The sequence below is a fragment of the Aquimarina macrocephali JAMB N27 genome, from assembly GCF_000520995.1.
In the GTDB taxonomy this organism is placed as follows: Bacteria; Bacteroidota; Bacteroidia; order Flavobacteriales; family Flavobacteriaceae; genus Aquimarina; species Aquimarina macrocephali.
Genome location: NZ_JACA01000036.1, coordinates 57,672 through 115,342 on the forward strand (window position 1 = coordinate 57,672; position 57,671 = coordinate 115,342).

At 33.4% G+C, this 57,671-nt stretch carries 52 protein-coding genes and 1 tRNA gene (2 of these 53 cut by a window edge); 36 read left to right on the forward strand and 17 right to left on the reverse strand.

The window, feature by feature from the left end:
* The 8 genes from Z054_RS0119485 to Z054_RS0119520 all read left to right on the forward strand — a co-directional run.
* Positions 1 to 87 carry the final stretch of a hypothetical protein gene (locus Z054_RS0119485; RefSeq protein WP_024771718.1) on the forward strand. Its footprint begins 702 nt before the window's first position, so the window shows 87 of its 789 coding nt (coding positions 703–789); its start codon lies beyond the left edge, outside the window; its stop codon occupies positions 85 to 87.
* 108 nt (positions 88 to 195) lie between these two features.
* Positions 196 to 2,697 (forward strand): type I DNA topoisomerase, encoded by a 2,502-nt coding sequence (topA, locus tag Z054_RS0119490; RefSeq protein ID WP_024771719.1) that lies wholly within the window; start codon positions 196 to 198, stop codon positions 2,695 to 2,697.
* An 8-nt stretch (positions 2,698 to 2,705) separates the two neighbouring features.
* The gene (locus Z054_RS0119495) at positions 2,706 to 3,869 is read left to right on the forward strand and encodes a formimidoylglutamase (RefSeq protein WP_024771720.1); all 1,164 of its coding nucleotides are present in this window, start codon (positions 2,706 to 2,708) and stop codon (positions 3,867 to 3,869) included.
* A 110-nt stretch (positions 3,870 to 3,979) separates the two neighbouring features.
* Positions 3,980 to 5,353 carry a T9SS ring complex lipoprotein PorK/GldK gene (gene porK / locus Z054_RS0119500; protein ID WP_024771721.1) on the forward strand — a complete coding sequence of 458 codons (1,374 nt, stop codon included), beginning with the start codon at positions 3,980 to 3,982 and terminating at the stop codon, positions 5,351 to 5,353.
* Between the two features lie 80 nt (positions 5,354 to 5,433).
* Positions 5,434 to 6,060, forward strand: coding sequence for a type IX secretion system motor protein PorL/GldL (gene porL / locus Z054_RS0119505; protein WP_024771722.1), 627 nt, complete (start codon positions 5,434 to 5,436; stop codon positions 6,058 to 6,060).
* Between the two features lie 52 nt (positions 6,061 to 6,112).
* Positions 6,113 to 7,660 carry a type IX secretion system motor protein PorM/GldM gene (gene porM / locus Z054_RS0119510; protein ID WP_024771723.1) on the forward strand — a complete coding sequence of 516 codons (1,548 nt, stop codon included), beginning with the start codon at positions 6,113 to 6,115 and terminating at the stop codon, positions 7,658 to 7,660.
* A 19-nt stretch (positions 7,661 to 7,679) separates the two neighbouring features.
* Positions 7,680 to 8,570 carry a type IX secretion system ring subunit PorN/GldN gene (porN, locus tag Z054_RS0119515; RefSeq protein ID WP_024771724.1) on the forward strand — a complete coding sequence of 297 codons (891 nt, stop codon included), beginning with the start codon at positions 7,680 to 7,682 and terminating at the stop codon, positions 8,568 to 8,570.
* Between the two features lie 208 nt (positions 8,571 to 8,778).
* Entirely contained in the window at positions 8,779 to 9,825 is a 1,047-nt protein-coding gene (locus tag Z054_RS0119520) for an NAD(P)/FAD-dependent oxidoreductase (RefSeq protein ID WP_024771725.1), read from the forward strand.
* Here Z054_RS0119520 and Z054_RS0119525 read toward each other — a convergent pair.
* On the reverse strand, positions 9,820 to 10,206 hold the full coding sequence (locus Z054_RS0119525; protein WP_024771726.1) for a DUF983 domain-containing protein: 387 nt from the start codon (positions 10,204 to 10,206) through the stop codon (positions 9,820 to 9,822). The genes Z054_RS0119520 and Z054_RS0119525 overlap by 6 nt on opposite strands.
* A 57-nt stretch (positions 10,207 to 10,263) precedes the next feature.
* Here Z054_RS0119525 and Z054_RS0119530 point away from each other — a divergent pair, with 57 nt between their 5' ends.
* From Z054_RS0119530 to Z054_RS0119555, 6 genes are all read left to right on the forward strand, one after another.
* The gene (locus Z054_RS0119530; RefSeq protein ID WP_024771727.1) at positions 10,264 to 12,186 is read left to right on the forward strand and encodes an ABC-F family ATP-binding cassette domain-containing protein; all 1,923 of its coding nucleotides are present in this window, start codon (positions 10,264 to 10,266) and stop codon (positions 12,184 to 12,186) included.
* A gap of 176 nt (positions 12,187 to 12,362) precedes the next feature.
* On the forward strand, positions 12,363 to 13,529 hold the full coding sequence (locus tag Z054_RS0119535) for an efflux RND transporter periplasmic adaptor subunit (RefSeq protein ID WP_024771728.1): 1,167 nt from the start codon (positions 12,363 to 12,365) through the stop codon (positions 13,527 to 13,529).
* 2 nt (positions 13,530 to 13,531) lie between these two features.
* Complete coding sequence (locus Z054_RS0119540) at positions 13,532 to 16,759, forward strand: efflux RND transporter permease subunit (protein WP_024771729.1); 3,228 nt, start codon at positions 13,532 to 13,534, stop codon at positions 16,757 to 16,759.
* Entirely contained in the window at positions 16,731 to 18,101 is a 1,371-nt protein-coding gene (locus Z054_RS0119545) for a TolC family protein (protein WP_241461431.1), read from the forward strand. The genes Z054_RS0119540 and Z054_RS0119545 overlap by 29 nt, the downstream gene beginning before the upstream one ends.
* A 127-nt stretch (positions 18,102 to 18,228) precedes the next feature.
* The gene (locus Z054_RS0119550; RefSeq protein WP_024771731.1) at positions 18,229 to 18,411 is read left to right on the forward strand and encodes a CPXCG motif-containing cysteine-rich protein; all 183 of its coding nucleotides are present in this window, start codon (positions 18,229 to 18,231) and stop codon (positions 18,409 to 18,411) included.
* 186 nt (positions 18,412 to 18,597) lie between these two features.
* Positions 18,598 to 18,670 (forward strand) — tRNA-Met (locus Z054_RS0119555).
* Positions 18,671 to 18,881: 211 nt separating this feature from the next.
* Here the strand turns inward: Z054_RS0119555 and Z054_RS0119560 are convergent.
* On the reverse strand, positions 18,882 to 19,955 hold the full coding sequence (locus Z054_RS0119560; protein WP_024771732.1) for a hypothetical protein: 1,074 nt from the start codon (positions 19,953 to 19,955) through the stop codon (positions 18,882 to 18,884).
* 333 nt (positions 19,956 to 20,288) lie between these two features.
* Here Z054_RS0119560 and Z054_RS0119565 point away from each other — a divergent pair, with 333 nt between their 5' ends.
* The 3 genes from Z054_RS0119565 (at position 20,289) to Z054_RS0119575 (ending at position 22,157) form a co-directional block, all read left to right on the forward strand.
* On the forward strand, positions 20,289 to 20,576 hold the full coding sequence (locus tag Z054_RS0119565) for a hypothetical protein (protein ID WP_024771733.1): 288 nt from the start codon (positions 20,289 to 20,291) through the stop codon (positions 20,574 to 20,576).
* Between the two features lie 251 nt (positions 20,577 to 20,827).
* The gene (locus Z054_RS0119570) at positions 20,828 to 21,313 is read left to right on the forward strand and encodes a J domain-containing protein (protein ID WP_024771734.1); all 486 of its coding nucleotides are present in this window, start codon (positions 20,828 to 20,830) and stop codon (positions 21,311 to 21,313) included.
* A gap of 445 nt (positions 21,314 to 21,758) precedes the next feature.
* The gene (locus tag Z054_RS0119575) at positions 21,759 to 22,157 is read left to right on the forward strand and encodes a hypothetical protein (RefSeq protein ID WP_024771735.1); all 399 of its coding nucleotides are present in this window, start codon (positions 21,759 to 21,761) and stop codon (positions 22,155 to 22,157) included.
* Positions 22,158 to 22,449: 292 nt separating this feature from the next.
* Here Z054_RS0119575 and Z054_RS0119580 read toward each other — a convergent pair whose 3' ends face one another.
* Entirely contained in the window at positions 22,450 to 22,716 is a 267-nt protein-coding gene (locus tag Z054_RS0119580) for a helix-turn-helix domain-containing protein (protein WP_024771736.1), read from the reverse strand.
* 351 nt (positions 22,717 to 23,067) lie between these two features.
* Between Z054_RS0119580 and Z054_RS0119585 the strand changes: the two genes are divergently transcribed.
* From Z054_RS0119585 to Z054_RS0119600, 4 genes are all read left to right on the forward strand, one after another.
* Entirely contained in the window at positions 23,068 to 23,745 is a 678-nt protein-coding gene (locus Z054_RS0119585; protein WP_206538805.1) for a J domain-containing protein, read from the forward strand.
* A complete protein-coding gene (locus Z054_RS0119590) occupies positions 23,745 to 24,509 on the forward strand; it encodes an N-6 DNA methylase (RefSeq protein WP_024771738.1) in 765 nt (254 codons plus the stop codon). Before Z054_RS0119585 ends, Z054_RS0119590 begins: the two co-directional genes overlap by 1 nt.
* Positions 24,510 to 24,600: 91 nt before the next feature.
* Positions 24,601 to 26,301 (forward strand): ParB/RepB/Spo0J family partition protein, encoded by a 1,701-nt coding sequence (locus Z054_RS0119595; RefSeq protein ID WP_161635314.1) that lies wholly within the window; start codon positions 24,601 to 24,603, stop codon positions 26,299 to 26,301.
* Between the two features lie 68 nt (positions 26,302 to 26,369).
* Positions 26,370 to 26,996: a hypothetical protein gene (locus Z054_RS0119600; RefSeq protein WP_024771740.1), complete on the forward strand. Its 627-nt coding sequence runs from the start codon at positions 26,370 to 26,372 to the stop codon at positions 26,994 to 26,996.
* A 312-nt stretch (positions 26,997 to 27,308) separates the two neighbouring features.
* On the opposite strand, the gene Z054_RS0119605 is transcribed toward Z054_RS0119600, so the two are convergent.
* Entirely contained in the window at positions 27,309 to 27,782 is a 474-nt protein-coding gene (locus Z054_RS0119605) for a hypothetical protein (RefSeq protein ID WP_152538616.1), read from the reverse strand.
* Positions 27,706 to 30,636: a MobF family relaxase gene (gene mobF, locus Z054_RS0119610; protein WP_024771742.1), complete on the reverse strand. Its 2,931-nt coding sequence runs from the start codon at positions 30,634 to 30,636 to the stop codon at positions 27,706 to 27,708. Before mobF ends, Z054_RS0119605 begins: the two co-directional genes overlap by 77 nt.
* 245 nt (positions 30,637 to 30,881) lie before the next feature.
* On the opposite strand from mobF, the gene Z054_RS0119615 reads away from it, so the two are divergent.
* Entirely contained in the window at positions 30,882 to 32,402 is a 1,521-nt protein-coding gene (locus Z054_RS0119615) for a type IV secretory system conjugative DNA transfer family protein (RefSeq protein WP_024771743.1), read from the forward strand.
* A 2-nt stretch (positions 32,403 to 32,404) separates the two neighbouring features.
* Here the strand turns inward: Z054_RS0119615 and Z054_RS0119620 are convergent, their stop codons facing one another.
* Positions 32,405 to 32,836, reverse strand: a complete 432-nt coding sequence (locus tag Z054_RS0119620; protein WP_024771744.1) for a hypothetical protein — start codon at positions 32,834 to 32,836, stop codon at positions 32,405 to 32,407.
* Positions 32,837 to 32,872: 36 nt separating this feature from the next.
* Positions 32,873 to 34,201 (reverse strand): hypothetical protein, encoded by a 1,329-nt coding sequence (locus Z054_RS0119625; protein ID WP_024771745.1) that lies wholly within the window; start codon positions 34,199 to 34,201, stop codon positions 32,873 to 32,875.
* Between the two features lie 220 nt (positions 34,202 to 34,421).
* Between Z054_RS0119625 and Z054_RS0119635 the strand changes: the two genes are divergently transcribed.
* The 11 genes from Z054_RS0119635 to Z054_RS0119680 all read left to right on the forward strand — a co-directional run bounded on the left by Z054_RS0119635 (position 34,422) and on the right by Z054_RS0119680 (position 44,053).
* Complete coding sequence (locus Z054_RS0119635; protein WP_024771746.1) at positions 34,422 to 36,377, forward strand: hypothetical protein; 1,956 nt, start codon at positions 34,422 to 34,424, stop codon at positions 36,375 to 36,377.
* An 11-nt stretch (positions 36,378 to 36,388) separates the two neighbouring features.
* On the forward strand, positions 36,389 to 37,126 hold the full coding sequence (locus Z054_RS0119640; protein WP_024771747.1) for a hypothetical protein: 738 nt from the start codon (positions 36,389 to 36,391) through the stop codon (positions 37,124 to 37,126).
* Positions 37,127 to 37,132: 6 nt separating this feature from the next.
* On the forward strand, positions 37,133 to 37,561 hold the full coding sequence (locus Z054_RS0119645; RefSeq protein WP_024771748.1) for a hypothetical protein: 429 nt from the start codon (positions 37,133 to 37,135) through the stop codon (positions 37,559 to 37,561).
* 11 nt (positions 37,562 to 37,572) lie between these two features.
* On the forward strand, positions 37,573 to 38,124 hold the full coding sequence (locus tag Z054_RS0119650) for a hypothetical protein (RefSeq protein WP_024771749.1): 552 nt from the start codon (positions 37,573 to 37,575) through the stop codon (positions 38,122 to 38,124).
* 22 nt (positions 38,125 to 38,146) lie between these two features.
* Complete coding sequence (locus Z054_RS0119655) at positions 38,147 to 38,731, forward strand: hypothetical protein (protein WP_024771750.1); 585 nt, start codon at positions 38,147 to 38,149, stop codon at positions 38,729 to 38,731.
* 30 nt (positions 38,732 to 38,761) lie between these two features.
* Positions 38,762 to 39,049: a hypothetical protein gene (locus Z054_RS0119660; protein WP_024771751.1), complete on the forward strand. Its 288-nt coding sequence runs from the start codon at positions 38,762 to 38,764 to the stop codon at positions 39,047 to 39,049.
* A gap of 168 nt (positions 39,050 to 39,217) precedes the next feature.
* A complete protein-coding gene (locus Z054_RS32750) occupies positions 39,218 to 39,469 on the forward strand; it encodes a thermonuclease family protein (RefSeq protein WP_394331065.1) in 252 nt (83 codons plus the stop codon).
* 95 nt (positions 39,470 to 39,564) lie between these two features.
* A complete protein-coding gene (locus tag Z054_RS0119665) occupies positions 39,565 to 39,957 on the forward strand; it encodes a type II toxin-antitoxin system PemK/MazF family toxin (protein WP_035092761.1) in 393 nt (130 codons plus the stop codon).
* A gap of 311 nt (positions 39,958 to 40,268) precedes the next feature.
* Entirely contained in the window at positions 40,269 to 42,722 is a 2,454-nt protein-coding gene (locus tag Z054_RS30440; protein ID WP_024771753.1) for a tetratricopeptide repeat protein, read from the forward strand.
* A 233-nt stretch (positions 42,723 to 42,955) separates the two neighbouring features.
* Positions 42,956 to 43,708: a hypothetical protein gene (locus Z054_RS0119675; RefSeq protein WP_024771754.1), complete on the forward strand. Its 753-nt coding sequence runs from the start codon at positions 42,956 to 42,958 to the stop codon at positions 43,706 to 43,708.
* 87 nt (positions 43,709 to 43,795) lie between these two features.
* On the forward strand, positions 43,796 to 44,053 hold the full coding sequence (locus Z054_RS0119680) for a hypothetical protein (RefSeq protein ID WP_024771755.1): 258 nt from the start codon (positions 43,796 to 43,798) through the stop codon (positions 44,051 to 44,053).
* A gap of 110 nt (positions 44,054 to 44,163) precedes the next feature.
* Here the strand turns inward: Z054_RS0119680 and Z054_RS0119685 are convergent, their stop codons facing one another.
* The 6 genes from Z054_RS0119685 to Z054_RS0119710 all read right to left on the reverse strand — a co-directional run bounded on the left by Z054_RS0119685 (position 44,164) and on the right by Z054_RS0119710 (position 50,533).
* The gene (locus tag Z054_RS0119685; RefSeq protein ID WP_024771756.1) at positions 44,164 to 44,913 is read right to left on the reverse strand and encodes a hypothetical protein; all 750 of its coding nucleotides are present in this window, start codon (positions 44,911 to 44,913) and stop codon (positions 44,164 to 44,166) included.
* An 87-nt stretch (positions 44,914 to 45,000) separates the two neighbouring features.
* Positions 45,001 to 46,077, reverse strand: coding sequence for an AlbA family DNA-binding domain-containing protein (locus Z054_RS0119690; protein WP_024771757.1), 1,077 nt, complete (start codon positions 46,075 to 46,077; stop codon positions 45,001 to 45,003).
* Positions 46,067 to 48,649 (reverse strand): sacsin N-terminal ATP-binding-like domain-containing protein, encoded by a 2,583-nt coding sequence (locus tag Z054_RS0119695; protein ID WP_024771758.1) that lies wholly within the window; start codon positions 48,647 to 48,649, stop codon positions 46,067 to 46,069. The genes Z054_RS0119690 and Z054_RS0119695 overlap by 11 nt, the downstream gene beginning before the upstream one ends.
* Before the next feature lie 72 nt (positions 48,650 to 48,721).
* A complete protein-coding gene (locus Z054_RS0119700; RefSeq protein ID WP_024771759.1) occupies positions 48,722 to 49,327 on the reverse strand; it encodes a hypothetical protein in 606 nt (201 codons plus the stop codon).
* Positions 49,328 to 49,405: 78 nt separating this feature from the next.
* Positions 49,406 to 49,642, reverse strand: coding sequence for a hypothetical protein (locus tag Z054_RS0119705; protein WP_024771760.1), 237 nt, complete (start codon positions 49,640 to 49,642; stop codon positions 49,406 to 49,408).
* A 30-nt stretch (positions 49,643 to 49,672) separates the two neighbouring features.
* Positions 49,673 to 50,533, reverse strand: a complete 861-nt coding sequence (locus tag Z054_RS0119710; RefSeq protein ID WP_024771761.1) for a hypothetical protein — start codon at positions 50,531 to 50,533, stop codon at positions 49,673 to 49,675.
* A 384-nt stretch (positions 50,534 to 50,917) separates the two neighbouring features.
* Between Z054_RS0119710 and Z054_RS0119715 the strand changes: the two genes are divergently transcribed.
* From Z054_RS0119715 to Z054_RS0119725, 3 genes are all read left to right on the forward strand, one after another.
* On the forward strand, positions 50,918 to 52,570 hold the full coding sequence (locus Z054_RS0119715) for an ATP-dependent nuclease (RefSeq protein ID WP_024771762.1): 1,653 nt from the start codon (positions 50,918 to 50,920) through the stop codon (positions 52,568 to 52,570).
* Positions 52,560 to 53,705: a UvrD-helicase domain-containing protein gene (locus Z054_RS0119720; RefSeq protein WP_024771763.1), complete on the forward strand. Its 1,146-nt coding sequence runs from the start codon at positions 52,560 to 52,562 to the stop codon at positions 53,703 to 53,705. The genes Z054_RS0119715 and Z054_RS0119720 overlap by 11 nt, the downstream gene beginning before the upstream one ends.
* Before the next feature lie 106 nt (positions 53,706 to 53,811).
* The gene (locus Z054_RS0119725) at positions 53,812 to 54,894 is read left to right on the forward strand and encodes a hypothetical protein (RefSeq protein ID WP_024771764.1); all 1,083 of its coding nucleotides are present in this window, start codon (positions 53,812 to 53,814) and stop codon (positions 54,892 to 54,894) included.
* Positions 54,895 to 55,116: 222 nt separating this feature from the next.
* On the opposite strand, the gene Z054_RS0119730 is transcribed toward Z054_RS0119725, so the two are convergent.
* The 4 genes in view from Z054_RS0119730 to Z054_RS0119745 are tightly spaced (at most 42 nt apart) and all read right to left on the reverse strand, a layout consistent with a single transcriptional unit that may run on beyond the window.
* Positions 55,117 to 55,836: a hypothetical protein gene (locus tag Z054_RS0119730; protein WP_024771765.1), complete on the reverse strand. Its 720-nt coding sequence runs from the start codon at positions 55,834 to 55,836 to the stop codon at positions 55,117 to 55,119.
* A gap of 42 nt (positions 55,837 to 55,878) precedes the next feature.
* The gene (locus tag Z054_RS0119735; RefSeq protein ID WP_152538617.1) at positions 55,879 to 56,484 is read right to left on the reverse strand and encodes a hypothetical protein; all 606 of its coding nucleotides are present in this window, start codon (positions 56,482 to 56,484) and stop codon (positions 55,879 to 55,881) included.
* 5 nt (positions 56,485 to 56,489) lie between these two features.
* Positions 56,490 to 57,344, reverse strand: coding sequence for a hypothetical protein (locus Z054_RS0119740; RefSeq protein ID WP_024771767.1), 855 nt, complete (start codon positions 57,342 to 57,344; stop codon positions 56,490 to 56,492).
* Positions 57,341 to 57,671, reverse strand: partial view of a hypothetical protein gene (locus Z054_RS0119745; protein ID WP_152538618.1) — the 3' end only. Its footprint extends 2,174 nt past the window's final position; 331 of the gene's 2,505 nt are visible here — the last part of the coding sequence; the start codon falls outside the window, past its right edge; its stop codon occupies positions 57,341 to 57,343. Before Z054_RS0119745 ends, Z054_RS0119740 begins: the two co-directional genes overlap by 4 nt.

Here is a 57,671-nt window from a genome sequence, read left to right on the forward strand (position 1 = left end):
TTTATGCCAATCTACTTTATATATAAGGATGCATTAGGTTTTGAAGATGACGAATTTGAAAACAAAGAAACATTATTTGTAAAATAAAAAATAAGAAACCTGCTGATTGGCAGGTTTTTTTTAAACTAATTTTTTTGATAAAGAATCTTGATATCAAAAAATTGATATACTTTTGTCGTCAGAAATTAAAGGACTATGGCTAAGAATTTAGTGATTGTGGAGTCGCCTGCTAAGGCCAAAACAATAGAGAAGTTTCTTGGAAAAGATTATACAGTTGCATCCAGTTTTGGACATATTGCAGATTTACCTTCCAAAGAATTAGGGGTTGATGTTGAAGGGGATTTTAAACCCAAATATATCGTCTCCAAAGATAAGAAGGATGTCGTAAAAAAGCTGAAAGATCTTTCTAAGAATGCTGATATGGTATGGCTAGCAAGTGATGAGGACCGAGAGGGAGAGGCTATTGCGTGGCACCTTGCAGAGACTCTTAAATTAGATAAAGATAGAACGCGTCGTATCGTTTTTCATGAGATTACTAAAAATGCTATTCTTAAAGCGATAGAGAATCCTCGTTCTATAGATTATAACCTTGTAAATGCACAACAGGCCAGACGTGTTTTGGACCGTTTGGTTGGATATGAGTTGTCTCCCGTATTATGGAGAAAAGTAAAAGGAGGGCTATCTGCAGGAAGAGTACAATCAGTTTCAGTACGATTGATAGTAGAACGAGAGCGTGATATTTTAGGTTTTAAACCAGAAGCTTCATATAGGATTGATGCAGAGTTTTCTAATCAAGCAGGTAAATCTTTTAAAGCTAAGCTTCCTAAAAATTTTAAAACAAAAGAAGAGGCAGAGACATTTTTGAAGAAGAACCTTGGAGCATCGTTTAAGGTTGCAGATCTTTCTACAAAACCAGCAAAAAAATCACCAGCTCCGCCATTTACAACATCAACTTTGCAACAGGAAGCCTCGAGAAAATTGTACTTCTCTGTGAGTAAAACGATGACGATGGCTCAACGATTGTATGAAGCAGGTTTGATTACATATATGAGAACAGATAGTGTTAACCTATCTACAGAAGCTCAAAATGGTGCAAAGGCAGAAATTGATTCGGCCTACGGTAATGAGTATAGTAATCCAAGGCAATATAAAGGAAAATCTAAAGGAGCACAAGAGGCTCACGAAGCGATACGCCCTACAGACTTTTCAAGGCATAGTGTAAATGTTGATTATGATCAACAGCGTTTATATGAATTGATTTGGAAACGAGCTATTGCTTCGCAAATGAGTGATGCCAGATTAGAAAGAACTAATGTAAGGATTGATGCTAATACACATAAAGAGCAATTTACAGCCAATGGTGAGGTTATAAAGTTTGAAGGCTTTCTGAAAGTATATTTAGAAGGTAATGATGACGAGGATGAAGAGCAAGAAGGAATCCTTCCCGCAATGAAAGTACAAGAAAGCTTGTTTAATAATTATATTTCTGCAACAGAAAGATTTACAAGAGCACCAGGACGATATACAGAAGCCTCATTGGTTAAAAAGCTAGAAGAACTAGGAATAGGAAGACCATCAACATATGCTCCTACGATTTCTACAATTCAAAATAGGAATTATGTAGAAAAAGGATCTAAAGAAGGAGAGGTTCGTAATTATATTCAGATGATTCTTTCGGGAGATTCTGTCAATGAGAAAAAACTATCTGAGAAAGTTGGTAGTGATAAAGGAAAATTAATTCCAACCGATGTAGGAATGGTAGTAAATGATTTTCTGGTAAATCATTTTGCTTCAATTCTTGATTATAATTTTACAGCAAAAGTAGAGCAGGATTTTGATGAAATAGCAGAAGGGCAGGAAGATTGGACCCATGTGATGAGAGAGTTTTATCAAGAGTTTCACCCAAGAGTAGAAGATGTGTCACAGAATGCAGAACGAGAAGTGGGAGAGCGTATTCTGGGAGAAGATCCAACTACTGGTAAAGTGGTTAGTGTGCGATTAGGTAAATTTGGACCAATGGTTCAGATTGGTACTGTTGATGATGAGGATAAGCCAAAATTTGCTAGTTTGCTTCCTGGTCAGACATTAGGTGGTGTTACTTTTGAAGAAGCAATGGATTTGTTTCAGTTGCCAAAAGAACTTGGTGAATATAAAGGAGAAACTATTGTAGTTAATAATGGTCGTTTTGGACCTTATGTGCGTTTTGGAGAAAAATTTGTTTCCTTAGAAAAAGGAGAAGATCCATTAAATACTTCTTTGGATAGAGCTATCGAGTTGATCGATGCTAAAGAAAAAGCAGATGCTCCAATATATGTATATGAAGACCTTCCTGTTCAAAAAGGTAAAGGCCGATTCGGTCCCTTTATTAAGTGGAACGGAATGTTTATCAATGTAAATAAGAAGTATGATTTTGATAATCTATCTGATGATGATGTTGTGTCACTTATAGAGGAAAAGAAACAAAAAGAAATTGATAAGGTTATTCATAATTGGGAAGAAGAAGGAATTCGGGTTGAAAAAGCCAGATGGGGTCGCAGTAATATTATAAAAGGCAAAGTTAAAATTGAACTACCTAAGACTGTTGATGCTTCAAAATTAACGCTGGATAAAGTAAAAGATCTTATAGAGAAAAATGCTCCCAAGAAAAAAACTGCAGCAAAAAAGAAAACTACAAAAAAGACCACTAAAAAGAAATAAACCAATATATGTCTTTCGAATTTCTTGTACCGGTTAGTGATTTAGTTGCCGCGCATACTAAGTTGCTTTCTGAACATGCATTAGGAAATCAAATTAAAATTCATACAACAGCTGATGGAGTACCGGATCTGGAAAAAATAGATGTCGCTATTCTCGGTATTCGAGAAAATAGGAATGACATTAATTTTTTAGGTGAAAGCCTAAGTTTTGATACTATTCGTAAATCATTATACGAGCTTTATCCCGGAAACTGGGGCACTAACATGGTAGATCTTGGAGATATTGCTCCAGGTAACGAAGTTAGTGATACTTACTATTTAGTGCAAGAGGTATTATCTGCATTACTTGTAAAAAATATTATCCCCATCATTATAGGAGGTAGTCAAGATCTGGTCTATGCACAATATAGATCCTTCGATATTTTAGAGCGAATGGTAAATTTGGTTAATGTGGATAGTAAATTTGATTTAGGAAATTCTTCTAAACCTATTGCTAATACTTCGTTTGTAGGTAAGATTATTGTAGAACAACCGTATAATTTATTTAACTATAGTAATATAGGCTATCAAACGTATTTTAATACTCAAGAAGAAATAGATCTGATCGAAAAATTATATTTTGATGCTTATCGTTTGGGAGAAGTTATTTCAGATGTAACTATTGTGGAGCCCATTATGCGAGATGCAGATATTGTTTCTGTAGATTTAGGAGTTGTGAATTCTACAAGTTTAAGCGGTCATACTGCTTCTCCTAATGGTTTTGATGGCCGCGAAATTTGTGCGATTTCGAGATATGCAGGGATTAGTGATAAGGTAAAAAGTTTTGGGATTTATGAATTTAAAAATTTCAAAAACGAAGAAACGGCCTCTTTATTGATCGCTCAGATGATCTGGTATTTTGTAGAAGGGATCAATTACAGATCTAACGAAGTTAATATTAAAAATTTAAAAACTACACTACATTATAATGTGCCAATAGAAGACGAAATTTTGTCTTTTTATAAGAGTATTATGACCGGAAGATGGTGGATAGAAATACCATTTATTTCGTCTGGTAATAATAAATTGAAAAGACATACGTTATTACCTTGCACGTACAACGATTATGAGCGAGCTTGTAATCAAGAAATACCTGAAAGATGGTATAAGGCAAAACAAAAAAACGAAGTTTAACATTTTTATTAGGTCGATTTAAGGTTTTTTTTAGAAAAAAATTGTTTTTCTGGAAATAAATAAATAGGTTTACGTCCTTAAATCTAGAAGATCTTAACCTAAAACACGTTATGAAGAAATTTGTATCACTCTTTGCTATTTTAGCAATGCTCTACAGTTGTGGTGGTGGAAACCGAGGAGAACTGGTAGGAGCACAAGGAAAAAAATGGCACCCGCAGAAACCATATGGCATGGCCCTCATCCCCGGAGGTTCGTTCATTATGGGTAAGTCGGACGATGATAAAGCAGCACTTGCAAACGCCCCTACAAGAATGGTTACGGTTCGTTCTTTCTACATGGATGAAACCGAAATCACCAATAGCGAGTATAGACAATTTGTAACTTGGGTTCGCGATTCTGTTATTAGAATGAGACTTGCGATAATGGCCGATGAATTAGGCAAAACCCCAGGAGATGATGGTATTGGCGAATTTGCATTCCTAGATGCTGATACCGAGAACATGTCTGTCTATGAAAAATATATGTACGATAACTATAGTGGTACAGGAGAAACTGGCTACGAAGGTAGAAGACTTAATAAAGATATGGATATCGAATGGGATGTAGATGATTATCTCGATGAGTTTTATGCCGAAGTTATGGATACTATGTATATTCCTCTTGAAGAATCTTATAATGGTAGACGTACTTTAGATGTAAGTAAATTCGAATTCAGATTTACATGGATGGATATCCAAGCTGCAGCACGTGCTAGAAAAGGTGGAAGAAAAGATTTTGTAAAAGAAGAAGTTATAAAAGTATATCCTGATACTACAGTTTGGATCAAGGATTTTAATTATTCATATAATGAGCCTATGCACAATGATTATTTTTGGCATAGTGCATACGATGACTACCCGGTGGTTGGTGTTTCTTGGGAACAAGCTAGAGCCTTCTGTCGTTGGAGAACTATTGAGAAAAATACCTTTCAAAAGAAAAAAGGTAAAGAATTCGTGAATTACTTCAGACTGCCTACAGAAGCAGAATGGGAGTATGCCGCTAGAGGAGGCCTTGAGTCAGCTACGTATCCATGGGGAGGCCCATATGCGTTAAATGATAGAGGTTGCTTCTTAGCAAACTTTAAGCCTCTTAGAGGAAATTACGCAGCAGATAACTTTTTATATACTGTAGAAGCCAAAACATTCGACCCTAATGATTATAACCTATATAACATGGCCGGTAATGTTTCTGAGTGGGTACAGTCGTCCTATGATCCCGCAGCTTACGAATATGTATCATCAATGAACCCAAATGTCAATGATGATGAAAATAAACGTAAAGTTGTTCGTGGAGGATCCTGGAAAGATGTTGCTTACTTCCTACAGGTAAGTACCAGAGATTACGAATACGCAGATTCTGCGAGGAGTTTTATCGGATTTAGAACAGTTCAGGACTACATGGGTACTGAATCGACTGGAGAAGCTAATACTCAAAATCAAAACTAAGTCCCAAAATTTTCTATCAACTTAATTACTAACCCTTTTTTAAAACTTTAAGATTTAAAAAAAAACAAAACAAATTTATTATGGCAAATTCAAAAGCAAGCAAGAAATTAATGAACATGGTCTACGGTCTGGGAGCAGCCGTTGTAATATTAGGTGCACTTTTTAAAATTATGCACTGGACATTTGGTAACGAAATGCTTATCATTGGTTTGATTACTGAAGCATTAGTATTTACTGTTTCTGCATTCGAACCTGTAGATAGTGATCTAGATTGGTCTCTAGTATATCCTGAATTAGCAGGAGGGAACAAAAAAGATAAAAAAGAGAAAGAAACTCCAGAAGGATTATTATCTCAAAAATTAGATGATATGCTTAAGGAAGCTAGACTTGATACTGGCCTTATGAGTAGTCTTGGTGAAAGTATCCGTAATTTCGAAGGAGCAGCAAGAAACCTTGGTCCTACAACAGATGCTATTGCTGGAACTAAAAAATATAGTGAAGAGATGGCAAGTGCAGCGTCGCATCTTGAGTCTTTAAATAGCTTATATAAAGTTCAGTTAGAATCTTCTTCACGTCAGGCTGAAGCTAATCAAGCTATAGCTGATAATGCATCTAGACTTAAAGATCAGATGGAGAGCCTTACTAGTAACCTTTCTTCTCTTAATGGAGTATATGGTGGTATGTTAACTGCAATGAACAGAAGTTAACATTTTTATTAATCAAAATATAGTATAATAACTACCAAAATCTAAGAAGAATATGGCAGGAGGAAAATTATCCCCAAGGCAGAAGATGATTAACCTGATGTACTTGGTTTTCATCGCGATGATGGCATTAAATATGTCAAAAGAAGTATTAACTGCATTTGGTTTGATGTCAGAAAAATTGACAGAATCAAATGAGTTAGCTACTCAACGAAATACTGGATTTATGGCAGGTCTGGCCGAAAAGGTTTCAGAACAGCCAGAAAAATATACCCCATTAAAAGAAAAAGCAGATCAGATTAGTGTTTTATCTAATGAATTTAATGCATATCTAGATCAACTTAAAGCCGAATTGGTTGACGACCGAGATGATCCTACTGATTATGAAACTATGGATAGACCAGATAGGTTAGATCAAAAGTTTTTTGAAGGTGGTAAAGTTACTGCCGGAGCTCAGGAGTTTTTAGATAAAATTGCAAAGTATAGAGATGGTGTGTCTGCTGCAATCAAAGAAGTAAAAGAAGTTGATGCTTCTGTTGCTGATGATGTGGTTAAAACCTTTTCTACTAGTGATGTAAAAGACAGATCTGGAGTAAATAAAAAATGGTTAAATTATAGTTTTGAAGGATTTCCTTTAGTTGCTTCTTTAACCAAGCTTACTCAAATGCAAGCTGATGTTAAAACAACAGAAAGTAAAGTGCTTTCAGCTTTATTAGCTGGACAGCAAGCTTCTGAACTTTCTTTTAGTAACTATGAAGCAATCGTAGTTGCAGATAAAACTGCATTCTTTAGTGGAGAGAGTTTTAAAGGAAGAATCGTTCTAGGACGTTTTGATGCTACACTTAAACCAACCAAAGTAATGGTTAATGGTAAAGAGCAAACAGAAGTTACAAACGGACAAATCATGTTAGATTTCCCAGCAGGAAATGTTGGAGAAAGAGATGTGGCTGGAGAACTTCAATTTAAAGAAGGAGATTCTACTGTAACAATACCTATTAAGAGTTCATATACTGTTATCCCTAGACCAAATTCTGCTGTAATTTCTGCAGATAAAATGAATGTGGTATATCGTGGAGTTAATAACCCAATGACAATTTCTATTCCTGGTGTACCAGCTGTAAATGCTTCTGCCCCTGGACTAAGAAAAACTGGAGGAGCAGGAAAATATATGATGAATGTTACTGCTGTAAAAGCTCGTGAAGTTAATATCAAAGTTAGTGGTAAACTAGCAAATGGTACTACAGTAAGTGATAGTAAGAAATTTAGAATTAAAGGTATACCAAGACCTGTAGGAACAGTACGTGGTGAAGATGGAGCAATCAAAATGGCAAGAAATGCCTTAGAAATTTCATCTGTAGGTGCGATTCTGCCTGATTTTGACTTTGATATTAAATTAAAAGTTACTGGATTTAAATTTAAAGTAGAAGGACAACCTACAGTAAGTGTTCCTGGAGGTAGGCTTAACGCTAAAGCAAAATCAGCTTTGCGTAAAGCAAAAAGAGGTTCTTCTGTTCAGATTATTGATATAAAAGCGCGGTTGGCTAATAGCTCTGGATATAAGTTGAAAAAAATATCTCCGGTTATTATTGAGTTAACGAATTAAAAAATAAACTTACGTAGTTATGAATTTGAGAAATTTTGTATTAACCGTTTTTGGTCTATTGATTTCTTCTCTTTCTTTCGGACAGGCAAATGTTTTAAATGCCAATAACCCTGATGAGATAGGAAAGAAAACTCAAGAACAGATTTTATATGACAATGATCGTCCTTTAGAGTACGGATATGTAGATAAACGTGACGTATTGTGGGCAAAAACAACTTGGGAAACTATTGACCTTGATGAACGAATAAATTTCCCATTGTACTATCCTATTGATACGTTTAATATTGGTGCTAATCGTCGTTCTTTATATGATGTATTGGTAACAAATATTAAAAACGGAAAAATCAAAAATATTTATTCAGATTCATATTTTACTGAGACACGTACTTTTGAAGATCTTCAATCTACAATGTCTAAAATAGACACTACCGATTTAGGATTTGAGCAATATAATGCAGGAGAACAAGTAGATCCTCAATACATTAATAGAAGAGATATTACTTCTGCAGATATTTCAGAATACAAAATAAGAGGATATTGGTATTTTGATAAAAGACTAGGAGAATTAAGATACAGATTGCTTGGATTAGCACCTGTGGCTCCCGATGTTAACTTTATCGATGATGATGAGCCAGATATGGTTGCATTATTCTGGATATGGTATCCTGATGCTAGAGAAATATTTCATAATGCAATGGCATTTAATAGAAAAAATACATCTATGCCGTTTACGTATGATCATATTCTTAATGCAAGACGCTTTAATTCTGTGATTTACAAAGAAGATAATATTCAAGGTGACCGCGAAATTAAGGATTACGTTATTGATAACGCCTTAATGCAACTACTTGAAAGTGAGAGAATTAAAGAGAGTATCCGAAATTTTGAAATGGATATGTGGAGTTATTAACGACTTTAGTATTCTTCAATAAATAATAGATAAAACGCCCAACTATAGTTGGGCGTTTTGTTATTTTTGAACTATGTTAACATGAGTTCGGAATAATAAAATCATTGTATCTGACGATTTTTTATTAATCAGATTCTTATTTCATACTCACGCTTTATTATTAAGTTATTGACATTGAATATTTTTAATTGCATAAATTGAGAAGTGAATGGTATTAGATTATATTGTTGTAGGATTGGGGTTATCGGGGTTATCTTTTGTAGAAGAATTAGAAAATCATAATAAATCATATGTGATTTATGAAGACTCCTCGCAGAAATCATCAAGAGTAGCAGGAGGTCTGTATAATCCTATAATTTTAAAACGTTTTACCATGGCTTGGCAAGCCTCCGAGCAGATTGAAACGGCAGTCTCTTTTTATAAAAATGTAGAAACCAAACTCAAAAAAACGTTAGTTTTAGAACTCCCAATATTACGTAGGTTTAATGCTGTTGAGGAGCAAAACAATTGGTTTGAAGCTTGTGATAAACCAGTTTTAGGAAAGTTCCTTTCTTCAGAATTAATTCGAAATACGAATACAGCTTTAGATATCCCATTTCAGTATGGAAAAGTAAAACATACGGGAAAGATTAATATTAGCAATATGCTGTCTGCCTATGCAAAAAAACTTAAAGAAAACAATACTCTAAAAGATGAATCTTTTGAGTATGATAAAATAATCATAGAAGAAGATTGTATTAAATATAAAGATGTAAAATGTAGGCATATTGTATTTTCTGAAGGTTTTGGAATAAAAAAGAACCCATTTTTTAATGAGTTACCACTATATGGTAATAAAGGCGAGTATATAATTATTAAATCTAAAGAGCTTAAACTGCAGGAAGCGATAAAATCTTCAATATTTATTATTCCTCTGGGGGATGATTTGTATAAAGTAGGTGCAACGTATAACAATCAGGATACATCTCCAGAAATAACAAGTATTGCCAGAGAAGAATTACAAAAGAAGCTGGAAAAGTTTTTAAAAGCACCCTATGAAGTGATAGATCAGGTAGCGGGGATACGGCCTACAGTAAGAGATCGAAGACCTTTGATAGGGACACATGACAAGTATACTAATATGCATGTTTTAAATGGTATGGGTAGTAGAGGGATACTTTTGGCTCCTACTATGGCAAAGGTATTATACAGCCATATAGAAAATGGAATTTCTTTGGATAAGGAAATAGATTGTAAACGGTATAGTAACTTATGAAGAATGTTCTTCTTTTTTGTAGTGCATAAAAAAGTTAATCCAGATATTTCGGGACAACCTTAAAATAACAGGTAAAAAACCAATCATTGTTCCAGAAATTATAAGAAAAGTCGCGATTAGATCCAGCTTAAAAATGAGGTTGCTAATCACAAAAGCTGCCACTGCAAAAGCAATCCCTACAGGATAACTTACATACATAGCTCCATAAAAAAAAGAAGGTTCTATTTTATATTTGGTGCCACAATGACTACAGCGTTCCTGCATTTTTAACGTTTGACTTAATTTATAAGGATTGGATTCCTTGTACATACTTTCTTCCTGGCATACAGGACAACTACCAGTTATAATACTATAAATTTTTGTTCCTTTTAAGAAGTTCATGAGCGTTTTTATTCTAACGCAAAATTAATCATCTTTGCACAAAATATTCAAAAGCAGATGTTAAACATACATAACTTATCGATTTCGTTTGGAGGGGAGTACCTTTTTGAAGAAATAAGCTTCAGATTAAATGCAGGAGATCGAGTTGGATTGATAGGAAAGAATGGTGCGGGAAAGTCTACCATGCTTAAGATTTTGTCTAAAGAGCAAGAACCAGATTCTGGTCAGATTGCTATGGATAAAGAGGTGAAGATAGGTTTTTTAAAGCAAGATATAGATTTTGTATTAGGGCGTACAGTCTTAGACGAAGCCTATGAAGCGTTTATAGAAATTAAGAAAGCAGAGCGAGATATTGATGCAATCAATGCTCAGCTGGCAGAGCGTACAGATTATGAAAGTGAAAAATACAACCAGCTAATTACCGATTTAAGCGATCTTACACACCATTATGAGATCTTGGGTGGGTATAACTATCAAGGAGAAACAGAAAGAGTTTTACAAGGCCTTGGGTTTGCTCGTGAAGATTTTAATAAGCTTACAGATACGTTCTCTGGTGGATGGCGTATGAGAATCGAACTAGCAAAGTTGTTATTACAGAATAACGATATTTTACTATTAGATGAGCCTACAAACCACTTGGATATAGAATCGATTATCTGGCTAGAGAATTTTTTAAAAAATTATGCAGGAGTAGTAGTTATTGTTTCACATGATAAAATGTTTCTGGATAATGTAACCAACAGAACTATAGAAATCTCTTTGGGACGTATCTATGATTATAACAAACCTTATTCTAAATATTTGGTGCTTCGTAAAGAAATAAGAGAGCAACAACTGGCAACACAAAAGAATCAATCTAAGCAGATAGAACAGACCGAAAAGCTGATCGAGAAGTTTAGAGCCAAAGCTTCTAAAGCTTCTATGGCACAATCTTTAATTAAGAAATTGGATAAGATTGATAGAATAGAAGTAGATGAAGATGATAATGCAGTAATGAATATTAGTTTTCCTATACATGTACAACCAGGAAAAGTAGTTATTGAAGCCGATAGTGTAGGCAAAAGTTATGGTGATAAAGAAATCCTTAAAGATATTGATTTACTGGTAGAGAGAGGGTCTAAAATAGCATTTGTAGGTCAGAATGGCCAGGGTAAATCAACATTGGCTAAGATTATCATTGATGAAATTGCATATACAGGAGAGTTTAAGTTGGGGCATAATGTTCAGATAGGATATTTTGCTCAGAATCAGTCAGAATATCTGGATGGAGAATTAACTGTTCATGACACTATGATTCATGCAGCCGATGAAAAAACGCGAACCAAGGTTCGTGATATGTTAGGATCCTTCTTGTTTAGAGGTGATGAAGTGGATAAAAAGGTAAAAGTACTTTCTGGAGGAGAGAGAAACCGATTAGCACTATGTAAAATGCTCTTACAGCCTTTTAATGTATTGGTGATGGATGAACCAACAAACCACCTGGACATCAAATCTAAAAATGTATTAAAAGAAGCTTTGAAAAATTTTGATGGAACCCTGATTTTGGTATCACATGATAGAGATTTTCTACAAGGATTAAGTAATACCGTTTATGAATTTAAGAATAAAAAGATAAAAGAATATCTCGGAGATATAAATTTCTATTTAGAAGAAAAAAGAATTAATGATCTTAGGGATATAGAAAAGAAAGATAAACAGGAGAAAATAGCTTCTGATACCAAAGAAACGGCAAAGCAATCCTATCAGGATCAGAAAAAAGTGAAATCACTTAGTAATAAGTTGAGTAATATAGAATCTAAAATCAATAAACTCGAAAGAGAAATTAAAGAAATTGATGTAGAACTGGCGATCAATTACGATCAAACTATTGCGCAACCCAACTTTTTTGATAATTATCAAGCAAAAAAAGATCTCCTGTCTTCTCTAATGGAAGATTGGGAAACATTACAAGAAGAAATGGATGCATTAAACGATGTATAACGAGTTGTTTATTTTCTCTTCTAATTTTATTTTTATTATCGTGACTCTATATAGGTAAACCTATTTATAGTGTAAAAATCTCTTGTGTTAACTTTTATGAGTTCTTTAACTGCATTCCAAGGGTGTGGTTGATAGTTTTGTAGCAATTCTACAAAAAGTGTGGTTACAGATATACTATGAGAAAAATTATACTTTCAATCCTTGGGATACTTTTGATTGTGGCAGCTTATTTTGGTGCCAGAACAATAATAGACAGTAAAAAAAGATTTAGACCCAAACCTGCAAAAGTGATAAAAACTGTTTTTGTAGATACGGTAAAAAATAAGACTATTCCTATTAAAATTGCAGCAAATGGTAATTTAACTGCAAAAAGAAGATTAGAACTATACGCCGAGGTTCAGGGGATTTTTAAAGGGGGGACTCACTTATTTAAAACAGGGCAAAAATATCAAAGAGGACAAGCATTGATAAGGATTGATGCATCAGAATATTATGCTAGTGTGCAATCTGCCAAGAGTAATTTATACAATCTGGTAACTTCTATTATGCCGGATTTGCGACTGGATTATCCAGATATTTATGAAAAATGGCAAGGATACCTCAATACTTTTGATATGAGTAAAGCCATACCAAAACTGCCAGAAATTACTTCAGAAAAAGAAAAATATTTTATAACAGGAAGAAATATTTATACCACCTACTACAATGTAAAAAACCTGGAGCAGCGATTGGCAAAATATACCATCTCTGCCCCTTTTAATGGGGTACTTACCGAAGCTCTGGTAACCGAGGGAACTTTAATTCGCCAGGGACAAAAATTAGGAGAGTACATCGATACCAAAGTATATGAAATGCAGGTTGCTATCGGGAAGGAATATGGAGACCTACTTCGTGTTGGTGAATCGGTAGAACTTTCTAACCTTAATAAAACAAGGACATTTACAGGAAAAGTGTCCAGAATTAATAGTAGTGTTAATCAAGCTACCCAGACCATTACAACTTTCATCGAAGTAGCAGATCCTTCTCTTAGAGAAGGTATGTATCTCGAAGCCAATCTTGATGCTAAGAAAGAAGAAAATGCTATCGAAATTGAAAGAGGATTGCTTCAGGAAGGAGATAAAATATTTGTGGTAAGAGATAGTATTCTTGATGTTATAGATGTAAAACCAGTATATTTTTCTGATAAAAAAGTGGTTCTTAAGGGAATTCCTGAAGAGACCATAATTTTATCCAAAAGTGTTCCGGGAGCATATGCAGGAATGCTGATTAAGATCTACCAGGAAAAGAAAGAAAATAATAATGTGCATAGTGATAGCTCTGCTAGTACAGCTAAAAAACAATAGTGATGCGTAAAATTATTGCTTTTTTTATTAAATATCACGTAGCGGTAAATGTGATTGTACTTGCATTTTTTGCATTTGGAGTTGTAGGAGCATTATCCCTAAAATCTTCCTTTTTTCCGCTAATTGATTCCAAAAACATCACTATAAATATTATATATCCAGGAGCTTCTCCATTAGAAGTAGAAGAAGGGATTGTACTTAAGATAGAGGATAACCTAAAAGGATTGGATGGAGTAGAACGTGTAACCTCAACTTCTAGAGAAAATAATGGAACTATAAATGTTGAAATCGAAAAAGGAAAGAACATCGATTTCATGCTGTTAGAAGTAAAAAATGCAGTAGATCGTGTACCTTCATTTCCAACGGGTATGGAACCTTTGGTAGTCGCAAAACAAGAAGCAATTCGACCGACCATCAATTTCTCTATAAGCGGAGATAATATACCATTGGTTACTCTCAAAGAGATTGCAAGACAGGTAGAAAATGATCTTCGTGGGATAGAAGGGATTTCCCAAATTTCTGTGAGTGGCTATCCTGCAGAAGAAATTGAGATCGCCATAAATGAAAAAAACCTATTAGCATATAATCTTAGTTTTAGTGAAGTAGCACAAGCAGTAAGTAGAGCCAATATTCTAACTACCGGTGGGACCATAAAAACAGACGCAGAAGAATATCTAATCAGAGCAAATAATCGTTCGTATTATGGTAATGAGCTTTCTAACCTGATCGTACGTGCAGATGCTACGGGAAGTGTGATACGTCTTAAAGATGTAGCAGAGATACGTGATCGTTTTTCAGAAACCGCTAATGCCACCTATTTTAATGGAGATTTGGCTGTTAATGTCGAAATCACAAGCACAAATACCGAAGACCTTATTTCTTCAGCAGAAAAAGCAAAAGAGTATATAGCAGAATTTAATGAGAAGTATAATAACGTACAACTTAATGTGATTAGTGACCGATCTATTACATTAGTACAGCGTACAGAACTTCTTACAGAAAATGCTATCATCGGAATGCTGCTGGTACTTGCTTTTTTATCCTTATTTCTCAATACACGCTTAGCATTTTGGGTTGCTTTTGGGCTTCCCATAGCCTTTTTGGGAATGTTTATTTTTGCAGGCTCATTTGGTGTGACTATAAATGTATTATCCCTTTTTGGGATGATCATCGTAATTGGGATTTTGGTAGATGATGGTATTGTAATAGCAGAAAATATCTATCAACATTACGAAAAAGGAAAAACCCCGGTACAAGCTGCCATAGATGGTACTATGGAAGTAATACCACCCATTATTTCTGCTATTATTACTACGATACTTGCTTTTGGTATTTTCCTGTTTTTAGATGGTCGTATAGGAGAATTTTTTGGAGAAGTTTCTGTAGTTGTAATTCTCACATTAACAGTTTCTCTAATCGAAGCTTTGATTATTCTACCGGCCCATTTGGCACATTCCAAAGCGCTTAAACCACAAGATTCAAAACCTAAAACAGGAATTGGACAACTATTTGCAAAATTACGGTATATCAATACGTTTGGAGATGCTATTATGCGATGGTTACGAGATAAAATTTATAGCCCGGCATTACGTTTTTCATTGCAAAATAAACTCTTTACGTTTTCGCTTTTTATTGTCCTTCTTTTTCTAACTATAGGTACCGTAGGAGGAGGAATCGTTCGAACTTCTTTTTTCCCTCAGATAGCAAGTGATCGAATATCAATCAATCTGGCAATGCCTAACGGAACCAATGAAAAGATAACAGATAGTATCATTTCTTTGATAGCAGAAAAAGCCTGGGAAACTAATGAAGAGCTAACAGAACAGTATTTAAAAGGACCCGAATATGCGGGTAAGAAATTATTCAAAAATGTGATTACCAATATAGGCCCCGGGTCGTCTTCGGCTTCATTAGTTGTTAATTTACTACCAGGAGAAGAGCGTCCCGATGCGGTAGGGTCGGCTATGGTTACAGACCTTATTAGTAAAAAAATGGGAGAAGTAGCTGGTGTAGAAAGCCTTGTGTATGGTAGTGGAGGTAACTTTGGTGGAAGACCGGTTTCAGTTTCATTATTAGGGAATAATATAGCAGAGCTGAAAGCTGCTAAAGCAGAGTTAAAAGGTGCATTAGTTAATAATTCATTACTGAAGGATGTTACGGATAATGACCCTGCAGGAATTAAAGAGATTCGCATAGAATTAAAAGAAAATGCATATTTACTGGGGTTAAATCTTCGGGATATTATGACGCAGGTGCGTGCAGGATTTTTCGGAGTGCAGGCACAACGTTTTCAACGTGGGCAGGATGAAATTAGAGTTTGGGTTCGATATGATCGGAATAATCGTTCTTCGATATCTAATCTGGATGATATGCGTATTACTACAATTAGTGGAGAACGAGTACCACTTAACGAAATTGCAACGTATAGCATAGAAAGAGGTGATGTAGCAGTTAACCATCTCGAAGGACGTCGTGAAATACAGATTTCTGCAGATTTAAAAGATGCAGAAACTACCAGTGCAACAGATATATTACAAGAAATTCGTACGGTGACTATGCCAGAGATTATTTCTAAATATCCAACAGTAACACCATCATATGAAGGACAAAATAGAGAAGCAGGTAAGCTTTTAGGGTCTTTAAGACCTGTGGGGCTTACCGTACTTGCATTGATTTATATAACCATTGCATTTACGTTTAGAAGCTATAGTCAACCATTATTACTCCTATTACTTATTCCATTAAGTTTACCAGCAGTGGCTTTAGGACATTGGGCACATAATTTTCCTATCAATATATTATCCATGTTGGGTATTATTGCTCTTATAGGAATTATGGTTAATGATGGCTTGGTACTTATTGGTAAGTTTAATAGTAATCTTCGGGAGGGGTTGAGTTTTGATGAATCAATTTATCAGGCAGGAAGATCACGTTTTCGAGCTATTTTTCTTACCTCACTTACCACTATTGCCGGGTTAGCACCTTTATTATTAGAAAAAAGCAGGCAAGCGCAATTTTTAAAACCTATGGCTATTTCTATAGCCTATGGGATTGGTTTTGCGACCATATTAACCCTATTGCTGTTACCATTATTTTTATCGTTTAGTAACAATGTAAAAGTAAGAACCAAGTGGTTAGTTACCGGAAACAAGATTACCAAAGAAGAAGTAGAACGCGCCATTAAAGAACAAAAAGAAGAGAATGAAGAGCATCATGAATTGCAAGGGTAGTAGCATACTAAAATTAGTGTTCTTTCTGTTTTTGATTTCTGGAAATGTAATCAGTCAGCAATTAACAAAGCAGGAAGCAATACGACTTACCTTAGAAAATAACTTTGGAATATTAATCGCTACCAATAACATAGCTGTAGCAAAAAACAATAAAGGAGTTCTTAATTCTGGATATCTACCTACGTTAACCGGTAATGCCGGAGCGAATTATCAATCTGCCAATAGCACAACATCTTTTGGAGGAGCGATAAACCCCAATACGGGAGAGCCTCGTTCTGATATTGAAATTGAAGATGCAGAAACGCAACGGTATAATGCAGGGTTAAATCTTAATTATACGTTATTTGATGGTTTGGGGCGGTTTTATAATTATAAGAGATTAAAAGAGCAATATAATCTTACAGAATTACAGGCGAGGGAGACTATAGAAACTACGATTTTGCAATTATTCTCTGTATATTATGAAGTAGCCAGGTTGTCTGAAAATAAAGAGATTCTTGAAGAAACACTTCGTATTTCGAAAGAACGTATTTTAAGATCTAATTACCAGTTTGAGTACGGTCAGAATACAAAACTTAATGTGCTTAATGCAGAAGTTGATGTCGCTAATGATAGTATTAATTTACTAAATACAAGGCAACAATTAATAAATACAAAAAGAGATCTGAATGTAATTTTGGATAATGACTTAACATATGAATTTGAGGTGGATACCATTATAAAATTTATCCCAAAACTTGAGTTAGAGGAGTATCTATCAAAATCGACAGAAAATAACATAACGCTTTTACAAAATGAAAGTAATATTCGAATTAGCGATTATGATATCAAAGTAAGTAAATCTGGATATTTACCTAGCATAGGATTAACAGGATCATATGGCTGGAATGAAAATCGAAATCCGCCTTCAGCATTCTTTCCTGGTAATGTTTCAGATACCTACACACTAGGGGCGGGAGTAAGCCTTACCTGGAACCTCTTTGATGGAGGCAATACGATTACAAGAGTAAAAAATGCTAAAATAGCGTTGGATAACCAGGAAATTATAAAAAGTCAGATAGAGAAAGAGGTAAAAAGAGATATCGCTAATGCGTTAGGAAATTATGAGAACCGTTTGAGTGTGTTTAAGATTCAGCAGCAGAATGTAATCACGAATCAAAATAATTTTGAGCGTTCGCAAGAACGTTTTAAACTAGGTCAAATAACTTCTATAGAGTTCAGGCAGGCACAGATCAACCTGATTTTGGCAGAAACCAATAAGAATTCGGCAAAATACGATGCTAAAATTGCAGAACTTCAGCTATTACAGTTAACAGGGCAGTTGTTGAATATAGAATTCTAAGGAATAGAATACCAGTCTAGATAAATTTTATAGAATATCAAGGTGTCACTTTGAGTGATTTTTAAAGAAAATTATTAAAATCAAACTCTTGATCATATAAAAGAATAAGAGGTGTTATATTTAGTTTATGTTCGAATACCATTTTCAATGTCCATATTGCTGGGAGGAAATATCGATGCTTTTGGATCCTTCTGTACCGTATCAGGTATATGTTGAAGACTGTGAAGTATGTTGTAACCCTATTGAATTGCATCCACGATTTGAGAACCGAGAATTGGTATCTTTTGAAATATTGAATATCGAACAATGATAATAAATAGCTTATTACAAGAGTGTTATGATATTTTATATTTTTTTAATAAAAATAGTGTTGTTTAAATTAAAAATGATTGTATATTTGCACTCCGATTACAAGATGAGATATGAACAGGATATAATCGGCAGTTCTTATAAAAGAAAATTTACAAATCAGGTTTCTGATTTACATAATATACATCGCGGGATAGAGCAGTAGGCAGCTCGTCGGGCTCATAACCCGAAGGTCACAGGTTCGAGTCCTGTTCCCGCTACTAGCAATGATAAGGGTTTCAAGAAATTGAAGCCCTTTTTTTATTGCCTTCCTAAAACATACCTAAAACAAAAGATAGTTTTGCTCGATGTGTTCTTCATTTTTCCCCTGTCAATTTAGAAAGGTATTTGTTGCTTTATTATTTGTTCAGTATTTTATCTTTGATGTAGGGTATTTTAGATATTTAGACTTTTTATAAGTTAAAGCAATGATTAAATTCCTTCAATATTCCATTTTTCATTGAAATAAATATTTATTGCATCGGCTTTAGGTTTAATCGGTGTCAGTTTACTAATAATAATGTTGTATGCCCATTCTCTGTTGTCCATTTTTATATCTTCTACAGTACTGTATCTCAAATCTATTTCTGTAATTAAATTATTAATTTCTACCCCTATAATTGTTAAATTATTTTCTATTGTATATAGATATTCACCTAATAGACATTTTGTTTCTTTAGTCATGAAAGGAGAGGAGTTTAATTGTGATAATTCAGTATAATGCTGAACATAATCATTTGATATGTATATATAAGTTAATCGGATAAAGTTGGGATCCTCTTTACGCATTTTAACTTTATATCCAGCCTTGGGTATAACTTCTCCATCTGGTAAATCATTACCAATTAATGGAATGTTATCAAGAGTCCAAAAATATACTTTTTCACCAAATGCAGATATATCTGGTTTATCAGTTTCGAACTTGTAATGAAAAAAATCATCAATTAAAAAATTTAAATTTTTTTCTATGATCTCGGTGTATCCCAGCCTATGTATAAATTCAATTTCGGAAGGAGCGTTAATCAATTCACTTATTCGATTAAATTTAATTAATTGTTCACCGAACAGTTTTTCTTTACCTATTTTTTCTTCTTGGTGTTTTGATAGCTGGGTCATCATATTTGACACCATTTCGCTCGTTTTCTTATTTTTATAGCGTTCTTTGAAGTAATCTATAATATAGATACCTAGAATAAGAGTTAAAAGTAAAATTCCTAATGTAATAGTGATTTTAAAATATATTTTTAATTTCTGAATTCTTTGTGAAATAATTTCTTGTGCAATCTTAAATCTTTGTGTTTTGGTTAACCCAAGTGTGTTTAATTGATTTTGAAGATGTATGCCGAACACTTCTGATTCTAAGATATTTGATCTTTCTTTACTTGGAATACTAGCAATTTTTTTGTTTTTTGCCTTTAACTTAATTTGATAAGCTTTAAGAATAACAGCGATAATAAATGCTACCAAAGCAATGGGCGTAGTTATATCTTGAATTGTACTCCACATAATTAATGGTTTAGATTTTCAATATCATTACTATATTTAAACTTTATATGAAAAAAAATCCCTCAGGACAAAATGTTGCACTTGAGGGGTTGTGTTTATAACATAAATATAACAAATTAAATCGTAATTTTTTCCTATGATTTCACATTCTCCGATTTCGTTTTTAAGAGCAGTGATTATATATAATTACATACTAAGATAGGGCTGGGATAAAGCCTCTACGGCACGTCTTTTTAAAAAAGCGGTATACCTAAAGGCAGCCTTCCGACCTTTTTAAAAATGATGCGCCTGCGCGCCCCGTATTTGTTTTTCCCTTTTCGCCCAAAACTCTGCATGCAATTAATAAACACCTTAAAAATAGAAATCATGGAAAATGCAAAGAAAATCATTATCGGAAAAAACCTTAAAGCTTCAGAAAAATTTGGAAACTCTTTAGTAGAAGGTGCAATATGCCTCGACAGTTTAAAAGATGAAAATATTAAGAAATTCACTTATGAATATGATGGTAAAACTTATCTGAATATCAAAGTCGTGGAACGTAGAGAACCTTCAAAATTTGGTAAAACACACTACATCGAAATAGATCAGTTTGTACCACAATCACGAGAAGAGGCTGAATAAGCTTTCTTTCCTTAAAGATCAATCCTCTCATCACTATTGGTGAGGGGATTTTTTATGTCTCCTTTAATTATTCGCATCACATATGACCCATTCACAGATTTAAAAAAGTGGCTTTGTTTTTTTAACGGCAAATCTAAAACCAAAAATCCAAATGCAATTTCACTTCCCTCATTGCGTCATTGGATTCTTTGATTTTGCTGCACATGGCATGAAAAAACAAAACCACATATTAATTTTTAAATCTAAATGTCATGACTATTTACGATGCAGCAAAAATCCTTGGATTAACAGGTGAGATCACCCCTAAAACAACCAAACAGGCTTTTAGAGAAGCCTCTAAGAAATATCATCCAGATGTTAACCCTGCTGGTGAGGATATGATGAAAATTATCAATGAAGCTTATGAGGTTCTAAAAGACTATCAAGGTCAAACCAAAGACCAACAAACTGATTACGGTGATACATTGAACGAAGCTTTAAACAGTATCATAAATCTTTCAGGTCTGGTCATTGAAATCTGTGGCTCATGGATCTGGATCACTGGAAATACCAAAGATCATAAAACAGCGTTAAAAGAGGCTGGTTTTAAATGGGCATTTAAGAAACGTGCATGGTATTTCAGACCAGAAGATTATCGAAGCAAATCAAAAGGCTCAAAATCACTTGATGAGATCCGTAGCAAATATGGTTCACACTCTCCTCAACAACCTCACAACAGACTTAAAGGAGGGCGCTAAATATAGCCCTTACTTTATAAGCCTTCATCATTAGATGAGGGTTTTTTTATGCTCGTTAATAATGGTATTTACATTGAGCTAGAGGTGTCAGTTACCTTGTAAACTAAACGATGTTCCTTATCGATTGCCTCTATCTGTGTTTTTAATTCCAGTTTGAAGCTGTCACCCTTTCATTGTTTTAAGCATCATATTTAGAGTTAATGTCTCGACTTGGCTTTGGCAATCTCTCTACTCTTATGCAAATATAGTCGCTAGATTTCCAAAAGGAGGATGCAAGACCAAGCCCTTCGGGGACACGAACATTTTTTGAGAAAAACAAAAAATAACCGCTGCCATCTTGCCCGTCATGCTTCGCGCCAATTATTGCACCGCTTTCGAGATCACAAAAGCCAAATGGATCGAAAAAGCATTTAAAATAAATGTTTAATCTTAAATATTAGAAATTATGGCAGGAACAGCAAAACAAAATGGAGTAGAAAAAAAGACTCCAGCAGCGAACACAAAAAATGGTGCAACAACAAAAACAACACCACCAGTGAAAAAGCTTGCACAGGAAGCAATTGATGTAAAAGTCACTAAATCCTTAGAAGAGCGCATTACCAACTTTGAAAAGCTCAAAGGGTTAGCAAATCAAAGAGAGAGATTAACGACCACATTGAATGATCTAAACAAGTTTAAATTCAATAACGGCGATAGTTGTGTATTTTCAATTAAAGATGAAAATTACAAAGAGTTCAAAACATCTAATAATAATTTAATCCAGATTGTTACCGATGTTCTTCAGGAGACATTAACATCCCGAAAAACAGAGATTGAAAATGAAATTCTAAACTTTGATCTTTAAAAATCTTTTTCTCAATAATCCTCTCACTTCACTGTGAGGGGATTTTTTTATGCTCTCTTGGCAAAAAAATAGCCCCATCGGATCATCCTGTGGGGATTTAAGACAATGGGGCTTGGTGCGAACACCTATCTTTTTTAAGATGTACATAGATGTATAGAATAATAGAGGGGTGTTCAAGTGTGAAATTACAGCATTCTTACCTCATTCATCCTTCACAAAATTACACTAAGTCAAAGCGAGTTTGTCTTATCTTAAATCTTTGCTCGGTTCATGTCGTTAAGAGCTGCTTTTCTTATTTTTTGATTTTACTCTGCACGCTCAGGACGGCTCTTTGTGTTTTCCCATCTTTAAAATCATTAAGAGCAGAAACTATAATGCCAGGATCAACGCTCAGTACTTTTGATATCTTCAGGAGGTTAAAAAGAGTGGTGTCATAAACGCCTTGCTCAATTTTACTAATTGTCGATAAACCTAGTCTTGAGTTTTCGGCTAAATCCTCTTGTGTCATGTCCTGCTTATTACGAAGATATTTTATAATATCTCCAAGCTCAGTTTTCATGTTTTCTTTATCTTGATTAAGAATGGGCAATACAAAAATCTCGCATATATACAATTAAGATTGGATAGTTCTTGCATTTGTAGCAGTCCCTCTTTAATTTGGTAATTAACTGGTAGTATACAACCATTTAGAGGGGCGGTATTCTCCCACACAAGTTTATCGCTCCTCGTTTCCCTTTTAATAAATATGTATCGCCTCAGGCGATGCTTTTAACGGGAGTCATTCCAAAGTATGGAATGGCTTTTTTTCTGTATCAGAATCCTTGTCTCAATTCGTAAAGCGTAAAAGCTAAAAATAATCCGAAGATTTTACTGCTTTCCGTCGTGAACTAGGAAAGGCAATAAAATTTCGTTGATTTTCACCCAAGCACTTCTCGCGAAGTGTTTTTCCCTTGACGGATTCAGCCGCTTTGTAGCGACAATTCTTGTCGCCCCAAAAAAATTATGTTTTGGGGCGCAAGTTCATTTGAAGAAGGTTTTTGCTCTAATAAGCAAACGTTCAGGCAAGCCGAAACATAGACAACAATTAAAAAGGAAAATTTTAATGAATATCTATGATGCAGCAAAAATACTTGGAATTTTTGGAGAGATTACACCAGAGAAGACAAAAACAGCTTATCGGGCAGCCTGTAAAAAATATCATCCTGATATTAACAAGGCAGGCGAAGAAATGATGAAAATCATTAATCAAGCTTATGATGCACTTAAAGATTATCAAGGCGAAATTAAAGAACAACAAACAGATTACAGTGATTTATTAAATGATGCGCTTAACGCCATTTTGAATATATCTGATCTTGTAATTGAAATTTGTGGCGCGTGGGTTTGGGTGACAGGGGATACACGAAAACATAAAGATGTTTTAAAAGAAGCCAACTTTAGATGGGCATCAAAAAAGAAAGCGTGGTATTTCCGCCCAGAAGATTTTAAGAGCCGTTCCAAAGGCAATAAAACACTTTCAGAAATCCGTGAAACTTACGGTTCATATGCTCCAAAGCGTTTTATTCCTATGATTCAAGGGGGTGCGTAATGAAAATTCAAGCACTCAAAAAAGACTTTATCAAAACCATTGATGAAATGGATCGTTCTAAACATAGGCAAGAGCATTTTAGAAATTTTTGTGAAATGTCTTATTGCGCTCATGCAAAAATCACAGCTCAAAACCAGATAAGAGCAGACAAATTAGAAGATCAATATATGTCTATCGTTGGCACTTATAAAAATAAAGATGATGTACGTTTAATGCCTAAATTGGTTGGTCTGACAATCCAAGCACTTCACGAAACAGGGTGTGATTTTTTAGGCGAACTTGCAGCGGAACTTGGCGCACTTGATAAGAAAAATGGACAATTTTTCACGCCTTATCATGTTGCTAAACTTATGGCGCATATCACATTGCCCGACATTGAAAGCCTTATCAAAGAAGATGGTTTTTTTACATTAAACGACCCCGCAGCGGGTGCGGGTTGCATGGTTTTATGCGCTGCTGACATCGTACAGGAAAAAGGCTTTGAGCCTATGGACTGTATGAGTGTGCAAGTCACAGAACTTAATAAAAGTACCTATCATATGCTTTTTGTTCAGCTTGCTTTGCGCGGAATTGCTGCGGAAGTTATTCATGGCAATTCATTATCACTAGAAACATTTGAAAGTGCATATACACCTGCTGCAATTCCTTTCCTTGGTAGGCATGGGCGCATGTTCAAAGAAGTGCTTAAAGCTGAAATACCTGTTCGGGCTGATTTTGAAGTCATGCCGATATTAAACGCCGATCAACTCGATTTATTCAAATAATAGATTTCACCAACGAGCAGCCCGTAAAGGGCTGTTCCACGGTGCAATTTTGCATCAATAAATATAAGGAGAACTTAAAATGACACTTCAAATGATACCACTTAACCAAATTAAACCATCAAAAAACAACCCGCGTAAGAGCTTTGACGATCATACGATTGCAGGACTGGCCGCAAGCATTAAAACAGATGGGCTTTTGCAAAATCTTGTCGTTGCCAAACCCAAAGGCAAAGCAAAAACCTATACTATAATTTCAGGAGAACGTAGATTTAGAGCATTATCTTTATTAGTTGCGAATGAAGATTTGCCAAAAGATTTTGATGTTCCTGTTAAAATAGAGGATGGCTTAACAGATGAAGAAATGCACCGCATCGCCACAATAGAAAATATACAACGTGAAAATCTATCCCCTTTGGAAGAAGCGGCGGCAGTTGTTGGCTTGTTACAAGATCATATGAGCCTTGATGATATTGTCGCGCAAACGGGTTTAAGTCTCTCCACAATAAAACGCCGACTTGCTCTTTCTGCTTTATGTGATGAAGCAAAAGCAGCCCTTAATAATAAAGAGATTACATTATCCCAAGCCGAAGCCTTGACCGTAGGAACGCAAAAACAGCAAGTCGATTTAATAACACAACGCAATTTATCTCATTTTGATGTTGATGATATTAAGGAGTATATGACTGATGATAAAGCCTGTCTTTCTCATGCTCTATTTGATACGAAACTTTATAAAGGAACATTTAGCAGTGATTTATTCGGAGATGATGACACCACTTTTTTTGATGACATGGATGCGTTTTGGACATTGCAAAATGAAGCCATTCAAATCCGAGAATATGAACTGTCATTAGATGGCTTTGCTCCTATTGAAATTATTGAAAGAGGGTACTTTTCTGATTGGCAATATTCGCAGCCAGAGGAGGACGAAACTGGTGGGGCTGTTATTCATGTCATGCCATCTGGAGAGGTTGAAATTCATAAAAACCTCATCAATCGCAAACTTGATGAAAAAGCTGTTGAACTTGCGGAAGCAAAACCACGCGCCACATATTCAAAGCCTATTTGTGAATATATCGCTATGCATAAATCAATAGCGGTACAAGCTGCCTTACTGGAAAACCCACGCATCGCAAAAGAGCTTGCTATTGTTCAAATGCTATCGAGGAGTAATGGCATTAAATTAGATTTGCATAACTGTTTGTCTTATTTTGATGAAGAAGAAAGTCAGTCAAATTCGTTTGAGACTATAAAGACAAGTATAATATCGGTTTTAGCGACCTTTAAAATACTTGATAGTGATGAAATTCCATATCTTATATATTCTTTTTTTAACAATTATCGTAATTCAGTAACAAGCTTAGATTATTACATAATCCTTAAAACCCTAAGTAATGAAGAGCTAGAAAACATGCATTCACTTTTAACCATATTATGCTTTGGTCAATTGCAAAGTGATCGGCTTGATACAAATGAGGAGAGTTTATTTAACCGTGTTGCTCAGGATTTAAAAGTTGATATGTCAGAATGTTGGATACCAGATGAACCATTTTTGAAACGCCGTAATATGAGCCAGTTAAAAGAGATCATTAGTGAAAGCAAATTATCGCATCTTTTTGGGACTGGTGATGGTTATAAGAAAGGTAAATTGGTCAAATCTATGGCTGATAATTTTAAGCGCATTCGTTCTTTAGAAAAACCGTCTGCCAATGAGCAAAAAGCATATGATTGGACACCAGAAGCGTTTCAATTTCCTGCAATAGACCCTGATAAAATTATGCCAAGTGAATAAAATAGCATGTCCTCGCGCCTTATCTGGCGTGAGGCTTATCTTTATTCTATGGTGTTTAAGAGGACTAAATGACGTATAGCATAATTAAAAAATTCTTTTACACTGAGTTTTGTTCTTGGCCTGATGAAATCGAGCTTTGCGTAACGCCTCGTTTGCATGACCAAATTGAGAGTGCGCGAAATATTTTAAAATATAACTCCAATGTTCAAAAGCTCTATATAGAAGTACCATCAGAGGTGATTTCAAAACAAAGCTTTATTGATATGCAATATGCTTGTCGTTTTGAAATGCATAGCATTATCGTTGAAGATGTTCATGTGCGTTATTATGTGGAATCAGCATGGTCTAAAACGATCCGCGCCGAATATGATTTCACACATCTTATACCTCATCCCGTGATTGAAGTTTTAAACAATGAAAACCAAGCTTTGGATGCAAATATAGCCGAGCGTTATGGTACACAGGATTCTGGTGTTTTATATGAAGTGCAAACCTTAACCGCTTCTGATGGTTGGCTCAATACATGGTCAGTTATAGATGATGACAATAAAAGCATTCCCCAGACCTTTACAAGCTATCGAGCCGCACAAAAAGAAATTGATGAACATATCGCCGATACCAACGAGGCGATTGAAAATGGTGATCTTGATGCGGTTATAGATGAATTTAGGATTGTTAAAATATCGCAGATTTAGACCTTCATGATTGCCATTTTTTAAATTTAGGTCATTTGTTACCCGGCACGAAAAAGTGCAGGGCAAAAACCACCCGCATTTAAAACGCGCTGGAACAGATGAAAGCGACTTTAAGAAAAATAAATTCGTTACAACAGTTCCTTTTACCACCGCACATAAACCCTATTAGTGAAAAAACATCCTTCATTAAATACTTGTTAGCATAATCTGGGGTGAATTTTTGTTTAACAAAAAGAGGGGACTGATAAGTCCCTTAAACTTTTAACTTCCGAAAAGCGAAGCGTTCGGACAATAGTCGCGCCAGCGATTTTTTTATTCAGAATAAAATGTAATTTTAGAAATGAAGATTTCTGTTTTATGATTGTCATGCTTTGTTTTACTTTCTGCAATCCAATCTACATTTTGATTACTCATATGATCTGCGAGAATTTCAAGATTACGCCCCTCAATATTTATTGCCCTTTTACCTGCGTGAATAGTTAGACCTTTATCGGCATCGTAGTCCATATAAGAAATTCCAATATAAGGCTGATAGAGCCTATTACCGCCTTTGAACATGATTTTAACGGATGCTGTTTTATGCGCCTCATCTATCGCAAAATATTTACGTGTGATTTTTGGCTCATCATTTTTAAGCACAGCTTCATTGGCTGGCGTTTTAAACGTCAGATTTTCAACTGGCTCTTTTGGTTCTTCCGTGTCCTGTTCTTTAGCAGGGTTGCGGTTCTTCCATTTCTCCGCCAGCTTGTCCGTGTTGAGGTTGTTTGTATTCTTGCTCTGGCTCATGATTCATTTCTGTTTTAAAGTTTTCATACGCAGGCTTAATATGGGTATCTATATACTCACGCATTCTATTCATATGCGTTTGATGTTCTTCTATTTCTTGATCTCTTAGGGCTTCTTTACGCTCTGCCTCTTGTTTTGCGGCTTTAATTTCGGTTGCGCTCATTCCCTCATTGCTTTTAGAGATGGCATCTTTAAGAGCGTATTTATCATCGGTATAAATGAGGCAGTTTTCACTTCCTCTTGATACAGAGACATAGAATTGTTTGTCATAGGCTGCTTTACCCGCTGATTTATCCTGAGACACAATCACGGTTTTTGCTGTTTTACCTTGAGATGCTGGTGAGGTTGTCACATAGCCATGATCTATATGGTGGTTGGTTTTTGGAATGGTTGCACCATTTTCAAGGATGATATCCCCGCGCCAATCAAAGCTTTTAATCTTATAATTTTGCCCATTATGAAGGGCTTTACCCTCTAGGCTTTTGGTGTTTTTAGTAATACGGATCATATCTTTACGGGCGAACTGGATTTCTTGCTTGTTATAGACTTCAAACTTGCCCTTATTTAGCAAAGGTAGAACTCTTGTGTTTTCCTCTTCCTCTGATTTGATGTGAACATTGTCTTTATCGATACTGTTTACGATATACTGCAATCCTGTTTTAAATCCTCTTACATATTGGTGAAACTCAATCGCATCACCTTGATTATAATTATTAGGGTTTTGTTTTTGTTGAGCCGTTAATTGCTTAGAGCGCAATGCATAAAAGTCTTTATCCTTTTTGCCTATACGCCCTTCATCACGTAGTTTTTGACGGATTGTATCGGTCAGAATGCGCCCTTGTTTTTTGCTAGGGGAAACAATGATTGCATCATCGTCTTTTTTCTTAGTATGCGTTAAATATGCATTAGCGACATGTTCATGACGGGCAGCCTTGTTTTTAATCTCAATGATATTATCGTTTTTGTTCAAGGCTTCAAAAGCCGTTCCCATTTCTTCTTTGCGCTGTGTTTCGTTTTTTCTGCCAATAGCAGATGCCATTTTCTCAACGACTTTTTTATAGGTTTCTACATGACGTTGACGCACGATTTCATTAACTCTTGCAGCTTTGACCTTTGATATTGTTTCAATGAGTTTCATGCCGCATCCTGCCTCAACGGAAGAGTGTTGTTTCCAATCTCCTGAAAGCAATAGTCGCGCATTTTGCTTCTCTGCTATTGTGATAAGCTTATTCATAGTCGGAACACCAACAAGCCCTGCTTCATCTATTCCTATGACACCGCCGCGCATTTGTTCTTGCATCTTTGTATCGACTAATAATCTCGCAATTGTATCGGCATTTTCAAACCCTTCTTTGCGCAACACGTTTTTAGCAGCATCGGAAGAGGGGGCGAACATATGGAGTTTCTTATTGCCGTATTTTATACCTTCTTGAATTTCTTTAAGCAGGGTGGTTTTTCCTGTACCAGCATCACCCGATACAAGGATAATTTTATCCTTGCTGTTTAGCACATGATCAACTGCCATTTTTTGCCCTTTGGTAAAATAAGGCGCATCTATTTTATAATTTGGATTAAGGGCTGGCTGTGTTGCTTTGCTGTCGGCTGCGCGTTCGATTAGATATTCTTCTTGCTGGTTCATCCAATCGGTTGTTATGAACTCAATGCCTTTTTTATTTGTGGCACTTAAGATATTATCTCGCGCTTCTAAATTTTGTTTTACTTCTTCAGGGGAAACTTTGCCATTGGTAAGCCTTAATGCATAATCTAAAACACGGTTTTTTTCTATGCCAGAATTACGCTCCATAAAATGCTGTAAGGCTTGATTAATGGCAATGGTTGTTTGGACTGATTGTTTGATTTCTGGCGTTGCTTTTTCTTGATTAAAATCAATTGAAATAGCCCCCGAAGTTTTATCCTTACCATTGCTTTTTTTAGCGTTCACAATTGCGTGATATTCGCTTAAAGATAGACGATCTTTCCAGATAGAATTTAACTCATTTTCAGGAACAGATTTGTTCTTATCATGACGTGTTATTCGTCCTAATTTTGCTTTGTGTTTTGGGTCAGATATTCCCTCTTTTTGAGCGAATGAATTTATCTCCTCATTACGGGTTGAATATTTCTCAATGACTTTGCGATCAACGCCTAAAATTTCCCAACGCTCATCTGTATCATATGTTTCATATCCTGCTTTTTTAAGGTTCTGCCTCATGGTGGAATGATAGAACGCTTCGTAATAAGGGGATTGTTTTTTAACGCCGTAAATCTCTATTGCACGCCATCTATTTTGTTTCTCAAAATATGTTGCATTAATGACCGCGCAATGAGAATGAAGCTGTGGATCTGGCACATAATTTTTGCCCGATTTTAAATCTTGTAATGTTGGTCTTGTCGTATCATGTAGAAATTCTGCATAAGCAATGTTACCCGTTTTAACGTATTCTTTTCCTCTACCTTTTCCTTGTGTTCCGATCTGTGTTTGGATATTGGTTTCAACCTCAAGCATGGTTTTTTTGACCGCATCATGATGCGCATTGATGATATCTTGATCACCTGTTATGGCATGCATAACAGAAACAGATTTAACAGGCGAGAATGTGAAATCATACATCGGTCTGCGATTTGCTGAGTTTCTTGCGGTTAATCTATCGCCTGTATTTGGGTCTTGATTGTGCAATAGGTTTTCAAAATCTTGCGCCTTCACATCACCGCTTAATCCAAGTTTCATTGCCGCATTTCCATGCCATTGACCGATCACTTGCTCCTTCTCAGAGTAGTAATCATTCATCGCTAAATTCACCCGAAAATAGGAAATAGCAGCGGCGGTATTTTTACTTGGTTCAATGCTTAACATTCATCAATCTTTATTCTTGTTGTTCTACGACGTTTCAATATGTTCCTGTCGGATTTGTCATAAAATTTCAGTAGACTTCACGTCTTAGCAAGCTAAGACATCTACAAATATATAAAAATAATCCTTAACTTTGAATCAGTTAACGCAATTAGAGGTTGTTCTATCAACATTAGGAATCACTGAATCATATAAAATTCAATGAAAACAGATGGCTTGATTCCAGCCTTGAATCAGAAAAAAAATCTATGCAAAGCGACAAAATATACGAGCTGTTAAATAAAACCCTTTTCACATGGCCACAGCACTCATCTGATAAATTTACAATTGGAGATTCCTTTGAAGGGGTGCAAATTTTTGGTGCAACTGGATCGGGAAAAACGAGCGGAAGCGGAAAACATATTGCCAAGTCATTTTTAAAAAATGGCTATGGTGGTTTGGTTCTTTGCGCCAAACCATCCGAGCGTAAAACTTGGGAAGCTTATATTAAAAATGCTGGTCGAGAAAAAGACATGGTGATTTTTTCTCCTGGGCGTAGGTCTTTTAATCCAATTGCATATGAGCAACAACGCTTTGGAAAAGGCGCAGGTGAAACGCTCAATATTACCAATCTCATTATGAGCCTGAATAATCTTGCACGTAATTTTATGGCAGGTGAGGGCGGTGAAAATGGGAGTGAGAAGTTTTGGGAAAATGCTGTGCAAAGAGCGATATCAAGAATGATTGATTTGCTCAAATTAGCGGGCGAAGATTTAAGTATAATGAATATGCGTGAGGTGATCGTAAATGCTCTTACAAAGGAAAATGCAGAGCAGTTTTTACAGATCAATAACATTATGAATGATCCAGAATCTGGTGATGCAGATATAAATATTGCTTTTGAAAAATTACAGCTTATGCAAGAAGATAATTACTGTTTGCGCTGTCTTTTAAAGGCAATTGAACGAGATGATTTGACGACCTCACAGGAGAATGCAAGATCTCTGGTTCAGAGTTATTTTTTTAAAGAATTTGCATTACTTTCTGAGCGCACAAAATCGATTGTGATTGAGCAATTTTTAGGACTGATTGCACCCTTTGAAACGGGCTTACTTCAAAAGCAATTCTCATCTGAAATTTCAGATGATCTTTGGCCAGAATTAACCTATGAAGAAGGTAGAATTATCATCTTGGATTTTCCTGTTAAGGAGCATCTAATTGCAGGTGTATATGCGCAAGGGCTTTACAAATTTATCTTTCAACAAGCTATGGAGCGAAGAGATACAGATAAAGAAGAAAACCCTCGTCCATGTTTTTTATGGGTCGATGAAAGTCACCTATTTATGAACCCTGTCTATGATGCGTTGTTTCAATCAACGGCGCGCTCATCTCTTTGTGCAACTGTGCTACTTTCGCAAGGGATTAATAGTTATTACGCTGCAATGGGATCAAGCAGAAGTGAATCGCGCACAAAATCCTTATTGATGAATTTAACAACAAAGATTTTTCATGCATCAAACGATCATGACACCAACACCTATGCATCTGATTTGATTGGTCAGGATTTTAGGGAAATGACATCTATTCAAAGAAAACATACTGAGCTTGGTCAGGCGACACTTGCAGAGCATTTATTCCCGAAGGTTTTTCCGCATGAATTTACCATGCTTGAAAAGGGGGGAGATAAAAGCAATGGCTTTAAAGCTGAAGCGATTATCTTTAAAAGCCCCTCAAGAGGCTGGTCTACGAAAGAGACATATCTAAGGTGTAAGTTTGCACAGAGGGATTAGATTTACATCAAGTCAAGAGTCTTCATTTCTTCTTTGAGTTTTTCAATTTCATCTATGCCAGTATATTTGTTCATAGAAAGGCTATAATCTATTCTGCCCGCATATTCTAATATTCGTTGCGCTTTTTCTGAATCTGTTAAATTTGGTTCTGGTAAGGCATCAATTTTATCTTGAATAAGTTTCATGACTTTTTCACCTTCCCATTCTAGAAGGAGATTGGGGTAATCATCCCTTAAGGTATCCTGAAGAATAGTTAGCTCAACATCCCATTTAGAATCTTCTAGAAAACACGCAAGATTTTCCACTTCTAATCCTGCATCAACTCCGGCACTCTCATAAAAATTATCAGCCAATGTGTCTAGTTTACCACCAAGTATATATAGTCGACTAGTTTCAGTACATTCTTCATTTGGTCGTCGTTGAATTGGCACCACTTACCACCCTTATCTTTATTTTATAATGTGGTATTTTTACAATTCTATTTTATTTTTGTCAAGTTTATGGGAAAGAATGAAGAATGATATTTCCTGACAGATTTTTTCTTGTTCTTCAGCAATATTCGATATTTTTATTCTTTGAATATTCGCACTTATTTTTTCTAATGCTTTTAACCTTTCCGAAATTGCACCGTCTTCATAAATAATTAAAACATATTTGCAATATGCGATAGCCCAACCCAATTGTATGAGCGAAAAAGAGGCTTTGTCTGTTTTTGTCAGAATGATAATAAAATAGCGTGTTTGTTGTAATAATCTTAAATTATTGAATGGATGTATAATTTCTTTAGCATTTGTAAGACCCGTATCCTCATATCTAATTTGAAAGTCCTGAAATTCTTTTTTTAAATTGTGAATGATATTTTGAATGGTTGCTTTTTTTAACTCAAGTGTTGTTTCGTCATTAATCAATCCACTTTGTGGTGTGGAGAGAAATATAATTGGTTTTTGAAGCTCTAAAAATCGATTCTCAATATGTTCTAGACTAGGAGGAGCACATTTTGAAACATATCCGTGAAGTGTGTCTTTATTAGGGATAAAATTTGGTGCTTTATAATAATTCTTTTTTTTATTAGAAAGATATCTTCGAATAGCAGGATCAATAGCATTGAATTTTTCTTTATGATCGATACTTGAAACTAAAATGGGTTTAGTCGCTTCATCTGTATAGTTTTGATGTGTTATTTGTTCTAATAATATAGAGCCCGATAGAACTCTTAAACGATCAAAAGTACTATACGTGCCAAGCATGATTTCATTTTCTATACTATGAAAACAAATTTTTAGATGAAGTCTTTTTCTCTCATCAGGCGTGTTTAAATCAAAAAAGATCACATTATCATTTATAGAACGGTACTTTCCTTCATAATTTTGACTGAATCCGTCAGGTACATTTTCTAATGCTGCATTAAACTCAGAATGTGTTTTTAACAAGCCTCTTCCGATTTTAGGATATTTATCATATTTACTACTGCCAATATCTAAAAAATAGAAAAACCAAATTCTATCTTCAAAAGGATGTTTCAGAGATTGAAAATATTTTTTAGCAAACCGAATAATTGTTTTGGCTTTACCGACATTACTGTCCGAATTAAAAATGAATGATGAAACAAGTGGACTTATTTCTTGATCTTTTAAAATCTTCCTACATCCCTCTATAGAAGACCTCTTTATCCCTGTGATTCCATTTTCATCAAGCCATTTCGTAAAATGATTAAGTCCTCCTGAACTTTTTATTATTTTTTTGTACCAAGCATCTAACTCTTCTATCAAGATTTTTAGCTCGCCTTTATAATCTTCCATAAAATGATGTGGGAATTTTGCTTTTCAATTTAACAAATCCGATTGGATTTAAAAACCTGAAATTGGATTTGTTTAAATCCAAAAGATTTTTGTTGAATTAGATTAAATCCAATAAAGTGCTTTTTGCCAGTGTTTTACGGGTGTTTCAGATTGTTTTTTGGCCGAAATTTGACCAAGGTTTATTTCTAAACACATTGTTTAATCTAAAAATATTTCAATTATGGGAACAAAAATTATAGCAGGATTGGCGCAGAAGCTGCGTTTTCTTGCAAAGCAATCACAGCAGAAAAAAGATGTTGAAACAGAAAACGAGAAGACTAATTTTCGTGTCGGGAAAGAATATGATACAGAGCAACTAACATTTGAACGTTGCAACACACAAGTTTTTGAAAAAACCCTAGAAGGTTTAGAACAAAAAGCCTTGAGAGAGAACTTAGATGAAGCCACTCTTAACTATCATTGCGATTGCGTTAAAAATGAAATTGAAAGAGCAGTTTCTACAGAAATACATTTACGACAGAACAAAGCTGAGAAATTAGACGTTTATACGGGTATTCATAACGAAGATTATATTGAAGAACATTATCAATCGCGTAGTGATTATCATACGCATCAAGAACAGATGAAAGTTGATAAGAGGTTTAATACATTAAAGAAGCAGCAAACACAGCTTGGATTTATTAAAGATGAGATTCAACTAAAACAAAACATTGTTGATACTCACGAAACCCCGCCTCTTGTACGTAGCTTTTTCAATATCAAATTTGTCTATGTTTTCGTGCTGAGTAGTTTTGCTATGGGCGATGGTATTTTAGTATTTAACTCTCTGCAAAATCTCGGGGAGGGTGTACCAAATAGTTTTTTATTGTGCCTGACGCTCTTGATTGCTTGTGCGGTATGCATTGGCGCTCATTATACAGGAGATGCTATGGCTAAGAAAGGCGCATCAAAACCATTCTGGGCAGCATTTTTAATTTCAATATTTTTTGTGTTTATTTTAGTTGCCTTGCGTATTGATGGAGCATCAATGACATTAAGTCTCCTGAACCTTGCCTTTTTTGGCATTGCCTGTCTTATTTCTTACAAACGATCTCTAACCAGTGATTACTGGTCTGTATGTTCTCGTTTAAAAGTTCTCAAAAATCGTAAAGCACATTTAGAAAACAATCTTTTATTCGAGCAAAAAGCATTCGAAGCAGAAACAGAATCTGTTTTATTATCTGTGCGCCACTGGGTCAAAGAAGAAACCACAAAAGATATTCTGCATAATAAATTAAAAGAAAAAAACTTGAGTAAAGCGATTGAGGGCATGACTAAAATCTTGCTGGGCTATCACGGACGTATAGAAATTATTCGCAAAATTACGTTAAATAAAATTGCTTTAAGAGAAGCACGCAAAAAACGAAATAGTTTTAGAGTTTTTGATTTCGGGCTAACGGCCCAGATTAGATCATTATTTGCTAGCATTCTGGTTCTTTTTTGTCTTGCATCTTGCACAAATGATGTGGAGCAAACAAATACGGTAGTTTTATTAGACTTAACAGCAAGTGGTAATGCTATTCCAGATTCTCAAGCTGTTTTATCACATCTGTCTATGGATGCTGGACAAGTGACCTTAACAGCCATCAGTGATGCTCATTCATACCCATACCAAACAGTTGTTCTTCCAGCACCAGCTCCGTTTTTGGAAGCTGTGAAAGAGGAAGAAGATATGCGCATAGCCAATTTTGAACAACGCTTTAAAAGTGCTTATGATGCGTTACCATTGCCATTGGAAGACGTAACTCAAAGCCTCATCTTCTCTGCCTTGGCACAGAGCTTCAAAGCTTTATCTAAAACAAAAAATGGGAAGCATCGACTGATAATTTATTCTGATTTAATTGAGCATGAGGCAGGAGGGGTTAACTTCTATGCATACGCCTCAAATCCTCGTATATTATTAACAGGTTATGATGAAATAATGGCAGCGTTTAGAGCAGAATATGATCCTGAGAAACAATTATTTGTAAAAAATTTAGAAGTCGTAATTTATTATTCGCCAACGAAAGCTGCTGACGAGTTATGGAGGTTTCAGCAGCAATTTTATACGCGCTTTTTTAAAGAGTTTGGAGCTGCCTCTATAGAGTATCTCCCATTTTATATTGCGCCAGATAATACGATATCTCAAACGAATTAAAATTATGAATTATGGGACTGCACGAACAACTACATAATACACCACGTTATAGCGATAATATGATCCTCGTTGGATTTTTTCGCTGGAAAGGTTGGGCTACACTTAGAGATACTTTGTTTAATAGACACATACGCATAGGGCTTTTCATATATACGGCTTTTGTGAGAACCCTTGCTATTCTAGCGGAATGCTTTGCCTATCCTCTTAGGTGTTTTTTTCGCCATAAAAGCGGAAAGCTGGGCGGAAATGGATTTTTCATGCTGGGTTTTTCAGGATGGATGATAGCCCTGTTTAATAACGAAAGCTCTTTCATCGGTTACTATTCATACATATCTAAATCTTTCGAGTTTATCTATGTTTTGATCTTTACATGGCATTATGAGCAATTCGCAAGTGATGAATTTATAGCTGCACTTTGGCAACCGCAAAGCAGTGCCTTGACCATATTTCTATGCTGCTTTTTAGTTGCTGCTATCATCCAGATCATCACTCGAAAATTAGGCTATAGAAGCTCAAATTCTTGGTCTAAAGGCCAGAGCGTTATTTGGTCTGTAACTCACAAATATGTGCGCTTATCTCGCGGATTTTGGGAGGTACTTTTTGAAGCATCAGCAGTGGTGGTCGTGGGTCTTCTTGTGGATCATTTTCTAGCTGACTTTCGCTTTGCACTCTATTTATATATTTCTGCATTTTGCCTTTTTGCGCAAGAACTTGCAGATTATTTAGCTCGTGTACCATTTCAAAAATAATCTATTATGAGTAAAATTACGTTGTTGAGCATCCTAATTCTCCTCTATCCACTTCTGAAGATAAGATGGCGCAAACTCCTTGGTTCAAGCCGAGTTGCAGCATTTATCAGCGCAAAAATGCTGCGCCCTATGGTGCAATATGTTGCGCAATTTCGAGAGTTATTTTCTAAGAAAAAACACTCCCCGTTTATGGCTCTTTTTCTGAAGCATTTCGATGCGCAAAAGGGTGCATTTCAAGATCGGGCTTTACGCAAAAAAGTTTATGACCAGCTTTATGATAGGTTGAGCCAGGGAACGAATTACAAATCACTATACAGAATAACGGCCAGTCATTTGCATCCCGATAAGCTGCGAACATCAACGTTAAGTGAGAGGGAACTCAACGATGTTTTTAGATATTTTCAAAAGCATTTTAAACATCCAGATAATTTTTAAATTTTAAAATTATGAATAATACGACATATGATTTATACGAACAGCCTCAACCAAAGAGAATTGAGACCATTGCCAAACTTATTGCTGAAACAGAAAATGATACGCTTATGCGACGATGCGCAGAAAAACAAAGACGCGCAAAATTAAAGCAAGACCTTGATATCACGATTTTTTACCACCGTATTTTTAACAGATGTGTTCATTTGATTGTGTCATCGAAAGGGTATTTTGAAAACGCTCATTTTTGGTGGCTGCTTAATCATTGTGCAGATAATAAAAATGACCCACATTTTAGAACTGATGTTGCTAAGAATGGTCGCACGATTAGGCACATTCCTGAGTCTTATAAATCTTTGAATATAGAAATAGATAAAGCAGAGTTCACGCGCTTTGAGGGATTTGCTCCTCCTCTTAATCCCTTAAGGAGGAGAGCTGTATTAAATAGAATAGAAAGCTCAATTCAAGAATTGCACTATTATTATAAGACCGAGGATTTTTATGATCTATTGCATGATGTTTTAAACGATCCATGGAAATATTTAGGTGACACACATAAAAAATGAATTTTATTAAAACACGATTACTATGAGACTATCTAATTTATTTAACAAAATAAAAAGTTTAAGAAAACCTTTCACTAAAACTGATATTGATAAACAAAAACAACTCTTAGGAGATATAAAACCGTTTGTCGAAAAACAAAATAGAGAAGAAATGGTGCAACAAAATAACTTGTCCGATAAAGCTGAGGGCGAAATACAACCGTTTACTGATGAAACTCTGAAAGATGCAAAAAAAGAATTAAAAAATGACAAGGATAAGTTAACTAACTTACAGCCAGTTCCAGAACCAACAATAGGAGGCCCTAGAATGGATTTTGCCAGTTTTAGAGCTACTGCGGATAAATTAAAAAAGCATATTGAAAATAGGGAAAATGAAATAAATCGCATGGAAAATATTTTTGATAAAAACAGTAAAGATTTTAATCAAGAGTTTAGTTTAAAAGGGGTTGGTTACTCTAATCATGCAATCAAAGAGATTGAACGAAATGTTGATTATCAAGAAGATATATTGAGTTCTTCTAAAGAAAACCTGATTAATGAATTTAATAATGTATCTTCAAATGATGTGCAAAAAGATTCTAGCCCTGATTTAGAGCCCGAAATTTGAAATATTTAAAAAAATATGCTAGGTTCAATTATGGAAGATTTAGATAAAACAAAAACTAAAGATGTTCTTTGTCCTGATGGAATAAGAAGAAGTATCACAATGCCTGAAGTTAATTGGGAATGTTATGAGTTTCTTTTGAAGTTTCTTTCAGAATTAGAAATCACAAATACAATTAATGATTATCGTGAGCAACATTTGTTAGATAAGAATTACTCTTTTGAAGAATTTTATTCTAATGGTATTGCCATTATGTTCAATTCCATTAAAGATCAATATTTAGAGCAAGAGTCTATAGGCAAGATTTCATCAAACGGCTGATACGACCATGACAGAATTTGGTTATTTTATGATCCTTTTAGGGGCGTTGATGCTCCTTTTCTATCTGCAAGTTTATAACCAACCCAACCGCTTGAACCAATTAAATATAAGGGCGTTATATCCTTTGTAATCGACGGTGACACTGTAATTCTAAAGGATAAGACCAAGCTGAGGTTATGGGCGATTGATGCGCCTAAAAAGGGAGAAGAGGGCGCGGATAGGGCAACTAATTTTCTTAAAAATCTAGTCGATCAAAAGCGGGTTTTTTATACCAAAATGGACATTGATAAATACGGGCGAACAACCGTTGCGCGGATCTTCCTAAAAGATGGACGTGACGTGAACCGGCTTTTAATCGAAAGCGGTCATATGAAAGAATATTGTAAGTATTCTAAGAACTATTACGGGCAGTGTGGTTAATATGGTGTAAAATTTGTATTGTTCTTTTGAAATATTGGCTATTTGTATTCTCAAATGATGTGTTATGCTCTTGAAAAACTTCAAGAGCATAATTTATGACCTTTACAACACCTCCTAGAATTACACCAAGACTAAGGTCTGCTCCTAAAATTAGAGAGTTTTTTTGGTGTGATTTTCCCGAAGATGCACAATTACCAGAGTTTTGGAAAAGCCGTCCTGTTGTTATTCTTTCTTACAGAACGCAGTTATCAGGAGCCGTAACTGTAATTCCATGTACTTCTCAGGATCAGCATAATAATAGATGGGCATTTCCAATAGATACAATATTTGACGGACTGGGTGGGTGGGCAATTTGTGATAAACCTACAACTGTTGCAGTAAGCCGCTTGTCATCGCATAGAGATGGAGTTATTCGAATGAATGAAGAGCAATTTAATGAAATGCTTTCTCTAGTTTTAGATTGGCTTCCAAAACCAAAATTAATATAATGGAATACTTTTTTAATTGACTTTAGAAAATAAATTCAGTTATAATGATGTTACATACGGCTTCGAAAGAATGTCCGCGTCCCAAAAGGGAGATACTTACCAAGGGAGCTTAATCGCTCCCTTTGGCTTGTCATAATTTTGTGTGATAATATATCTTATGGGAAAAATACAAAACAATTGAGTTTCTAACTGAACTCAAATTGCTGATAATCAAATGTGTGTTTGTTTTAAGTTTACGTTAATTCTGTAACATTTTACTATATTAGAACACTCATAAATTAAAGTTTTATCAATAAAATAAACAAATACTAATGGAGGTAATAACCACAAGTTGGATGATGGCTACTCTTTTAAGTGGTTGGATAGGAAACAGAGGTGATTTTTGGCTTTGCAAAGGATTTAATAAACTTCAGAAAAGAATAACTAAAAATATCAATGAACCTGCTAATCATCATATTCAAAGAGCAATCAGAAAATCATATTTAAATGCCGCTTTACTTGCTGTAGATCATATACAAAAACAAAGAAGTTACTACTCTTTAACTGATAGAAGATGGAATAATTTAGATGATATTAAAGACTATATTAATGATCAAATTAGCAATACGAAAAAAGATAGTATTTATATTCGAAAATCAGTTTTAGATAATGAACATCAAAATATTCTTTTTTCAAAAAAAGGAACAACTGCCGAAGAAAGAATGCCAGAGCTTATTAAGAAATTGAAAGACAGTATTGTCAAAGAACTAGAAAGTAAAAGATTACTTATAGAATTAGAGCTTAAGGACTGTATTTACAATGGATGGAAAGAAGGTAGTAAAGAGTTTGATTTTTACAAATTGACTTGTGCTTTTTTCACACAAGAACTGAAAGACAATTCTCAAATATCTACTTACGTACAGACAGAATATCTAGATCATATTGCAGAAGACGTAGGGAATATTTCGTTAAAAGTCGATAACCTTAAAGATGTAATGCATTTACATTATGGGGCTTATAAAAATTTACTTGATGAGATAAGTGAAATAGTAAATACAGGTGATAAGATATATGATAAACTTGAAAATCTCTCCAAAGAAACAGCTCAGCTGGTACTTGATAGTATCAATGACAAAATTATCACACCGAAAGAAATAACTATTTCTGATGAATACCGAATAAGACTCGAAGCTCTTGAGGAGATTGATAATAATGTCATTTCTTTACAGAGGAAAATAGATGGCATACAAAAAGCTATTATTCAGGTAGATGAAGATACTAAAAATAGCTTGCAACAAAACATGTCTGATTTTGAAGACGAACTAATTATTGTTAGAGAGAAAAGAGACCTGCAAGAAAACGAACTCAATGAATTCGTTATTAACGTGATTAGTCTAGCAAAACAGTTAAATGTTTCCAAAAATTCTGATTCAGAAAGATTAGAAAAAGCAAGAGTTTTATTTAAGCAAGCAAAGTATAAAGAACTAAATGATATACTTAATGAAAATGATATAGATAAAGACATTAAGCTATATAAAGAGCGAGGAAAAATACTTGCTAAAGAACTTACAGTTAAAGCACAAGCCACACTGTTAAATAAGCCCAAAGGATGGTTTAAAGATGTTGACAGACTTTATAGTAAAGCAATTGCTATAGTAGAAAGCTACGATACTACTAATAATTATGCCTATTTTTTACATGAGCACAGGCAGATACATAGAGCAATAAAACTTTATGAGAAAGTTATAATTTATTGCCCTGACGATAACAAAAAAGTGGTAGCTTTAAATAATTTGGGAAATTTACAAAAGGCTAAAAATGAATTTGATAAAGCAGAAAAGTCTCTTCAAGAAGCTCTTAGGATTAATAGAAAATTAGTAAAAGTAAACCATGGAGTTTATTTTGCTAACCTTGCCTGCATGACTTTAAATAATTTAGGAAATTTACAAAAGGCTAAAAATGAATTTGATAAAGCAGAAAAATCCTTTCAAGGAGCATTAGAAATAAGAAGAAAATTAGCACAAGATAATCCCGAAAGATATTTGTCTGATGTGGCATCAGTTTTAGTTAATTTAGGACAATTACAAAAGGCTAAAAATGAATTTGATAAAGCAGAAAAATCCTTTCAAGAGGCATTAGAAATAAGAAGAAAATCAGCACAAGATAACCCCGAAAAATATTTATTCGACGTAGCATCAGTTCTAAATAGTTTAGGACTTTTGCTATTAGACAAAAAAGAATTTAATTACGCAGAAAAATATTTTCAAGAAACATTAGAAATATATCAAAAATTAGTAAAAAGAAATTCTAAAGCATATTTATACCTTGTTGCAATGGTGTTAAATAACTTTGCTAATTTACGAAAGGCTAAAAATGAACCAGATGAAGCACAGAAATTTTATTTGAAAGCATTAGGATTATATCGGAAATTAGTACAAGATAACCCTGAAACATATTTGTCAGATGTAGCATTAGTTTTAAACAATTTGGGCATTTTGCAGAGAATTAAAAACGAATATGAGGTAGCAGAAGAATTCTTTCAAGATGCATTAGATATATATCAAAAATTAGCTAAAGAAAACCCTCAAGTGTATTTGATACGTTATGCTGATATTTGCATTGAATTATCTATTTTGTATCAATACAATACAGTCGATAAAGAAAAATCAATCTTATATGCAAAAAAATCGTTAGACGGTTATAGTTCTTATATTCCCGATATACCTCATGCCATACAATGGAGCAAGACAGCAGAAGAGATTTTAGCATATTGGCAAAAGAATTAGTCTTAAACTATAAACTACTTTGACCGCATAATAAGTGATAATATAGATTATGGGAAGTAAGTTGAAAAAATATAAAGTAAAGCAGCGAGGCAAGAATAAGCCAAAATATTATCGACCTCATAGGTAATAATATTTCCTTTTTAAAGATTTTGATTTTGTTATAAATTTCCTTAATCTTGAGGAAATTACCCCATATTAATTTTTATAAATATATTCATTAAAAAAAACTTAGTATGGCTGTTTTCAAAGGGCTTTTTAAATTTGAAATTGAGAACAAAGTATATAAAATTAACCCTTCAGATTTTAATCAAGTTGAACACCCTCTTTTTCAAGACATTACCTTCGATTCTGAGACTCAGGATATATACAAAATTAATATAAATCCAAAATTTTTTAAACCTGAAGATCAAGTTTTTAAAAAATCCTCTGATGTTAATATTTTAGATCGTATCAAAAATTTAACGAATTCTAATTTAAAAAAGAGTATTGATAATCTGGATGGAAAATTAAGTAAAGTTCCAAGGAAAAAAAAGAAACAGTCTTATCGAAGTGTTAATACTGTTTATATTGAACTGAAAACTAACCAAAAAAAAGATTTTAAATTTTATAGTGCACATCCTAAGGACTTGCGTACCAATAATGACAAATGGATTTTAGATGATATAGAAATTGAATCCAAGTTGAACATTCAAATGATTACTATTAAAGTATTAATGAAAATCAAGAAAGCGCTTCTTAAGAAAAAATATGCAATCAAATTTAATAATGGAACCTTTTCTTTAGGATGGTTTTTTTGTAAGCCATGGGTGGATATGATGGATTATAGTATTTTTTTCATTTGTATTATAAGTAAAAAAATAAAGCCCAAAAATCGATATGTTATTTTAGAAGTGGATGTTAGAGATAAAAAAGGGCGGTATATGAAAAATCCAAGCATAAAGAAGAGAAAAATCTTCCTTGAAAGCTCCAGCATTAATTCTGTTTAAAACTTTGTTTAAAACTATTTTGTGTGCTATTAATCAAATAATCAGTTATTTATGTAGATTTGAAATATGAATTAAGGAAAACACATTATGGTAGATTCAATAAATAATGATTTTGTCATTAGTGATGAATTTAAGAAAACATCATTACGCTGGATTTTTGGAAATTTACACGGTGGTTTGCTTGACTATGATCCATTATCTGATTCTGAAAGAACTAATTTTCAAAATGCTCTTTTAGATGATCCTCTTAAACGGGAAGCTTTTAAAAATATAGCTGATTTCATTGATAAAGCTGAACAAGCAAACTTAAATGATGAAGAACTTTATAGGATGTTCGATATTTGAGTTGATAAATTTTAAACAAATCAAAAATTAATTAACGCTTGCTGCTTTGTTAAATTAAATACTAAACCTATTCAATCTTTGAACCACTGTATACTTAATTGGAACTAGTTTTATATATTCAATTCGTCAGCTCCATATTCTTGATACCATAAGATTATAGATTTTCTAAGAGATGTAACATCTTTATTAAAATCAGAAGGGTTTTCATAGAACTGATAATTCCAGCTAGCAGTAATATCCCCTTCTAGATATTTTTCTTTATCGTGATATAATAATACATAATCCATATTCTTTAAATCAAGTTTTTTTGCTGAATAGAAATATTGTAGGGGTCTATATATTTTATTAAGCTCGGTTGATATCGATTGAGGTAATAAAGGATGGTTTCTATATTTAAGGAATGGAAATGTATTTTCTATATTGTTACTTTTTACACACATTAAATCAAATTTCGAATAATCAAAACCCAGAGCTATCTCAAAGAAACTGAACGTATACCCTTCTGCTATTTGATGTTTTTTATTAGTACCAATCATTTTAAACATCATATTAGAAATTTCCATAGAACTAATTGATGTTGCTAATTCAGATACAATTTCTAATTGTTTATTATGAAATTGTTTTTTTACATCAAAGTTTTTAAAAGCCTTGTAAGCCAGTACTACTAAAATGATATTTAAGATAAGGCTCCAGAATGCAATTATTAAACCTTGGAAAGAAGCAAATTCAGATAAGACTGTTGAATTTATTGAGTCTGAAAAATTAGAATAGTAGCCCTTTATCCAGAGAAAAACAGGAATAATAAGACTAAAACTAATGAAACAACAACTGAGAATTATAATTAAATTTAGTTTTTTCATAATTAGTGCCAACGGCTTAGTGTAAAAAACATAGCATGTGAAAAAATACTACATTTTGGATTTTGCATTGAGCCAATTTTTTATATTTTAATTAATCTTTGAAAGTTTATATTTTATTAATGCTTCGAAGTCTATTTTAGATGCTATATCAAATAAGTAATTAAGATGATTACAAACTTCATTGATAGATAATTGATGTTCTTGATTGATTTGAAATTTACCCCTAAAAAATTGTAAAAACTTATCATCTACTATCCCGTTTCGATGAGAGTATAAATGTCTAATTTGTAAAATCTTTTCTATAGTTTCTTGAGTATTTTTATCAATAATGTTCAGATCTCTAATCTGGGAGTTATCTTTTATAAATCCTTTCACGCTACCTTTTTGTAATTTTAGAAGTCTTTTTTTAGCACAATATTTAATAAAATCTTCCATGTCTGAACAGTTCAAAACCTCTTCTACTGTTACTGGGCTGCCAGATTTAAGAGTGCTAGGTTCAGATAAATAAATTTCATAGAGTAAATCAGATAAATAAGTTTCGAAGTTATCTACAAAAGAAGAAAACAGAATTCTGTTCAAAATTTTTCCTTCTTGATCGGTAGTTACTTTTTTAGGTGACACAGGGTATAGAATTCTATCAAGATTATCTATTATTTTTAAAATACTCTGACAATGTTCTATGTAATTGTTAAGAGAATTGGTAGCCTCTTTCTTATTTTGTTGGAGTTGAATATTAATTTCTATAATTTTCTTAAAACCATTCTTTTTAAATTCAATTGGTGAAGGGTTTAGTAGTTTAATTTGTTCACCAATTCTTTTATACATTTTTCCTTGTATAGAAACATCTATTCCATCTTTTTCTATTACTTTGATCGCAAAGATTTTCTTTCCTTTTATAGCCAAATACTTATAATAATAGGTGACAGGAAGTGATAACTTACTAATAGCTATTCTTGTTAATTCAGGAGCATTAAAATCATTGCTTAATCCAAGTACTTTTCCCGAGTCCGAAACTCCCAATATGATATAACCTCCTTCTGAATTGGCAAAAGCACTTATCACTTGTGCTAGATTTCCAGATGGTGGTAGGACTGCTTTATATTCAAGAGTAGAACTTTTGGGTTGTCCAATTATTCCTTCTATTTCTTTACTATCAATGCCCATATTGTAATGGTATTTTGTTAAACCCTATGTGTTTAATAATTTCACCAAGAGAAAGTTTTCGTGGCTCTTTCTCACCATTGTCAATCCAAAGTTCTGCTTCTGTATAATCTAAAGTGTCTTTTTCAGATTCATAATATAGAATAACTTGATTTCCATCACTTGGTCTGCAAACTATATAGATAGGAATTTCATTCTTTGTTATTCCACCAATTATACTATTCGTCAGAAGTTCCGCTTCATCGCACTTATATTCTTTTAACCCTTGAAGATGGTTTAGAATCCTAATTCGAGCTCTAGATATTAAACTTTGAACTTTTATAAATGATCGCGTGGTAGGATTTGAAATATGCTTAAATTTTTCAGCAAAATTTTGATCCAATAAAGCTTCATTAAGCTCTTCCAATGTGGTTACTCCTAAATCCGTTAATACTTCGGAAGTTATTTTAGAATTGTTTGCCCCATTTTTGTTTTTGGAATTGAGTAATAATTGTTTTAATTCTTCAATATTATTAAGGTTATTATCTTGCAATAAATCTTCTAATTCAGACTGCTGGGATAATTTGGTTACAATTTCAGGATTATTAGCAATAACTGTGGCAATTTTTGAAAGCTCTTTCATGTTTGCACCACTTTTCATCACTTCATATACGCTTTCTTTGTCCTCAATGGTATCAACAAATAGTTGATTTCTTTTTCGGTATAAAGTTGGGAATAAAGATGTTCCCTCCTCTGGATTTTTATCAAACCATTCTGATAATAAAATTACTGCTTTTTTATAATCAGCATCTTTTTCAGTTTCATCTTTTTGTATTTCTTCTACAATTTCAGTAATTCTATCTGCTATATTCTTTTTACTTTTTGAATTATATTCTCCAAATTCAACGTTATTGTTAATAAGAATTTCACTCCAATCCTCTCCAATTAACCTTTGTATTTCAAGTAATTCATTGTCTTCAATTTCATCGATATAGATTTTATCAGCGTCTTTAAAATCTCCATATTTATTTGGAACAATGGCATATTGTTCGAATAGATGATTATTGCTTTTTTCTTCTAGCACAAATGCCCCAAGATTATTTAACCATTCGTAGGTTTCTTCTAACGATTTATTTAATGTGTTTTTTAATTCAAAGATATTTTCCTTTTTCTTAGTAGTTCCTAATAAGTGATCATATTTTAGTTTTTGCCAATTTTCCCATGAATTCATATTCCATAATGGATAATGCTCTTTTTTAGATACAACGTTAGGAATTAAATCAGAGATGAATTGCCATATATTATCCTGCACTTCTTGAGAGTACGATTTTAAAGGAAACCACAAATTTTGTATTGATTTTTTGGAGTTGTCCTCTAACTCAACTATTTCTGCATCAAAAATAGTTTCACGAAGAGCAGATTGTATATTATTTTTATACCAGGTTTTATCAAAATACTTTTCATTGGTTTCTGGTATTTTTGAGGAAGCTATATTATAAAAATTGTGGAAATTTGAAGTGGAGACCTTATTTATTAGTTCCTGATATAAGGATGTGGCTTTTTCTATTAAGTCTTGATTTTGTTCAACTTCGGGATCTTCTTTGTTTTTATTTTGTTTTAACCAGATACCGTCTCTTTCAGTTAATGGATTAAAAAAGAAACTATTTATAATAACTGGAAAATGAAAATTTTCTGTGCCTATTAAAGGAAAATCGCAAAACAATTTTGGTACATTATGCATATTAGCGAATGAATACCCTAATTCAGTTCTAATTAATTTTGTTGCTATACTAACTTCTTGGTCTGATAATTCTAATATGAGTAATTCGGAAATTGCACCGTTATCGTTTTTGTTTACAGGAATGATTAAATCATCAATTTTTTCACTATTATTTGAGAAAATAATAGTGCTTGATTTTGTCTCATCAAAAATTTCTATTTTTTCAATCTTAGGAATAAATGCTAATACGTAAGGGATTAATAGAGAGAATTCTTCAATACCTATTCTTGCAATATTTTTTTGATCTTTTGAATCTAAATAATAAGTGAAAGAAGTATTTAGTTCTGTTTTATCGTAATCATTAGATAAAAGTTGTGTAGAATCTTGAAAATTTTTCCAAGTGTTTTCTACTTTTGGCATGAGATCTTTAACTGAATTTCCTTCTCGATCCATTGTGAATTTAAAAGAATGAAACTGCTGATTTTCATCTTTTACAATACCTTTAATATCTATGATTTTAGATAACATATGTGTTGTGAGAAATCCAGTTCCAAATCTTCCAGTTTTTCTAGTCTGTAACCCTTCATCAATTTCTTTAGATGAAATTTGATTTATTAAACCTCGAATATCTTGTTCTGTAAAATGAATACCATTGTGAGAAAAAATTATTTTATTCTCATAAAGCTCTATTTTGACTGAGATCTTCTTCTCATCGAACTCAGCTACACTATCTTTGGCATTTTGGAGCAACTCCCAAGCCCATCGCCCCATATTTCCTTCAATCGTTTTATCTAGTTCACGTAATCGGTTTTTTATCTTATCGGCAATTGAACGAATTCCGTCTTCTTTTCGCCCGTTTTCAATAGATGGGATCATATTTTTAAGTTAGTTTTTATGAAAGGAAATATATTATGTAATTTATAAATGGATTAAGCTAAATTTTGAAAATCAATAATTTCTATACGTCCCGTGAATTTTTGAATTTTGTTTAAGAAATTCATCATTGTAGAAAACTGAAACAAACTTCTCAAAGTGCTCAATACTTTTTTCTCTAAGATCAAAATGCTTTGAGTTGATTAATAACAAATCCTCACATTTTTCAAAAACTACTTTTTTTCGCTTTCTCATTTCTTCAAAAGGCAAACAGTAAAGATTAGTTGGTGTTACAAGAAAAAAATACCCTTCGGGATAACTTTGCTCATAGTTTTCAAATTGAGTTTCTTTGAATATAAAATGTCCAGTAGATGAAAATTTTACCTCAGCATAATTTAACTGTTCATTCGTAGGATCATATAAAATCAAATCAGGAGATTTACGTAATGATTTTGCGGCTGAGGTATTATTGTATTTTAATTGCTTGTATAGATATTGATAAGTGTTTTCTAATCCATATTTATAAGTTTGATATCCTTCCAAAAGGAATAATTCTTGAATAAGACTTTCTGCTATCCTTCCCACCGTTAATGAAAATGGCATTAAATAGTCCTTTTTGTTGTATTCAGAAATGCCTTTACCTGTAGCAAGGTAGAGTGTTTTAGGTTCATTTACCTCCATATTATAAGTTGGTTAAAATTATATTGACCTTGTTTGTAGATCATCTCATAAAGTTAGTATTTTTTAAGAAAAATAAGACTAAGGTTTTTTCTTATTCCAACCAAAATCATTTGGTAGACTTCCAGATTTTTTTATATCGTCAGGTTTAATAACTTTGAAATCTCCACTATTTGATTCATAGAGAATTACTTTCCCTTCACCAATAGCAACATGAAACTCATAAGTTTCCTTTTCTGAACCTTCATATGTTGCGGCCATTAAAGAAAATAGGCAAAAACCACATAAAACTCCAGCTAAAAATTTTAAATTTTTCATATTATGAATTTTTAAACAAATTGAATTACTTTAGTCTCCTGTTGCTCTTTCAAAGAAAGAATATCCGATTCCAACTGAATACCAGAATTTGTCATTGTAAGCCCAGTTTTTACCGATTTCGCCACTAGCTCTATCAAAACCACCTATTAAGCCAATTTGGAATGATTTATACTCTAAAATAGTTCCAAATGAGAATGTACGCCCTAAGACTAAACCGTCAGGGGTTTCTGTAGTTGTAGTGCTTTCATTGATTGTGTTGTTCTCATTAATTCCTAATGTGGTAACACCAAATGTTACAACTGGAAAGTGTATGTATATGTCTTTATATCTGTTTAATCTGTGTTTAAGCCCAAGATATCCTCCAAGCATAATTTCTGGAGTAATCTTCATATTAAAATCATCAGTCTTCGGTCTGATCTTAAAAGGAACAGATAATGAAGCTCCATAAGCAAATTGAGTGGATAGATAATATCTTTTTACAATATATTTCTCATCTAATAAACGGTTGAATTCTTCAGCTTTAATCCAAAATCGTTTGTCATTATCATCTACATTGATGTAGGTTGTATTTCCCTGCATCTTGTAACTTATGACTTGATCTTTCTTGTCTTTTTCTGGCCAGTTTAAAACATCAATAATGTATATGTTATAATCTTCACTTGGATGTTTGATTTTATTTTTAAGTACAAATCGTGTTCCAAAAGTTGGTATTTTAAACCCTCCTCCAGTATCAGGTGCATTTGTAGCGGCGTCATAATCCCATAAAGGGAAATGACCAACAGTAGAATAATCAAATTTTTCATCTCCTTTGTTTTGAGATGGTTGTTGAGAAAATATTACTATTGATGAAAACAGAAAAATAGTCACAAAAATCGTTTTGTAATTCTTCATTGTGATTTAATTTTAGATTTATGTTGAAATTTAGTATCAAATTATCAGTTTAAAAATGAGTATTTACCCTTGTTTTGTCATGCGAAATACTTCCAGTTCTATAACAATTAGTTCTTGATTATTAAGATACGCTAAGGTGAATGGGGTGAAAAATAATGCGGGGTGTTTGCCTCAATATGAGAACGATATAAATGTAAAGTTTTTTTGATATAATTAATTGCGGAAACCCGTAATTGCTAAAAAATATTATTGTGTGTGATAAGAGATAGTATGTAAATGTGGTAATATAATTTATGGGAAATATTGTGTTAATTTTTAGATTTTCATTTATTTATAAAAAAAATGAATGTAAATTTCTGCTTATACCAATCTTAGATATATAAAATGATAATAAAAAAGCTCAAACTCTTAAACTTTAAAAAACATATTGATAAGGCCTGTGAATTTAATGATGATATTAATATAATTGTAGGAGACAATGAAAGTGGGAAAAGCTCTCTTCTGGAAGCTATAGAAATTTGCGCAAATTTCACATATCGCGGAAAACCTTTAAGCTCTGAATTGTCCACTGATTTATTTAACAGCACTTGTGTAACAAACTATCTACAAGGCAACCTTGCTCAAAATACGCTACCAGAAATACTTATTGAATTATATCTAGACGGAGACCCTAGTTTGAGAGGAAACAATAATTCTGAAGGAGAAGATACTGAGGGTATATTTGTTAGAGTTTTCTTCGATCCTGATTTATCTGACCCTTATGCTAATTTTATAGCTAATCCAGATAATGTTTCTACTCTGCCAATTGAATTTTATAAAACAGAATGGTTTAGTTTCGCTTGGAATCGAATGACACACCATAATAAGAAAGTGAATTGTTTGTTTGTCGATCCATCGCGACTACACCCCACATATGGGCGTTCTAAATATATTAATAGTATTATTAACGCAGCTCTAGATAGACCTTCTCGATCTACATTAAATCTCAATTATAGGCAGCTTAAAGCTCGTTTTGATAATGAAGCAGATGTCGTGGCTATCAACAATAATCTTGACGCTGAAAATGATGTTACTGATAAATCACTCAAAATAACAGCAGATATTGGTTCAAAAACAAATTGGGAAAGTAATTTAGAATTGACAGTAGATGATGTTTCTTTTTCTCAAATAGGAAAAGGTGAGCAAAATCAAATTCAGATTAAACTTGCCTTACAGAATAGAGCTGAGGATGTTGATGTTATCATGCTAGAAGAACCGGAGAATCACCTTTCACATATTAATTTGGTACAACTCATTAGTCACATAGAAAAAAAGAATGAGGGAAAACAAGTATTTTTAACTACTCATAGTTCATATGTTTTGAATAAACTTAGTATAAATAAATTGTGCTTATTATCTAATGAATATTCAAAATTAAGTGATATTGATGAAGGCACTATTAAAACACTAAAAAGACTTCCTGGATATGACACCCTTCGAGCTATTTTAGCAAAACATCCTATTCTTGTTGAGGGGCCTTCAGATGAACTTTTACTTAAAAAAAAATATCTAAATAATAACGATAGACTACCTGAGGAAGATGGTATTGACATTATAGTCGTTAGGGGTATTGGATTTAAAACCTACTTAAATATCGCCAAAATATTGGGGCATCCTATCAGAATTGTTAAGGATAATGATGGTGATCATCAAAAAAACATTATTGATTGGTCTAATACTTATGATGCATACGATTTCATTACTTGTTTTTCTCCTGAAGACAATAATCAAAGTTCTCTTGAACCAGCATTAATTGAAGTAAATAGTAATACAGAAGAAAATCTTGATCGTCTTGCTAAAGTTATGTTTTCAACTCAAACGAATAATACCTATCTGGGGTTGGAAAGTATTCAGGAGAAGAAAGAGTTTTTCGAGAATTGGTATAAAGGAGAAGGTGGCGGGAAAAAGAAAGTAGATTCTGCAATTCGAATTTTTGAGAGTGATGAAGAAATCATATTTCCTGAATATTTAGAACAAGCTATTAATTATGAGCCATAAACTTATACTTGCTAGTGCAGGAGCAGGAAAATCCCAATTAATCATTAATAGTTCCATGAAAGCTAGTGCAGAGGAAAAAAAGACTCTAATACTTACATATACTGAAAATAACCAGAAAGAGTTATTTTATAAAATCTGCGCTATTAATAATTATTGTTCTTCTAATATAGTTATTAAAGGTTGGTTTACATTTTTATTAGAAGACATTATTCGGCCATATCAAAGTTGTATTTTTAAAAATCGTATTCCTGGAATATTTTTCAATCAATCCGATCCTCATAAAAGAAATGGGCAGACAATACCTGGACGATCGGAGAAGACAAGAAATGGAGGATATAACTCATTATATTATCTAACTCGAAACGAGAATAGAGCACATACAACTTTCATCTCAAAACTTGCATCAAGAGTGTGTAAAGAAGCTAAAAGAAAACCGATCGGACGAATTTCTGAAATATATGATTCAGTTTTGATAGATGAGGTACAAGATTTAGTTGGCTGGGATTTTGATGTGATAGGTAACTTAGCTAATTCAGATAATCTTTCTTTAATCTGTGTTGGAGATTTTAGACAAACAATCTATACAACACATACAGGTACTAAACAGCCTAAAACTAATGCTCAAAAATTAGAAAAATTTAAATCTTTTGGGTTTGTACCGGAGCACTTGAATATTAGTTGGAGGTGTATTCAATCTATTTGTGATTTTGGAGACTTAGTTCACAATAGTGAAAATATTTATCTAAAAACGGTCTCTCAAATTGACCAAATTCCAGAAGAGTATATAGCTCATAATGGCGTTTTTATGTTGTCCCTAACTAATGCTCTTACTTATTTAAATACTTTTAAACCTGTAATTTTAAGAGCAACTAAAAATTCCCAAAAAAATCTCTGTAAAGGCTACAGAGCTATAAATTTTGGAGCTTCAAAAGGTTTAGGTTTTGACAGAATATTAATTGTTACTACGGAAAAACAAAAACAATTCCTTAGAGGTAATCATAATATTTTTGATGGAGGTAAAACCGATAAAGCCAAAAATGCATTCTATGTTGCAATTACTCGTGCAAGATTCAGTGTAGCTTTTTTATATGATGGAGATAATAATTTTCAAGGAATTCCTGAATGGATACCATAATTATGTGTGATAAGGCACATTCTGGGAAATATATGATTTCTGTTCGATTTCTAATCATTAATATCATTAGTATTTTATAAATTGTAATTTATAAACAAATTGGATAATGAACAATAAAAACCGACTTGATGCCGAATGGGTGTCAGTGAATGCTCTTCGCGGACTTTCTAAAATCGCTACTCAAGGAGATATGGAAAAATCAACTTATGATAATGCATTAAATCTTGGGGGAGTATTATATCCTGAATTATTGGGTGATGATGTAAGTATATTAAGAAGAGAACGAGAAAGCGATCTTACAAGAGAATATAGGCAAAAAGCTGAACTTAAAACTATTCAAAACTATAAGAAAATTGAGGCTTTGGAGTTAATAAAAGAGGATATTGCTGAATATACAGAATTACTTAATGTTGCTAAAAAACAGAAAGAAAATAGGACTCGGGTAGATCAACTAAAAAGAAAGTTAAAACAACTTTATAAATCTGAAAAAGAACTTCAGCCTTCAAAGCATAGTGAAACTCAACTTATTTTTAGAGATGCATATAATGTTGAACGTTCAATACCTTCTCTGAGTAGTAATAAGGGTTATAGAGATTTTAAATTATCTAATGATAAGATTGTAAGATTGAGAGTTTTACATCCAGATAATATTGAACATATTACTGGAGCTGATTTGGTGTATGAAAGACATTCACCTAAGGATGAAACAGTGTCCATAGTAGCAGTACAATATAAAATATGGGAAAACAGAAAGATGTACTTGTCTAATGAAAGAATGCAAAAACAGATTGAAAAAATGCGATCCTTTTTATGTAATAAAGATATATGTTCATCTAATAATTTGAATGAAAATGAATATAGGTTCCCTTGCTGTTCAGCATTTTTGAGACCAACTGATAAACTGCAAAAGGAAGATCAAAGGTTTATCTCTACGGGTGAGCATTTGCCAATTTGTAAAATTGATAAATGTAAAAGTATTGGGCCTCAAGGAGGAGAATTTCTAGAATATAATAATATTAAAGATATCTCTATTTCTAATGATATGTTTGAATTTCTTTTTAATAAAGGTAAAATCGGCTCAAAACAATTAACATATGATGAGCTTGAGAAGGTGTATGAACAATTTTTAGATGAGTCGTCAAATGAACGAGTTATAGTTTATGCACAGGAATTTGATAAATATTTTTAAAATCAATAATCCCTACATGTTCCTTGAATTTTTGAATTTTGTTTAAAAAATTCAGCATTGTAGAAAACTGAAACAAACCTCTCAAAGTGCTCAATACTTTTTTCTCTAAGATCAAAATGCTTAGAGTTAATCAATAATAAATCTTCACACTTTTCAAAAACTACTTTTTTTTCGCTTTCTCATTTCTTCAAAAGACAAACAAACAACAAGTATTAGTTGGTGTTACAAGAAAAAAAGACCCTTCAGGGGTATGTGGCTAGACCATTGCCTTGCAAGTTGCTCTACGTAATCAACAAAATTATCTACATCCTTGAATTTATGAAATGTATATTCTGGTTGATTTTCATGGCAAACAACATTTTCAAAGCAGTGATCGTGAGAGAATAATAGAACTTTTTTGGTTGTTGTATCATACAGAGTTAAAGTGCCGTTAGCTTCATTTACAAATGAAACCATATTGGAATAATCGATTTCTTTATGTCCTTCTTCTTCACAGCATTCAGAATAGTAATCATTCCAGTCACCTAAACCTTTTTTACATTCTGAGCCGATGAAAAGGAAATTCTGATTATCGGTAAATAACTCAGCATCGCTAAACTCTTCAAAGTCATTAAATGATTCTTGTATACCACCTATATTGGTTAGTAATATTTTGTGTTCTTCGATCAGTTCACTAGGAAAAGAAGCTTCATCTTCCATTTTGCAGAGCCAACCACACATAGTACCCTCTAGATCATCCCATGCAAATAATGTGTAGTTTTGATCATTAATGGTTACAACAGTCTTTCGTGCTTTCTCTATCATTATCGATAGATTAGGAAATAGATCCTTAAATTTCTGACTCGTTTCTAGTTCTACGTCGTTTTTGGAAACACGTACCTTATCAGTAGCTTCTATAAACCACGGAATTTCATTTGCAAATGTTTCAAAGTCGTTATTCATTTTATTTATAATTTATTCAAAGAAAACAGATTGAAATCTGCTTTAATGTTCATTTTTTTTAAGAGTGTAATACTCTGGGGGAAGCAATTTTGTAAACTGCTCATGACCTTCCATATTTGATCCTAATGCAATTGATAAGAGTATAGTTGTTTTAAAGTATTGCTTCTGATAATCTGACTCATCAAGCATTGTCAAATATAAATTTGCATAATCTTTGAATAGCGTATGAGTATACTCTTTAATTTTTTTCCGTTCTTCTTCCATTTTATATACTTTGGTATTTCTAAAATCGTATAAAGACTTAAACCTACCTTCTTTGATTATTTTTTGCGTTACACACTCCTTACTGTAGGAATTACGAAAAACATTCACAATTTTAAGAAATAAAGAATCTGGCCTAGTTGCAGGAATATTGTTTATTTCTTTCATTTTTTTGAAAAAATTAATATAACTCTTCCCAGAATTATCATTTAGAAAACTATTCTTAATAAGAAAAGTTTCATAGGCTTCTAATTCTTTCTTTATATCTATGTTTTTAGCGTTAAAGGCTTCATAAATGCAGTTTAAACTCACATTTTCTATATAGTTGTCTTGTCCAAAAAAGGGCATTGAACAAAGATATAGTGCAATAAAAATCGTTGTTTTCATATTATCTATTGATTAGATACAGGATAAATTTGGTTAGTATTGTATTTAATTATTTTATGTTTAAGCAAGATATCACAAAACTTTTTAGAGATTATTATCCTCCTCATAGCTTGAAAAGTTTCTGTTTCTCCAAACGATTCTTGTGTTTTACAAATCAAGAAATCAAAATTTTCTTTAAAGGGAGGCATAAAATCTAGAATTTGCTGGGTATATTTCTTTGTCTTACAAATCTCACATGGCAGGTTAATGTCATACAAAGTCTCATCTATTAATAAGGGACTTTTTGCTTCAGGTATTATTAACTGAACTACACTATCAGATGTTTTACCTGTTTTGCCGATTAAAACTTCTCTAGAATTTAATCCAAGAGGTTGTAAAACCTCTTGGAAAAAATCTTTTTTGAAAAACATTTCATCAAATATCCAGTTTAAAGAAAAGTTTACTTGATTATTGCTCCACTTTGGTTCTTTTTCAATTTTGAAAGAAGCCACTTGTTTTTTATTTGCATAACAAGCTTTACAATAATTTTCGTATGTTCCTTTTATAACCTCGCCAAAATTGTTTTTGGGTAAAGGAAAACCTTTAGGTTTTCCTAAATTACATAAAACATAATATTGAGAGTCATCTAACTCTTTTTTTGAAAACTCAGCCACTGCGTATTTACTCGAAAATTCTTTAGGAGTAACATTATCAATGAAGGCTAATTTATTCCTTGTATAGTGTTTCATTATTTTATCATATACAAAACCTTCTTCTATCAGAAATGTATAATACCCTTCTTCAATTTTGATTCCTAAACTAGCTAAATAAGCTACGTCCTTACTTCTCCAATTTGCAAATATGCTGTGCTTTTTTTTCATAATCCTAATGCTGCTAAAATTTCTGGATAATCTTTATAAACTTCTCGAGCTGCCGCTTTTATGTCCGCCAAAGTAGCCGTTGATGTAACCTTACCACTGGTTCCGACTGCTTGCCCATTATAACCTATTATTCTTCTCCATGATTGTGTAATTACGTTATGTTCTTCTACTGTTAACACAATACTTTTCCATTTATTGGTATTACTCCCCAATAATTCTGTTAATTGTGCTACAAATCTTTGTTCAAACAAATGATGAAATTGAACACCTAAATCTGTTCTTGTTATTTTTAATGTTTTAAACAAAGATACTAATCCTTCATAAGAA

Bases quoted from the DNA above. Each gene is read 5' to 3' on its own strand.
- topA (WP_024771719.1), top strand. From the start codon at position 196: ATGGCTAAGAATTTAGTGATTGTGGAGTCGCCTGCTAAGGCCAAAACA.
- Z054_RS0119495 (WP_024771720.1), top strand. From the start codon at position 2,706: ATGTCTTTCGAATTTCTTGTACCGGTTAGTGATTTAGTTGCCGCGCAT.
- porK (WP_024771721.1), top strand. From the start codon at position 3,980: ATGAAGAAATTTGTATCACTCTTTGCTATTTTAGCAATGCTCTACAGT.
- porL (WP_024771722.1), top strand. From the start codon at position 5,434: ATGGCAAATTCAAAAGCAAGCAAGAAATTAATGAACATGGTCTACGGT.
- porM (WP_024771723.1), top strand. From the start codon at position 6,113: ATGGCAGGAGGAAAATTATCCCCAAGGCAGAAGATGATTAACCTGATG.
- porN (WP_024771724.1), top strand. From the start codon at position 7,680: ATGAATTTGAGAAATTTTGTATTAACCGTTTTTGGTCTATTGATTTCT.
- Z054_RS0119520 (WP_024771725.1), top strand. From the start codon at position 8,779: ATGGTATTAGATTATATTGTTGTAGGATTGGGGTTATCGGGGTTATCT.
- Z054_RS0119525 (WP_024771726.1), bottom strand. From the start codon at position 10,206: ATGAACTTCTTAAAAGGAACAAAAATTTATAGTATTATAACTGGTAGT.
- Z054_RS0119530 (WP_024771727.1), top strand. From the start codon at position 10,264: ATGTTAAACATACATAACTTATCGATTTCGTTTGGAGGGGAGTACCTT.
- Z054_RS0119535 (WP_024771728.1), top strand. From the start codon at position 12,363: ATGAGAAAAATTATACTTTCAATCCTTGGGATACTTTTGATTGTGGCA.
- Z054_RS0119540 (WP_024771729.1), top strand. From the start codon at position 13,532: ATGCGTAAAATTATTGCTTTTTTTATTAAATATCACGTAGCGGTAAAT.
- Z054_RS0119545 (WP_241461431.1), top strand. From the start codon at position 16,731: ATGAAGAGCATCATGAATTGCAAGGGTAGTAGCATACTAAAATTAGTG.
- Z054_RS0119550 (WP_024771731.1), top strand. From the start codon at position 18,229: ATGTTCGAATACCATTTTCAATGTCCATATTGCTGGGAGGAAATATCG.
- Z054_RS0119560 (WP_024771732.1), bottom strand. From the start codon at position 19,955: ATGTGGAGTACAATTCAAGATATAACTACGCCCATTGCTTTGGTAGCA.
- Z054_RS0119565 (WP_024771733.1), top strand. From the start codon at position 20,289: ATGCAATTAATAAACACCTTAAAAATAGAAATCATGGAAAATGCAAAG.
- Z054_RS0119570 (WP_024771734.1), top strand. From the start codon at position 20,828: ATGACTATTTACGATGCAGCAAAAATCCTTGGATTAACAGGTGAGATC.
- Z054_RS0119575 (WP_024771735.1), top strand. From the start codon at position 21,759: ATGGCAGGAACAGCAAAACAAAATGGAGTAGAAAAAAAGACTCCAGCA.
- Z054_RS0119580 (WP_024771736.1), bottom strand. From the start codon at position 22,716: ATGAAAACTGAGCTTGGAGATATTATAAAATATCTTCGTAATAAGCAG.
- Z054_RS0119590 (WP_024771738.1), top strand. From the start codon at position 23,745: ATGAAAATTCAAGCACTCAAAAAAGACTTTATCAAAACCATTGATGAA.
- Z054_RS0119595 (WP_161635314.1), top strand. From the start codon at position 24,601: ATGATACCACTTAACCAAATTAAACCATCAAAAAACAACCCGCGTAAG.
- Z054_RS0119600 (WP_024771740.1), top strand. From the start codon at position 26,370: ATGACGTATAGCATAATTAAAAAATTCTTTTACACTGAGTTTTGTTCT.
- Z054_RS0119605 (WP_152538616.1), bottom strand. From the start codon at position 27,782: ATGAGCCAGAGCAAGAATACAAACAACCTCAACACGGACAAGCTGGCG.
- mobF (WP_024771742.1), bottom strand. From the start codon at position 30,636: ATGTTAAGCATTGAACCAAGTAAAAATACCGCCGCTGCTATTTCCTAT.
- Z054_RS0119615 (WP_024771743.1), top strand. From the start codon at position 30,882: ATGCAAAGCGACAAAATATACGAGCTGTTAAATAAAACCCTTTTCACA.
- Z054_RS0119625 (WP_024771745.1), bottom strand. From the start codon at position 34,201: ATGGAAGATTATAAAGGCGAGCTAAAAATCTTGATAGAAGAGTTAGAT.
- Z054_RS0119635 (WP_024771746.1), top strand. From the start codon at position 34,422: ATGGGAACAAAAATTATAGCAGGATTGGCGCAGAAGCTGCGTTTTCTT.
- Z054_RS0119640 (WP_024771747.1), top strand. From the start codon at position 36,389: ATGGGACTGCACGAACAACTACATAATACACCACGTTATAGCGATAAT.
- Z054_RS0119645 (WP_024771748.1), top strand. From the start codon at position 37,133: ATGAGTAAAATTACGTTGTTGAGCATCCTAATTCTCCTCTATCCACTT.
- Z054_RS0119650 (WP_024771749.1), top strand. From the start codon at position 37,573: ATGAATAATACGACATATGATTTATACGAACAGCCTCAACCAAAGAGA.
- Z054_RS0119655 (WP_024771750.1), top strand. From the start codon at position 38,147: ATGAGACTATCTAATTTATTTAACAAAATAAAAAGTTTAAGAAAACCT.
- Z054_RS0119660 (WP_024771751.1), top strand. From the start codon at position 38,762: ATGGAAGATTTAGATAAAACAAAAACTAAAGATGTTCTTTGTCCTGAT.
- Z054_RS0119665 (WP_035092761.1), top strand. From the start codon at position 39,565: ATGACCTTTACAACACCTCCTAGAATTACACCAAGACTAAGGTCTGCT.
- Z054_RS30440 (WP_024771753.1), top strand. From the start codon at position 40,269: ATGGAGGTAATAACCACAAGTTGGATGATGGCTACTCTTTTAAGTGGT.
- Z054_RS0119675 (WP_024771754.1), top strand. From the start codon at position 42,956: ATGGCTGTTTTCAAAGGGCTTTTTAAATTTGAAATTGAGAACAAAGTA.
- Z054_RS0119680 (WP_024771755.1), top strand. From the start codon at position 43,796: ATGGTAGATTCAATAAATAATGATTTTGTCATTAGTGATGAATTTAAG.
- Z054_RS0119685 (WP_024771756.1), bottom strand. From the start codon at position 44,913: ATGAAAAAACTAAATTTAATTATAATTCTCAGTTGTTGTTTCATTAGT.
- Z054_RS0119690 (WP_024771757.1), bottom strand. From the start codon at position 46,077: ATGGGCATTGATAGTAAAGAAATAGAAGGAATAATTGGACAACCCAAA.
- Z054_RS0119695 (WP_024771758.1), bottom strand. From the start codon at position 48,649: ATGATCCCATCTATTGAAAACGGGCGAAAAGAAGACGGAATTCGTTCA.
- Z054_RS0119700 (WP_024771759.1), bottom strand. From the start codon at position 49,327: ATGGAGGTAAATGAACCTAAAACACTCTACCTTGCTACAGGTAAAGGC.
- Z054_RS0119705 (WP_024771760.1), bottom strand. From the start codon at position 49,642: ATGAAAAATTTAAAATTTTTAGCTGGAGTTTTATGTGGTTTTTGCCTA.
- Z054_RS0119710 (WP_024771761.1), bottom strand. From the start codon at position 50,533: ATGAAGAATTACAAAACGATTTTTGTGACTATTTTTCTGTTTTCATCA.
- Z054_RS0119715 (WP_024771762.1), top strand. From the start codon at position 50,918: ATGATAATAAAAAAGCTCAAACTCTTAAACTTTAAAAAACATATTGAT.
- Z054_RS0119720 (WP_024771763.1), top strand. From the start codon at position 52,560: ATGAGCCATAAACTTATACTTGCTAGTGCAGGAGCAGGAAAATCCCAA.
- Z054_RS0119725 (WP_024771764.1), top strand. From the start codon at position 53,812: ATGAACAATAAAAACCGACTTGATGCCGAATGGGTGTCAGTGAATGCT.
- Z054_RS0119730 (WP_024771765.1), bottom strand. From the start codon at position 55,836: ATGAATAACGACTTTGAAACATTTGCAAATGAAATTCCGTGGTTTATA.
- Z054_RS0119735 (WP_152538617.1), bottom strand. From the start codon at position 56,484: ATGAAAACAACGATTTTTATTGCACTATATCTTTGTTCAATGCCCTTT.
- Z054_RS0119740 (WP_024771767.1), bottom strand. From the start codon at position 57,344: ATGAAAAAAAAGCACAGCATATTTGCAAATTGGAGAAGTAAGGACGTA.